Genomic DNA, 43,288 nt, shown 5'->3' with positions numbered 1-43,288 from the left:
CGGCGGCATGGACGTCGCGAAGACGCCCATGGGCACGCAGATCGTGCTCAAGGCCGAGAAGCCCGGGATGGTCATCGGGAAAGGCGGGAAGAACATCCGCAAGGTGACCCGAGAACTCGAAGAGCGATTCAACCTCGACGACCCCCAGATCGACGTGCAGGAAGTCGACGAACCGGACCTCAACGCCCGGATCGTCGCCGACCGCCTCGCCAACGCACTCGAGCGTGGCTGGTACTTCCGCAAAGCGGGCCACACGACCATCGACCGTATCATGGACGCCGGCGCCCTCGGTGCCGAAATCGTCCTCTCCGGGAAGGTCACGGGCGCTCGCTCGCGCGTGGAGAAGTTCAACCGTGGCTACATCAAGCACAACGGTGAACCCGCACAGGAAATCGTCGACGAGGGCCAGGGCGTCGCAGTCATGAAGCTCGGTACCATCGGCGTCACGGTCAAGATCATCCCGCCGGGTGCGCGCCTCCCCGACGACTTCGAAGTCGAGGAAGACGCTCAGCCCGAAGCGGTCGAACAGATCGAAGAGACCGAGAGCGTCGAAGACCTCCTCGAAGAGGAACCGGAAGAGATTCCGGACGTCGCCGAGGACGTCGAAGCAGAGCCCGAGACGGAAGCCGTCGACGAGGAAGTCGTCGAGGAAGCCGTCGAAGAAGTCGTCGACGACGACGAAGAGGTCGTCGAGGACGAAGCGGCCGACGACGACGAGGAAGCCGTCGAGGAAGAACTCGACGAAGACGTCGCCGAAGAGGCGGCCGACCTCGTCGCCGAGATGGAAGACGAAGACGAGACGGAGGAAGAATAAATGGCGATCCTCTACACCGAAGAGATTCGCGACATGACGCCCGCAGAGCGCGTCGCCGAGCTCGAAGAGCTCGAGACCGAACTGCTCAACGCCAAGGCCGTGCAGGCCGCGGGTGGCGCACCGGACAATCCGGGGCGCGTCTCTGAACTGAAGAAGACCATCGCCCGAATCAAGACGATTCAGGGCGAAGAAGGCGACCTCGACGAAGAATAAATGCCACTGACACCCGAGACCCTCACGCGACACGAACTCAACGGCCTCTCTGTAGAGGTCGTCGAGGCGGCGAACCCCGACTTGGTCGGGATAGCCGGGCGTATCGTCGTCGAGACGATGCGCACCTTGATGGTCGACGACGGGACTCGGGTGCGGCAGGTGCCCAAACGAGGGGCGACATTCGAATTTGCGATTCCGAGCACAGATGAAGCCGCCGGCGCTGCGAAGGCGTCGGGGACCACGTCCAAACTTCGATCGGATACTACTGGCGGATTAGATGCCAGTCAGTCTGGTCGGCGCGCCGACTCATCATCGGCCGCTTCCCACACCGGGAATTGCGAGGGCGTGGCCTACGTTACGGTGGATGGCTCACAACTGCTCTCACGACCCGCCCTACGCACCGAAACTACAGGTGACTCGAAATGGCGATAGGACTTGACGTTCCAATGCCTCCGGAACCCGACGACTCGGAGGCTTACGACTACGAAAAATGTCCGTTCTACGGCTCGCTCTCCGTCCGGGGTCAGACCCTGGAGGGCAAAGTCGTCTCGACGGACATGGCAAAGACCGTCATCGTCGAGCGGGAGTACGACGTATTCGTTCCGAAGTACGACCGCTACATGAAGCGACGTTCGCGCATTCCGGCACACGTGCCGGGCGTGCTCGACCACGTCGCTGTCGGTGACGAAGTAACAATTGCGGAGACACGCCCGCTCTCGAAGACGAAATCACACGTTGTGGTTGAGATCATCGGGGGTGACGAGTGATGGAAGCGCTCAAAGCAGACATCACCAAAGGCGTTGCTCGTGGCTCGCTGGTCACGTGCGCCGACAACACCGGCGCTCGTGAACTGAAGATTATCAGCGTCGCGGGTTACTCCGGTACGAAGAACCGCCACCCCAAGGCAGGCATCGGGGACAAGGTGACCGTCTCGGTCACCAAAGGGACCCCCGAGATGCGCCGCCAGGTGCTCGAAGCCGTCATCGTCCGACAGCGGAAATCTATCCGCCGGCCGGACGGGACGCGCGTGAAGTTCGAGGACAACGCCGCCGTCATCATCGACGAGATGGAAGAGCCTCGCGGGACCGAGATTAAGGGTCCTGTTGCGCGTGAAGTGGCCGAGCGCTTCGGGAGTATCGCATCGACGGCTACGATGATTGTATAGTATGACCCGACAACCGCGCAAACAGCGAAACGAAGTTCGCAATGCGCCGCTCCACGAGCGGCAAAAGCAGGTCCGCGCACCGCTGTCGGCCGACCTCCGCGAGGAGTACGACACCCGGAACGTCCGCGTCAACGTGGGCGACACCGTGGAGGTACTCCGTGGCGACTTCGCCGGCGAAGATGGCGAAGTCACCGAGGTCGACCTCAAGGACGCCGTCATCTACGTCGAAGGCGTCACTGTGGCCAAAGCCGACGGTGAGGAGGTCCCACGACCCCTTCAGGCCAGTAACGTCCGTGTGACGGAACTGGACCTCGAAGACGACGTGCGCGAGGCCCGACTCAAGGAGGATAACGAATGACTCGACACCAGAAGCGACTGTCCGTACCGAAGTCCTGGCCGGTCGAGCGCAAGACAGGCACGTTCACGGTCAAAGCCGGTGCCGGCCCGCACGGCGAAGCAGGGGTTCCCCTGCTCATCGTCCTGCGCGACGTGCTCGGCTACGTGGACTCGAAGAAGGAAGCCAAGTACGCCCTCAACAACCAGAGCGTTCTGGTCAACGGCGACCCGGCTTCCGACGTCCGCCGTCCCATCGGGATGTTCGACATCCTGGCGTTCACCGAGCGTGACGAATACTACCGTGTCTTCCCCGACGAGGGAGGCCGTCTCGCACTGACGCCAGTCGACGCCGACTCGGCATCCAGCCGACTCGGGAAGATCGTCCGCAAGACGCAGGTCAGCGGTGGCAAGTTCCAGCTGACCCTTCACGACGGCTCGAACCTCGTCGTCGACGACGCCTCGGAGTACAACAACAAGGACTCCATCGTCGTCGACAACGAGACGAAAGACGTCGTCGTCCACTTCCCCTACGAGGAAGGTGCGCTCGTGACCGCCGTCGCTGGCTCCCACGCCGGCGAAATCGGCGAGGTCACCGAGATCATCACGACTCAGGGCAGCGGAAACAACTCCGTTGTCGTCGAGACCGAAGACGGCGAGTTCGAGACCATCGAACAGTACGTCGTCGTCATCGACGAGAACTTCACGGGTGATGACGAATGAGCGAAGCTGAATTCCACGCGATGCGCGACCCGCGTATCGAGAAAGTCGTCGTCCACATGGGCGTCGGCGAAGGTGGTCGCGAACTCGCGAAAGCCGAGGACATCCTCGAAGAGATCACGGGCCAAGAGAGCGTTCGAACGGTCTCCGGCCGTGCCTCGCAGGACTTCGGTGTCCGCCGAGGCGAACCCGTCGGCGCGAAGGTCACCCTCCGTGGTGACACCGCCGTCGAGTTCCTCGAAACCGCACTCCCCATCGCGGACCTCTCGTACTCGTCGTTCGACGAGACGGGGAACTTCGGCTTCGGTGTCGAAGAACACACCGAGTTCCCGAGTCAGGAGTACGACCCGCAGATCGGTATCTACGGCCTGGACGTGACGGTCAACCTCGTCCGCCCCGGATACCGTGTGAAAAAGCGCGACAAGCGCTCTCGCCAGATTCCGTCTTCCCACCGGATGACCGTCGAGGACGCCGTCGCGTTCATCGAATCCACGTTCGACGTGGAGGTTGAAGAATGAGCGATAGCGAAACAGAACAGACGGGCGAGCACGCCAGCCGTCGCACCGGCCAGGAGAACGAGTGCCGGCGCTGCGGTCGAAAGCAAGGACTTGTCGGCAAGTACGACATCAACCTGTGCCGACAGTGCTTCCGAGAGATTGCCCGCGATATGGGATTCAAGAAGTACCGATAATATATGGCTGACAACGATCCACTCAGTAGCGCGCTTTCCGGTGTGAACAACGCCGAGAGCGTCGGACACCTGTCCCACGAGATCCAGCCCGCCTCGAACATCATCGGCTCCGTCCTCGAGGTCTTCTACGACCGCGGGTACGTCGACGGCTTCGAATTCGTCGACGACGGCAAGGCCGGTAAGTTCGAGGTCGAACTGAAAGGCGCAATCAACAAGTGTGGCGCCGTCAAACCGCGGTACTCCGCGGGTGCTGACGACTTCGAGCGATGGGAGAAGCAGTTCCTCCCTGCCCGTGATTACGGTGCGCTCATCGTCACGACGAGCCACGGCGTCATGAGCCACTACGAGGCCCGCGAACAGGGCATCGGTGGCCAGATTATCGCCTACGTCTACTAGAACAATGAGCCGAATAGAAATCGAAATCCCGGACGAGGTAACCGCCGAGGTCGACAACCTCGAACTCACCGTCGAGGGTTCCAACGGCAGCGTCACCAAGCGCCTGTGGTACCCGAACATCTCGGTCGCCGTCGAAGACGGTTCCGTGGTCATCGAGACCGACGTCGAGAACGCGAAGACGAACGCGACGATCGGCACCTTCGAGAGCCACGTGAACAACATGCTTCACGGCGTCACCGAGGGATGGGAGTACCAGATGGAAGTCCACTACGCTCACTTCCCGATGCAAGTGAGCGTCGAAGGTGACGACGTCGTCATCAAGAACTTCCTCGGCGAGAAGTCCCCGCGACGAGCGCAGATTCGCGGTGACACAGAGGTACAGGTCGACGGCGAAGAAGTCACCCTGAGCGGCCCCAACAAGGAGGACGTCGGGCAGACTGCCGCCGATATCGAACAACTCACTCGCGTCACGGACAAGGACACTCGCGTGTTCACCGACGGCGTGTACATCACCCAGAAACCCACGACCGGTGGTGCCTAATGTCGGAAGAAATCACCGAACTCGAAGACATCAGCGGTGTCGGCCCGTCCAAGGCTGACGCACTTCGCGAAGCAGGTTTCGAGAGCGTCGACGACGTGCAGGCCGCGAGCCAGTCCGAACTGGCCGAGGTCGACGGTATTGGTAACGCGCTCGCTGCGCGTATCAAGGCCGACGTCGGTGGCCTCGAAGTCTCCGAAGAGGCGGAGGCTGAGGTCGAAGACGAGTCCGAAGAAGCCGAAGAAGAGCCAGCCGAAGACGTCGAGACCGAGCTTCGCCCCCGCGGCCACGCGGACAAGAAGCCCGAACTCGACGCCGAGAAGGCCGCGGCCCTCGCACAGAAGCGCCGCGAAGGCAAGCCGCAGTTCAACCGGCAAGACTACCACAAGAAGAAGCGCACGCCCACGTCGTGGCGGCGCCCCCGTGGTGGTCTCTCCAAGCAGCGCCGTGGTGTCAAGGGCAAGGGCCCCAAGGTCGAAGCGGGTTACCGCACGCCGAAGGCCGCCCGTGGTCTGCACCCGTCCGGCTTCGAGGAAGTCCGCGTGTTCAACACGGACGACCTCGAAGGCGTCGACGGCGACACGCAGGCCGTTCGTATCGCGTCCTCGGTCGGCGCGCGCAAGCGCGAGCGTATCGAGGAAGAGTGTGAGGACCGCGAGATTCGCGTCCTCAACCCCACCTACGTCGAAGTCGAGGTGGACAACTGATGACGGACCTGAAAGCACAGAAGCGCATGGCCGCTGACGTCCTCGACGTCGGCAAGGGCCGTGTGTGGTTCGACCCCGAAGCACAGTCCGACATCGCGGAGGCCATCACGCGCGAAGACATTCGTGAACTCGTCGACGAGGGCACGATTCGTGCGAAGGACGCCAAGGGCAACTCGAAAGGACGCGCACGCGAGCGCGCCGCCAAGCGTTCCTACGGTCACCGCAAGGGTGCCGGCTCCCGCAAGGGTCGTTCCGGCGCTCGGAAGAACAAGAAAGACGCATGGGTCAGCCGAATCCGCGCCCAGCGCCGTCGCCTCAAGGAGCTGCGTGACGACGGTACGCTCGACCGTACCCAGTACCGCTCGCTCTACAACAAGGCGTCCGGTGGCGAATTCGACAGCGTGGACCGGCTCGAAGCATACATCCAGAACAACTACCAGGTGGAGATTCAATAATGGCGACAGGACCACGATACAAGGTTCCGATGCGTCGCCGCCGCGAAGTCCGGACGGACTACCATCAAAGGTTGCGCCTGCTGAAATCGGGTAAACCCCGCCTCGTTGCTCGCGTGAGCAACAAGCACGTCAGGGCGCAGCTGGTCACGCCGGGCCCGCAGGGCGACGAGACCCACGCTGCAGCGACCTCTGCCGACCTCGCCGAGTACGGCTGGGAAGCCCCCACGGGCAACCTCCCGAGCGCGTACCTCACGGGGTACCTGGCAGGCAAGCGGGCGCTGGCCGCCGGCGTCGAGGAAGCGGTCCTCGACATCGGCCTCAACACGGCCACGCCCGGGAACAAGGTCTTCGCAGTGCAGGAGGGTGCTATCGACGCTGGCCTCGAAATCCCCCACAACGACGCAGTGCTCGCTGACTGGGACCGCAACCGCGGTGTCCACATCGCAGAGTACGCAGAGCAGCTCGACGAGCCGCTCTACAGTGGAGACTTCGACGCCACGAACCTCCCCGACCACTTCGACGAAGTGCTCGGGAACCTTCAGGAGGACGAATGAGCAGAAATAACAACGGCTGGGAGCCGCGAACGCGGCTCGGCCGCATGGTGCAGAACGGCGACGTCACGTCGATGGACCACGCGCTCGAGACCGGGCTTCCGCTCAAGGAGCCCCAGATCGTCGACCAGCTCCTCCCCGGACTGGAAGACGAAGTTCTCGACATCAACATGGTTCAGCGCATGACCGACTCCGGCCGCCGGGTGAAGTTCCGGTGTGTCGTTGCTGTCGGTAACCGTGACGGCTACCTCGGCTACGCTGAAGCCCGCGACGACCAGGTCGGCGGGGCGATTCAGAAAGCTATCGAGGTGGCGAAACTGAACATTATCAAGGTTGACCGCGGCTCCGGTTCCTGGGAAGACCGTGCAGGCGGCCTCAACTCCCTCTCGCGCAAAGCAGAAGGGAAGGCAGGCTCCGTGACGGTCCGAATCATCCCGGCACCGCAGGGTCTCGGCCTCGCGGCCGCAGAGACGGTCCGCAACATCCTCGAACTCGCCGGCGTCCAGGACGCTTGGACCAAGAGTGACGGGAACACGCGGACGACCGTCAACCTCGCCAAGGCAACGTACAACGCACTCAAGAACGCGTCGCAGTCCCGTACACCGCAACGCGCTCGTGAGATTCGTCAGGAGGTGCGCGACTGATGCAGGCTATCGTCCAACTTCGCGGTGAAGTCGACATGGCACAGGACGTCCGTGACACGCTGTCGATGCTCAACATCCACCGTGTCAACCACGCGACGTTCGTCCCCGAGACCGACACCTACCGTGGAATGATCACGAAGGTCAACGACTACGTCGCACACGGCACGCCGAGTGTCGACGTCGTCGAGACGCTCATCCGCACCCGCGCCGAACCCGAGAAGGGCTCCGGCGACATCACGGACGAGTGGGTCTCCGAGAACACGGACTTCGAGGACGTTTCCTCGCTCGCACAGGCCGTCTACGACGAAGAGACGACGCTGCGCGAGCAGGGTATCTCTCCGGTCCTCCGTCTCCACCCCGCACGTGGTGGCCACCGCGGCCAGAAGCACGTCACGAAGGAAGGCGGTCAGCTCGGTAAGCACGAGACCGACCAAATCGACGAACTCCTGGAGGCAATGCGATGACGTCTAAGAAACGACGCCAGCGTGGCTCCCGGACCCACAGCGGCGGTACCCACAAGAACCGGCGTGGTGCCGGACACCGTGGTGGCCGCGGCCGTGCCGGGCGCGACAAGCACGAATTCCACAACTACGAACCGCTCGGCAAGCACGGCTTCAAGCGACCGGACGTCCTGCAGGACACCGTCGCCGAAGTCAAGGTCCAGAAGCTCGACGAGGACGCTGCCCTCCTCGCCGCCGACGGACTCGCCGAGAAAGACGGTGACGCCTACACCATCGACGCTCGCGACGTGGCCGAGGACGGCTGGGACGCGGACGTCGTCAAGGTGCTCGGTGGCGGGCAAGTTCGCAACGAACTGAACGTCGTCGCCGACGCGTTCACCGCCGGTGCCGTCGAACTCATCGAAGAGGCTGGCGGCAGCGCAGAACTCTCCGAACGCGCAGAAGAAGCGGCCGAAGCCGAAGCGGAAGCTGAAGCCGACGCCGACCAGGACGACGAGGAATAAATCATGGGATGGAAGGACGCCGCCGAACCAGTGCTGGCGCGGATGCCCGCAGTCGCCCGACCGGAGGGACACGTACCGTTCCGCCGGAAACTCGGGTGGACGGGTGGCATCCTCGTCCTGTACTTCTTCCTGACGAACGTGACGCTGTTCGGCGTCGACGCTGCGGCCGCGAACGACCTCTTCGGTCAGTTCCGGTCCATCTTGGCCGGCCAGCAAGGGTCGGTGCTCCAACTGGGCATCGGTCCAATCGTCACGGCAAGCATCGTCTTACAACTGCTTGGCGGTGCTGACCTGCTCGGGCTCGACACCGACAACAACCCGCGCGACCAGATCCTCTATCAGGGTCTGCAGAAACTGCTCGTCGGGGTCATGATCGTCCTGACGGGCCTGCCGATGGTGTTCGCTGGCAACTTCCTGCCGGCCGACCCGGCCGTCGCGGCCTCGCTCGGCATCGGTTCCTTCGGCGTGAAGAGCCTCATCTTCGCGCAGATCGCCGTCGGTGGTGTCCTCATCCTGTTCATGGACGAGATCGTCAGCAAGTGGGGCGTTGGCTCCGGTGTTGGGCTGTTCATCATCGCCGGTGTCAGCCAGCAGCTCGTCGGTGGGCTGTTCAGTTGGCAGGGCCTCGGTGGCGCGTCGGGCTTCTTCCCGACGTGGTTCGGAATCATCTCCGGTTCCGTCGAACTGCCGACCTCGCCGACTGACCTGCTGTCGACCATCTTCCTCGGTCAGGGCCAACTGCTCGCGCTCATCACGACGCTGCTCATCTTCGGCATCGTCGTGTACGCCGAGAGTGTCCGCGTCGAGATTCCCCTCTCGCACGCTCGTGTGAAGGGTGCCCGCGGTCGCTTCCCGGTCAAACTCATCTACGCGAGCGTCCTGCCGATGATCCTCGTCCGTGCCCTGCAGGCGAACATCCAGTTCCTCGGGCGAATCCTCGACAGCCAGTGGGCAGGAATGCCTGCGTGGCTGGGCGAGTACGCGAGTGGACAGGTCACCGGTGGCCTGTTCTACTACCTGGCGCCCATCCAGTCGCGCTCCGACTGGATGTGGTTCCTGGGTCTCACGTCGGCCGACCCCCTCGACATCGCCATCCGCGTCCTCATCGACCTCACGTTCATGATCGTCGGTGGCGCGGTGTTCGCTGTCTTCTGGGTCGAGACGACGGGCATGGGGCCCGAATCGACCGCACGACAGATTCAGAACTCCGGGATGCAGATTCCCGGGTTCCGACGCAACCCGCAGGTCATCGAGAAGGTCATGGAGCGGTACATCCCGCAGGTGACCGTCATCGGTGGCGCACTCGTCGGCCTGCTCGCCGTCATGGCGAACATGCTGGGTACCATCGGTGCTGTCTCCGGGACGGGGCTGCTGCTTACGGTCTCCATCACGTACAAGCTGTACGAGGAGATTGCCGAGGAGCAGCTCATGGAGATGCACCCGATGATGCGCCAGATGTTCGGTTCGGAGTAGACTCGAACGCTACTCCACGCGGATATTTTTATCATCACAACCGTCTGAGTCACGACTCTACGAAGCGCCATCCGACCGCTCCTGACCCCCGTCGCGTCTCGACTGACGTCCCCTCGTCGCAGTACAGCGAGAGTTCGATGGGCTCATGGACCCATTCTTCTGTCACCGACTAATCTTGTTGAGAGAATAAACAGTTCTGCTGAGTGAACTTTATTGTATCACACGTTGGAATTATGTATAATGCAGCTGGACTTTACGTACAATAAATATCAGCGTATACTTAAGTCAGCCATTCAGAACGATTACCGGATACTGACAGTCAGGGAGTACGTCACCCACGAGACACTCCCCGACCGTTACATCGTCCTCCGCCACGACGTCGACCGGAAGGTGGGGAACGCACTCAAGATGGCCCGAATCGAAGCCGAGCGTGGCGTCTCGGTGACCTACTACTTCAGGATAATAGACAAGACATTCAAGCCCAAGGTACTCCGGGAAGTAGAGAGGCTGGGCCACGAGGTTGGCTACCATTACGAGGACGTCGATACGGTGGACGGCGACCTCGGCGCCGCAGTCGAGTCGTTCGTGGAGAACCTCGAACAGTTCCGGGAACACGTCACGGTGGACACCGTCTCGATGCACGGGAACCCGCTCACGCCGTACGACAACCGGGACCTCTGGAAGGTCACGGAGTTGGCAGAACACGACCTGCTCGGGGAGGTGTACCTCTCGGTAGACTTCTCGGACGTGGTCTACTTCTCGGATACGAACCGCACCTGGTACGACGAAAAGACCATCGTCAACGACTGGCCAGTCGGTCCGTCGATAAAGCCGATGCAGATTACCTCGACGGACGACCTGGTTGGGCTCATCGAGGACAGGCGGTTCCCCCGTCTGTACCTCCTCGTCCACCCCAACCGCTGGGCGGACTCGTACACCGAGTGGGCCGGAGAGTATCTAAAGGACACCGCCATCAACGCTGGGAAATGGGGGCTGTGGACTATCAGGTCGGCTCAGGGCCGAAGGCAGCCGAGAGAGACCGATGTCTGAACTTGAATCGGTCTGCGTCCTCGCCAACAGAAACCTCCTGGGATGGCAGGTCGAGGCACTCGAACGGATGGTCGAACAGACAGGTGTCGATGTCCCATTGGTGGTGGTCAACGAGGTGGAGGATATCGACCATCCGGGATTCAGTGAGGGGGCCTCACCACTCGGGGAGCGAGCCACCAACAACGCAGGAGGAATCGGTCTCGACGACGTCCGGCTGTTCTCTCACGTCCTGCGACGCGAGCGGTTCTGGGCGTTCGTCCTCGCGGAACAGAAGCTTTCGTGGGTACTGGGGCTTGGCTCACCGGGGCGGTCACAGCGGATTCCGCTCGACGAAGTCCCGTGTCTCGACGATGCAACGCGGGTGTACTGTACGCCGATTCCCGTCGACGGTTCCTGGTGTGAGCTGCCCTCCGACGTCGTCGAGCGAATTGCGACGGAGACGGACGTCGTAGTCCGGTTCGGGTTCAACCTCCTCACCGGACCGATTCTCTCGGAGCCGCCGTACGGTGTCCTGAGCTTTCACCCGGCAGATATCCGACGTCATCGGGGCCTCGGCCCGCCCCAGCCGTTCGTCGCCGGGGAGGACACAGCTGGGTCGACGCTGCAGCAACTCACCGACGACCTCGACGGTGGGAACGTCGTCGCCATCGAGTCGGTCGACATCACGGATGCTCGAACCCTGGACGAAGTCTACGAACGCGTCCACGGAGTGCAGGTGGACATGCTGGCCACGGGCATCGAACGACTGCGGGACCCAGAGTTCGTGCCAGAGCCCCCCGCATCGCTCGCTCCGTACACGTCCGTGAACAAGCGACGGTCGCCTGGGTTCGCAGGTCGTGTCCTCCTGCGGAACCTGCGCGGGAGGGCGGCGACGGTCCGGACCCGATTCGAACAGTGGGTGACGGCGCGAGGTCCGACAGGAGTGATGCGACCATAGCGTCACTGAGTGATGCGACAGACGTTCGGTAGTGATAAGGAATGCGTGTCCACGATTCGTTTCACCCGCGACGTGAGTGGCGACACTCACTCCTCTTCAGCAAATCCGTACGCACCCACCAGCGGCACGAACCGAACCCCACCGTAGTTCGTCCGTTCGATTCGACCATCCTGCTTCGTCAGCAGCACCAGTTCGTGGGACCCACCACGGGGGCCGAGTGGAATCACCATTCGACCATCGTCAGCGAGTTGGTCTACGAGTGGGCCCGGAACGTCGGGAGCGACAGAAGTCACGTTGATACGGTCGAACGGAGCGTGGTCGGGAAGTCCACCCGACCCATCGGCGACGACGACAGTCACGTCACCATAGCCAGTTCGTTCGAGTGCGGCGCGGGCAGCGTCAGCGAGTTCGGGAATCCGCTCGATGGTGAAGACGTTCTCGGGGCCGACCATCTCGGCGAGGACGGCGGCGTGGTATCCACTCCCCGTCCCGACTTCGAGGACGGTCTGCCCCGGGCGCAGTTCGAGGAGTTCGGTCATCTGTGCGACGAGGTGTGGCGCAGTCACGACTTGGCCGTGGCCGATATCGAGGGGTTCGTCGGCGTACGCGTGGTCACGCACTGCGTCGGGGACGAATTCGTGTCGGGGAACGGCAGCCATCGCCTTGGCGACTCGTGTCGTGTAGATATGACCGCGTTCGCGGAGAGATTCGACGAGGGTCTGTCGTGCCCGTGTCGGTCTCTCGTCGTCTGTATCCACGCCGCCTTCGTCGTCCGCCTCCGCGTCGTATTCGTCGTCCGTCACCGCGTTGGGTGGACCATCATGTCGAGGGCGACGGTACAGGCGACTACGAGACCAGCGTCCATCTCCGGTGAGACTTCGATACCGTAGGAGTCGCGGATGCGGAACCACTTTTTCGAGACTTCCGCGACCCGCTCACCGTTGCGCATCAATCTGTACTCGTGGTCGAGGATGTTCCCTTTGACCGTGAGGTCGCGGTCGCCGCCGATGGAGATGGTAAAGCGGTCTCGGAGGGGCGTGATGAGCGCCTTCTTGATCGTCGCTTCGGGTCGCCCGTTCTTCCGGACCGTCATGGTGTCCTTGATGCGGACGATTTTCTCTTGGATTTTGTAGGTGTCTCCGCTCTGGAGGTCGTCCATCACGAGGGTGTCACGGACGCGAAGCGCCTTCCCGTCGATTTTGAACACGCGCACCCCGGCCTGATTCTCGACGTAGAAGTCGTCCCCGATAGCGACGAGTTTCTGGGTCATCTTGTAGCGCTCCCACTCTCGTCTCCCGCCACGGCGTCCGATACCGCGGCCTTCTCGTCGCGCTCGCCGTGCTTCCGCTCTCGGTCTTCGAGCCATACGCGAGAGAACGAGCGGAGAGACGATGTACATGTTGGATGAATGACTGTTATGTCTACCACGACTGACGTTCGTCTACAGGTGAATCACGGGTGACTCGTGAGGCACTGCCGATAAAGAGTTGGACCGAAGCGCGTGACGTCGGTCGGGAGACCGACGCCGGTGTCGATTCGGTTAGTTCTCCGACGAATCGCCGTCCGAGTCGGAACTCGTGTCGATGTCGTCGGTCTGGTTCTGTTCGTTGTTCGAGTCGTCGGACGACGAACTATCGGTCTGTTCGCTGCCGTCAGACGACGACTCGTCAGTCTGCTCTCCGTCGTCGTTCGAGTCGGTGGCGTCGTTCGACTCAGTTCCCGCGTCTTCAGTCGAGTCCGAAGAACCGTCGTTGCTGTTGGAGTCGGTTCCCTCGGAATGGTTCTCACCGTCGTCGGAACTCGACCCGTCACTCTGGCTCTGTTCTTCTTCGGCGCTCTGACTCTGACTCTGGGTGTTGTCGTCGCCGACTTGCACCTGACCTTGCGACTGGGTCGTCGACTGACTCTCGCTTTGGGTTCCACTCGCCGAGTCGTCCGAGTCGCTCGACGCGTCACTCTCAGACTGTTCTTGGTCCTGGTCGGCGCTCTGACTCTGCGTCTGCTGGTTGTTGTCGCCGACTTGTATCTGGACCTGCGTCTGGATGATGGTCTGGCCCTGCGTTTGACCGCCGTCGGTCATCACAGTGCCGGACTGCTGTTGGGTCTGGCTGGAGACTTGCGTCTGGCCCTGGTAGGTCTGTCCGTCGACGGTGACCTGCACCTGCACGTCGATGGAAGACGACACCTGGTCGTCGTTCGACGAGGTGGTCCCCTGGGCTTGACCTTGACCCTGACCTGCCTGCGAGCCGCTGTCTTGGTCCTGCGTCTGCGACTGGGCGACTGACTGCGTCTGGTCTTGGTCGCCGCCGGACTGGTCTTGCGCCTGGTCCTGGTCGGACGTCTGGCCCTGTGTCTGGGCGTTGCCGTCACCGCTTTGACTCTGGGCCTGGTTCTGGTCAGACGTCTGTCGCTGGTTCTGCGACGAATCGTCGTCGGACTGAGCCTGGTCTTGCGACTGGTCCGCGTCTTGCGACTGGTCCTGCGAACTGTCTTCGCCGGACTGGGTCTGGTCTTGCGTCTGGTCTGTGTCCTGCGACTGGTCTTGCTCGGCACCGTCGCCGGTCTGCCGCTGACTTTGACCCTGGTCGGACGTCTGGTCCTGTTCTTGGTCGCTGTCGTCAGCGGACTGGCTCTGCTGTTGTGTCTGGTCGTCGGACTGACGCTGTTGCTGGTCGTTGTCCGCACCAGACTGGGTCTGGTCTTGCGTCTGCTCGCTCGCTTGACCTTGCGCCTGGTCGCTGTCGTCGCCGGACTGGCTCTGGTGTTGTGCTTGGTCGTCAGACTGGCCCTGCGTCTGGTCGTTGCTCTCGCCAGTCTGTTCTTGGTCCTGCGACTGCGTATCCGTCTGACTCTGGCACTGCGTGCTGTCGTCACCGGACTGCGCTTGGCTCTGGTCTTGGTCGGCCAGTTGGCCTTGCGACTGTTCGCTGTCTTCGCTGTCTTGTGCTTGCTCCTGTTCTTGCGTCGTGTCTTCGGTCTGGCACTGCTCGCTGTCGTCGCCGCTTTGCGTCTGACTCTGACGCTGTGCGGCGTCCTGTTCTTCGTTCTGCTGGTTGGCCGTCCCGCTTTGGGTCTGTGCCTGTGTCTGTCCGGTCGACTGGTCTTGTGCTTGGTCGCTGTCGTCACCGGACTGCGCCTGTGTCTGCCGTTGGGACCCGTCTTGCGACTGGTCTTGGTCGTTGTCCGCACCGGACTGTGATTGGTCCTGTCCGCGCGCGAAGGCCTGTCCCTGCGACTGGTCGTTGTCCTCGCCGGACTGCGATTGGTCCTGCGACTGGTCGACCGTCTGGTCGCTCGATTGGTCACTGTCCTCGCTCGGACCAGAGTTCGCGGCGGGGTTCACACTCCCGTCCGCACCGTCGGCGCGGTCAGGGTTGTCGTCGCCGTCGTCGTGATGGTCCGCCGAGTCGTCGTGGTTCGACTCGGAGTCATCCGAGTGCGAGTCGGAGTCGTCCGAGTGCGAATCAGAGTCGTCGTGGTTCGACTCGGAGTCGTCTGACTCACCGTCGTCCGAGTGTGAGTCGTCTCCGGTCGGCGAACCGGGTCCTTCGCTGTGTTGCGATTGTTCGTTGTCGTCACCGTCGGCAGACGAATCTGCCTGGTCACCTGAGTCGTCATCGTCCGAGTCTGAGTCGGACGAGTCCGACACTGAGACGTCTCCGGTCGGTGACCCGGGTCCTTCACTGTACTGCGATTGTTCGTTGGCGATACTCGGTTGTTGCGCGCCACTGTCCATGGCTGCTGCTGCACCGTCCAGTTGGTTCGACCCAACCTGAATCGGTGCGACGAGTCCGGTCGTTCCGATGACGACGAGAAGCGCGACAGCAACCACCAACAGTGAACTCGATTTCGTTGTCGATTTCATGAATAGCTCTGTATAATGAGAGTTCCGCCGGGCATCCGGCGGAGAACTCGAGGAAAGTGGTCGCTTACTGGCTCTGCGTCTGCGTCTGCGTCACCGTCTGACTCTGGGTCTGACTGCTGTCGTCAGCGGACTGGGTCTGACTCTGGTCTTGGTCAGCTTCCTGCCGCTGTTCCTGGTCGTTGTCTTCACCAGATTGGGTCTGAGACTGACCCTGACCGGAGGACTGACTCTGGGTCTGACTGCTGTCGTCGCCAGTCTGGTCCTGGTCTTGGTCTTGGTCGGAGACCTGTGCCTGTTCTTGGTCGTTGTCTTCGCCAGTCTGCTCTTGGCTCTCAGTCTGCGTCGAGGTCTGGTCCTGCGACTGACTGCTGTCGTCGGCGTCCTGGGTCTGCGTCTCGTCCTGGTCTGCGTTCTGAACCTGGTTCTGGTCGCTGTCGTCAGCGTCCTGGTTCTGGACCTGCTCCTGACCGGAGGTCTGGCTCTGGTCCTGCGAACTGTCTTCGCCTTCCTGGACCTCGTTTTGGGTCTGGTCAGCTTCCTGGTTCTGTCCCTGCTGGCTGTCTTCGCCAGTCTGGTCCTGGCTCTGACCTTGGACAGACGTCTGGTCCTGTTCTTGGTCGTTGTCTTCACCCGACTGGGTGTTGTGCTGATGCTGGTCGCTGTCTTGCGTCTGGTCCTGTTCGTTGTCTTCGCCTGCCTGGTTCTGGCTCTCAGTCTGGTCAGCCGTCTGGTCGGCCGTCTGGTCGTTGTCCTCGCCGGTCTGCCGCTGCCGCTCGCGCTGCGTCGAGGACTGGTCTGCCGACTGGTCGTTGTCTTCGCCGACTTGCGTCTGGCTCGACGTCTGACTGGACGTCTGGCTCCGCGCCTGGTCGTTGTCTTCACCGCGCTGGCGCTGGTTGCCGCGCTGTTCGACGTCCTGTGACTGGTCTTGGTCGTTGTCTTCGCCAGCCTGCGACTGGTCTTGCGTCTGGCTGACGTCCTGGTCGAAGTCCTGTTCGTTGTCTTCGCCCCACTGGCGCTGGTTCGCGCGCTGGTTGGCAGTCTGCTCACCGACCTGGTCGTTGTCCTCACCGATCTGGGTCTGCGCAGCGTCCTGCGAGATGAGTTGGCTCAGGTCCTGGTCGTTGTCTTCGCCCCACTGACGCTGGTTCGCGTGCTGGCGAGCGTCCTGGGTGTGCTCTTGCGAGCTGTCTTCTGCGTCCTGAATCTGGTTACGAAGTTGCTCGATGTACTGGTCGAGCGACTGGTCACTGTCGTCGGCCCACTGCCGTTCGTTCGCGTGCTGGCGAGCGGACTGGTCTTGGTACTGTTCGTTGTACTGACCGTACTGCATCTGGGCGTGGAACTGCCCGATGAGCTGCGACAGGGTCTGTTCGCTGTCGTCAGCGTGCTGGCGCGCGTTCGCGTGCTGGCGAGCGAACTGGTCTTGACCTTGGTCGCTGTAATCAGCGAGTTGGTACTGGTCTTGCAGTTGGTCGACGACGGCCATGATGTCCTGGACGCTGTTCTCACCGCGCTGGTTCACCTGGCCGATTTGCTCGGAGACTTGGTCTCCGTACTGCGTGCTGCCCACGATGGGGTGGTTCCCCTGCGACTGCATCTGCATCTGCGTCAGGCGCTCAGTCTGCGATTGCTCGTTGCCTTCACCGCGCTGGTTCTCCATCTGCGCCTGACCTGCTTCCTGCGACTGCTCTTGGGCGAGTTCGTCGCCGTTCTGGTCTTGTTCTTGGTCTTGGTCGAGGCTCTGACTCTGCTCTTGGTCGTTGTCCTCGCCGTACTGACTCTGTGCCTCAGTCTGACCGGACGACTGGCTCTGGGCCTGGTCACTGTCCGTCGCGTCTTGGTCCTGCTGTTGGTTCTGGCCAAGCTCTTGGGACTGAGACTGGTCACTTTCGTCACTGCACTGGTCTTGACCGACGACCATCGACGCTATCTGGCTCTGGCTTTGTGTGTTGTCCGAGCCCGCTTGCGATTGGTCTTGGTCACGATCGAACGATTGGTCTTGATACTGTGCACTGTCTTCTGCTGTACACGTCGGTCCATTACCGCCGTGTCCGACCGCCGCGGCGCCCATGCTGAACATGACCGCCACCGCGACGAGAACGACGAGTGCGCTTTGTATTGTTGTTCGTGCTGCCATGGTGGTCGAAGCACCATCGGGCTATCGTACATGTTGACAATTTGTTATTAATTAGCTATCACTCCGAGGGACATCCATTTCCAACACACTGGAGTCCAATTACGGCCGGACCCGACAGCGATTGTCTCTCTCGAACTCCGGATAATCACGTGTTAACTGAGACACTAACCGAACCATCACCGAAACGGGAATCTCACAGAGAGAGGCAAATCGAAACGCTCGTCGACAGACGCGTTGGCATCACGAAACCACGGGTGCGACGCAGAAAAATGCACGACAGCGACGGGCTACAACAACCAATCAGTTCAGTATCTGTGGGACGGGCCGTGTGAGGTGCGTCTCACTCCTCTCGTGCACACTCGTTATGCCCGGCGTATTCGGAGCACAAACGAACCCATGTTCGATGGAGCCATCGGAGAACGCGACGTGAGACGGTGAGAAGTGACGGCGGCGGCCACTCTGCTCGAGTATCCGAATCAGTCACAGACGACCAGTCGACCCTGCCGATTTTTGTACCCCATTCGAGACAGGCAGTGTATGAACGAAGGGCGACTCGCACTCGACATCGAGACGGCGAGCCCGCACGGACCGCCGAGTGACTTCCAGAACACGGCCGACTTCGAACTAGTCGCCGTCGGGCTCGGCTACCGAACCGACGACGAGACCGAAGTCGAAGTCCTCCTCCGCGATGGCGACTGGGCAGTCGAACACACTGCCGAACTCCTTCGAGCGGTCGTCGAATGGTGTGAGAGACGCGGTGGGCCAGTCGTCACCTACAACGGCGAGTACTTCGACGAACACCACCTCCGAGCGTGGGCGCGAGAGGTCGCAGACGAAGGAATCTGGCCCGACGCACCGTCTCGCGTGGACGCGCTCTTTTCGGACCACGTCGACCTCGGGACGCTCGCAGCGACAGCGTACCCGCAGGCCGTCCGCTCAAACAGGGACATCCCCGCACTCTGGAAAGCCTGCGAGGAAGCCGGCATCGACCAACCCACGGTGTGGTACGACGACTACGGCCTCTCGGCTGACTATCTCGACCGCCTCGGAATCGACGACGCACACGTCAAAGGCGCGCACGTCGGAGAGGCCCTCGGAGAGCGATACGTCGAAGGCGTCGTCGCTGGCATCGACCACACGCACACGCACGCCGAACTCACTCGCTTGCTCGTCGACTACGCCGCTGGCGACATCGAACCGCTCTTTTCGCTCCACGACGCCCTCCGCCGACACGACGCCCAGGTCTAACCCTCGCAGTGTCGTGTCGCGCGGCAAACGTTTAGCCGACGGGTACCGTATCACGCCCCATGAACGACCTCGAACCCACGGTCGCCGTCGAGGAGGCACTCCGTGGAAACGGTATCAGTGTCGAGTCACTCTCTATCGACGACTCGATTTCGGTGACCTATCTCACGGCGTTCCCGGACGTCGAACCCGACCACGGTGAAGTCGGTCGTGCCGTCACTGCGTTCCTCGAACTCTCGCAAGGAGACGACTGGGAACCGACGACAGTCGACGCCACGATTCTCCGTAGCGAGGGCGACGTGCAGGCGACGTGGCGACTCGACGAAGACTGGATTCGAGCGTACAACCGCTACGAACTCGACGACGAGGACCTCTCTGAGCGCGTCCTCGACAGTCTCTACGAGGAGGGCGACGCGTGAGCACGTGGCGTCACCGCGGCGCGCCACCCGCGGCACGTGGCCCGCGACGGCCGTCCCACTTCGACTACTCACGTGTCTCTCTCACCTTCGAGAGCGACGGGACAGCGTGTGCAGGATGGCTCTACCGACCGGACGGCGTAGAACGGCCTCCCGTCGTCGTCATGGCAGGTGAACTCGCCGCAGAACGACGCTTCGGCCTTCGACCCTACGCAGAGCGATTGGCCGAAGCAGGCTACGCCGCGTTCCTCTTCGACTATCGCAACGTCGGCGATTCGGATGGCGAACCGCGGAACCTCGTCGCGCCCGACGAACAAGTCGACGACTGGCACGCAGCACTCGAAGGACTCCGCGAACGCTCCGAAATCGACGGGAACCGCCTCGTCCTCTGGGGTGCCGGCCTGTCCGGTGGCTACGCGCTCCGCGTCGCCGCCGAAGATACCCGTGTCGCTGCCGTCGTCGCACAGAACCCGATGCTCGACGGGTCTGGCGTGATGGGTGGTCGGGGTGTCCGTGGCACACTCGCTGCACTCGGCGCTGGTGTCCGCGACAAACTCCAGTCTCGGTTCCTCGGGCCACACCGCGTCCCGGTCCTCGGTGACGGCGTATCGATGGCCGTCTTCGAAGACCCCGTCGTCCGTGGCGCGTACCGCGAACTCGTCCCGCCGGGGAGTACGTGGCGCGACGAGACGCCTGCACGGGTGTTCCTCTCGATGTTCCGCTACCGCGCGCTCTCCGACCCGGACGACATCACCTGCCCAGTGCTCCTCGTCGCAGGGACGCGCGACGAACTCGCTCCCGCAGACGACGTCGCCTCCCTCGCCGACGAACTCACGAACGCGACGCTCGTCGAACTACCCGCAGGTCACTTCGACCACTACGACCGAAGCTTCGAGCAGACGTTCGGCCACCTCCTGTCGTTCTTACAGGCAGTCGCGTAAGCGAACCTGTTCGTCTGTTTGAATCTCGCGGGAACCGTTATGTCCCCCGACGACGTACGTCACTCGATTATGAATCCTGTTCGTACGCTCGTCTCGTTGTTCCTCGTCCTCGCACTCGTCTCTGCTTCGGGTCCCGTCCTCGCACAGGAGTCCGAGACTCCCAGCGACGAAGAGATAAAGACACTCCTCGACGACGGTGTCGCCCTCTACAACGAAAACGTCGACCAGTTAGACGTCTCGTTCGCCAAGAGTCTCATCGCCGGTAAGACGGTGAACGTCTACATCGAAGACGGGGGCGAGACCCACGTGTTCTCGGCCAGCGTCGAAGACGACATGACCATCTCGAACGTCGCGACCGGACCGAATGCCGACGCCTCGACGCGCATCAGCACCGACCGCCAGACGCTCGAATCAATCGCCTCGTCGTCTGACCCACTGGGAGAAGTCGAACAGGCGGTCCGCGACGACCGTATCCGAGTCTCGGGTGAGAAGGGCCACCTCGTCGACCAGGCCGTCTGGACTGTCGCCAACGTCTTCAAAGGCTTCCTCCTCTGAGGGCCGTCGGTCTGTCAGTCGCTCGTTTCTCGTTCTCGCTTCGCCCTGAGCGATGCGTCGTCGTCGGTGAACTGTCGCGGTCGTAACCCACTTTGCCCCCACGGCCGATTCTCCGTCGATGACGAACACGCGCACGGTCGAACTCGAAGGCCACATCATCGACTCCGGGATGATGCAACAGGCCATGGGTATCGTGATGGACCTCGGGGGGAACTTCGACATCGAGGAGTTCGACGTCGGACGACAGAAAGACAAGACGTCGTACTGCCGGATGTCGGTCTCTGCCGACGACGAGTCGGACCTCCAAGAGATTCTCCACGAACTCCACCAAATCGGGGCGAACCTCACCGACCCTGTGGACGCACACGTCGAACCCTCGCCCGCAGACCAGGTCGTCCCGGTCGGATTCTACTCGACGACTAACCACCCGACTGAAGTCCGATACGATGGGCAATGGCTCCCCGTCGAGGATATCGAGATGGACTGCGCGATCGTTGTCGAGCCTGCTGGCTCGACAAGCAACCAGAACTCTTCGAGTTCTGATGACGTCGTCGACCCCGACGCGCCAGACGGTCCGCGCGCCTACACGAAAGTCCTCAACAGCGTCGAGGAGGGTGACCTCATCGTCACCGACGAGGCGGGTATCCGCGTCAAACCGCCGGAACGACCCCGCGACGCCTCCGGCCCGTTCGGATTCATGCAGGGTGGCGTCTCCTCGGAGCGCCCGTCTGAGTCGCTCATCGGCGAAGTTGCCGACGCACTCCGCGAGACCAAAGAAGAAGGTGGGAACGTCCTCGTCGTCGCCGGACCGGCACTCATCCACTCCGGCGGCGGCGACGCACTCGCCCGTCTCATCCGAGAGGGCTACATCGACATGATTTCCGCTGGGAACGGCTTCGCCACTCACGACATCGAACGCGGCCTCTACGGAACGTCTCTCGGCATGGACATGGAGACGATGGAACACCCGCGGAAAGGCCACAAGCACCACATCTACACCATCAGTGAGGTCATCCGCGCGGGCGGCATCGAGGCGGCAGTCGAGGAGGGCCTCATCAAAGAGGGTGTGATGTACGAGTGCGTGAAGAACGACGTGCCGTACGTCCTCGCGGGGTCCATCCGCGACGACGGCCCACTTCCCGACACGATCACAGACGCCATCGAAGCACAGAACGCCATCCGTGAGCAGGCCCACCAAGCCGACATGGTACTCATGCTCTCGACGCTCTTGCACTCCGTCGCCGTCGGAAACTGTCTACCGTCGACGGCGAAGACCGTCTGTGTTGACATCAACCCCGCCACCGTCACGCAACTCCTCGACCGGGGGTCGTCGCAGGCAATCGGGATGGTGACCGACATCGGAACGTTCGTCCCGACGCTCGCCGAGAAAATCCTCGACGAATCGGCCGAGTAATCGCGTCTTGGTCCTCTACCGTCTCGAAGCCGAGACAGTCAGGTACACGCCGATATTATAACCCCGACTGCCGTCGGTAGCGGTATGCACTCGATGTGGAAGACCCTCCTCGTCGCACTCCTGGTCCTCGTGGCCGGGTGTTCGGGCGGCGTGGGTGGCGATGGCACGACGGCGACACAGACGACGACAGCAGATACCGCCGACGGCGACGCCGCGAACGCCGACACCAGCGACGGTGGTGAAACCGGAGACAGCAGTACCGACGACAGTGCCTCCTCGATGGCGTTCGACTTCAATCAGACGTGGGACGAACAGTTCAGAGAAGGCCAGTACTACCGGTACGAGATAACCTCACCGAACGTCGACGGCACGGCGACGTACGAGTGGGAAGTCCTCGACGCGACGGACGACGAAGTCACTATCCGGACGAAAGTCGTCACCGAAGACTCCACCAGTGAACAGACCGTGACCGCGGCGCGGGACGAACTCTACAGCGAACTCTCCGGAAGTCCGTCCGGGTCGATTGCGACTGTCGGATTCAACTCGCCGTACTACAGCGGTGTCGAGGGCGAGACGCTCGAAGTCGGCGATAGTTGGGAAGCCTCCGGTGCGAACGGGGACGTGAGTTTCGCCGTCGAGAGTACCTCGTCGTACGCGGGCCTCGACTGTGCGAACTTCGTGGTTCGCACGAACGGCAGCGTGTTCTGGGAGAGTTGCGTCACCCCAGAGAGTCCACTCCCGGGCTACATGGCGTTCTACGAAGAGGAAGGTGACGACGAACCGGTCTTCGAGATGACACTCGTCGAGTACCGGCCCGGAAACTGAGTCGGTCTCAGTAGATTTTTTCGAGCGGAACGACCGCCATCGGGACGTTCGACGACAAGAGCACGTCCTGTGCGGTACTCCCGAAGACGATTTTCGAGGTCGGATTCCGCTTTCTGACGCCGATGACGATTTCGTCGGCACCCTGTTCGTCGGCACATTCGAGGATGTCTTCGGCTGCCTCGTTGCCTCGGATGTACTGGTGTGTTTCGACGGTGACGAAGTCACCGAGTCGGGACGAGACGACGTTCAGTGCGTCGTCGCCGTCACGAACGTCGTCGCTGTCGGTACTGTCGCCGCCTTTGTGCGAGTTGACGACGTGAACGACGTCGCCTGTCTCGATACGTCGCGAGAGGTAGTCACAGAGTTCGGCACTGGTGTGTACCGAGTTCGTGCCCATAACGTACGTTGCCATGCCACATATCCCTACGCCGTCCTATAAAAATCCACGCCTCTCGCAGTTCGGTTAGACCTGCTTCGCCATCGCTTTCACGTCTGCGACGGTCATCTCTTTGTCGTGTTCGCTGTGCGCGTGGTCCTGAATAATCTTCACGAGTTCGTCTTCGTTCTCCGAGGTTACACTGAACCCACACGCACACGTTGCCTGCTGCATCATCGTCTTCGACATGCTACAATATGTACGCTATACGGTATCAAAAACCGTGTTTACGTTTCCACAGACTCTCTCGACTGTCGATTAATCAGGGACAAAACATTTACCGACCGCTAGATGTCAATCGACTATGGATAGGAACGCCCTCCTCGCTGGTGGGGCCGTCGGCGTCGTTCTCGTCGCGGCCGTCACCGCCGTCCTCGTCCCCGGCGTCCTCGCGGACCCGACGGACGAGGGACCGGTTAGGCCCGGCCCGGTAGACGTTGCAGACGTGTCCATCACGGCCGGTCCCGCCACGGGAGAGACAGTGACGCTCGGCATCGAGACCCGAATCGACCATCGACGGAACCCGACGCACAACGTGAGTGTCCTCGTTCGCGCCATTGACGCCGAGTCGGGACTCCTGACGACGACAGAGCGAGTCGACGTGGGGACCCTCACTCGCGACGGTGAAGCAACTGCGACGGCCAACCTCACCGTCCCGCGGGAAGGTGGCTACGACATCGAGGTGCTCCTCTTCCGCGAGGCCGAACGGGTCGACCAGACAGAAAAGAGCATCCGCGGCGTCTCGGCCATCAAACCGCCGTACCTCCGTTCGACCACCTCGTTCACCGACTCCGAGGCACTCCCGCCGGTCTCCTTTTCCATCGCAGAGGCTGGCGACGACCGGACGACACTCGACTTGACGGCGACCCTCGAAAACACCGGCGACGACCCGGCCGAAGACCTCTCGGTCACGTTCGTCCTCCGGCAGGCCGAGTCGAACATCGTCGCGTCGCGGACGACAGTCGACGCGGGGACCATCCGCGCCGGCCGGACCGAATCCGTGGACGCGACGGCGACGGTACCGAACGACTACAACTACTACATCGACGTCGTGCTGCTTCGGGATGGTGTCGTCATCGACTCCGCCCGCGGCGCGGCGAATCTGGACCCAACGAGGACGATTAACGTGAACGAGACCACAGAAGACGTCGAACTGCGCGTCGACGACTTCGAAGACGACGGCAGAGAAGCGACCGAAGAACCGGACTACGAAGCGACCCGAACCGAGTCCGCAGCGCCCGGATTCGGCGTCGTCGTCGCACTCGTGGCACTCCTCGCCACGGCGTTCGTCGCCCGGAGGTGGAGACGATGAGTGACGAGACACCGACGGCGTCGGGGTCGACCAAGAAACAGCGGACACAGACTCCCCCAGACCCAGACGAAGATCCAACCGACCGGGAGAACCGTGAGTTCGCAGAACGCCTGCGTCGGTACCTCGACTACGCCGTCCTCATCGGACTGCTACTGCTCGCGCTCATCGCGGCGCTCCAGTTCTACCTCAACGCCTCACAGACCATCTCGACGTGGGTGACCCCCGAGTTCCGCGCGCCGTTCCAAGCCGCGTTCAACCTCGTGTTGCTTCTGGCGGCGGCGCTCGGTATCTCGGTTCAGATTCGGCGTCTGACGGCGTAACTGAATCGTCGTCGCCGGTCGAACGCGGACGCTTTTCTTCGCTCGATTAGCCGAGGACAAGCCACGCGCCGAAGACGGCGAGACCGCCGACGACGGTGCTGAACGCGGCGTGGAGGCGCAGTCTGTCGAGGACCGCGTGTGCGTGTTCGTCTTCGACCGACAGCAGGTCGTGAATCTCGCTCCCGATTTCACACCGTGGGAGGAAGTCCATGGCGACGTGGAGGAAGACGCCCGAGGCGAACCCGAAGACGATGCCACGGAAGGCGTCTGTCGCCGGGAGCGACACGACACTCGAGATGATAGCGGCGATACCGAGTCCTGCCGCAGGTAAGAGCAGAGGGAAGACCGACTTGTCCTTCCCTGCGAGACGACGTGCGGCGGCGTACCCGGCGGGACCTTTGTGCGAGACGATTGCGAGGCCGAGGCCGACGCCGACGTCGATGTTTCCGTAGACGATACCGATGATTGCACCCGCCGAGATGGCGTGAGCAGAGAGTTCCGTCACGGTTCGGTCCATCGGGAGGTCCATGTGCGCGAATCGGTGGCCGACGGTGTGCGCGCCGAATCCCGCGAGGATACCGAAGGCGATGCCGAACCCACCGAACTGTGGGTGGTGGCCGAGGGCCTGCGGCACGAGGAAGACGGCGGCACTCGTCACCATCGCGCCGCTGGCGAGGCCGTATCCCCAGACGAGGCCTTCGGCGTGTTCGGTACGTGCCCGCGCACCGAACGGCGCGGCGAACGCCATCGCAGCGAAGGCGGCCCACGAGACGACGAGCAGTTTCCACGCCTGCGCCGTGACTGCGTAAGCCGAGAGTGCGACGAAGACGACGACGCTGCCGACGCCGATGGCCGTCGAGCGGTTCATGTTATGAACGAAATGGTTCGTCTTAATAAGGCGCCCGGTTCCGCGTTCAGATTCGGTTCACCACACTGCTTCGGTTGGTCTCCCGACTCACCGAGTCGCTTGCTTCCACACCTTCAGGTCGAGGACGACCCCATCGAGGTCGGTGGGGTCTGCCTCGGTCGCCGCCCAGACGAACAGGTCACCGACCGTCTCTGGGTCACGCCCTTGTCCACCGGTGAGGTCGGTTGCGACGAGGCCGGGGTCGACGACACCGACGGTCTGGTCACAGTCGGCGGCGAACTGTCGGACCAGCGCTTCGGCGGCGGCCTTCGAGACAGCGTACGCGCCCATTCCGGGTTTCGCGTCGCGGGCGATAGACCCGGACGGAACGAGGATACGGGCGTCGGCGCCCATGTGGGGGAGCGCTTCTTTGACTGCCGTGAAGACGCCACGGACGTTCGTTCGGAGGGTGTCGTCGAAGACAGCGTACGACTCGTCTGCCATCGGCATCTGCCCGGGCGTTCCGTGATTGATGCCGGCGTTCGCGACGAGTACGTCGATGGACCCGCCGGCGCGGGCGGCCATCTCCATGAGTCGTTCCATGTCGAACTCGTCGCGGACGTCGGCACGGATGCCTGCGGCGGTTCCGCCGGCGTCTTCCACGTCGTCGAGGACGGTTTGGAGGGCGTCGTGGTCGCGGGCGCAGGCGACGACCGTCGCCCCGGCCTGTCCGAACGCTCGCGCGACGGCCGCACCGATTCCAGAACTCGCGCCAGTGACCACGACAGTCGTGTCGTTCATGTGCCTCGTTAGGTCGGACTGGCCCTAAAGATATCTGCCACGGGTGGCGATTTGGTCAGTCGATTTATGTTCTTGACGTTCTTACGAGATGGCATGAATTCTGTCTCGGACCTCGACGCACTCGACGGTGAGTCCGTCGTCGTCGTCGGCGGCGGGTTCGGCGGCCTCTCGACAGCGTGCTATCTCGCAGATGCAGGCGCTGACGTGACGCTGTTGGAGAAGAACGAACAACTCGGTGGCCGGGCCAGCACGCTCGAACGTGACGGATTCCGGTTCGACATGGGTCCGTCGTGGTACCTGATGCCCGACGTGTTCGAGCAGTTCTTCGCCTACTTCGGAAAACGACCCGAGGACTACTACGGTCTCACCCGTCTCGACCCCCACTACCGTATCTTCTTCAAAGACGGCGACCAGGTGGACATGGTCCCGGACCTCGAAGAAAACAGAGCGGTGTTCGAGTCGTACGAACCCGGTGCCGGCGAGAAGTTCGACGACTACCTCCGGAAGTCCGAGCGAAACTACCGCATCGGGATGGAACACTTCGTCTACACCGACCGGCCGAACCTGCGAGATTACGTCGACTTCGACGTGTTCAAAAACGCCTGGGGACTGTCGCTCATCGGGTCGATGCAAGACCACGTCGAACGGTACTTCGACCACCCCAAACTCCAGCAGATAATGCAGTACACGCTGGTGTTCCTCGGCGGCGCGCCGAACAACACGCCGGCGCTCTACAACCTGATGAGCCACGTCGACTTCAACATGGGCGTGTACTACCCCGACGGCGGCCTCGCGGGCGTCGTCGACGCGATGGTCTCGCTCGGCGAAGAACTCGGCGTCGACTTCCACACGGACGCTCCGGTCGCCGAAATCGCCGGGCGACGCGGCGGGTTCGCCGTCCGAACCGAAGACGGCCGGGAGTTCCCCTGTGACCTCGTCGTGAGCGACGCCGACTACGCCCACACCGAACAGGAACTCCTCCCGCCGGAGAAACGCCAGTACGACGAAGACTACTGGGAGTCGCGGACGTACGCACCCTCGGCGTTCCTCCTCTACCTCGGCGTCGAAGGCGACGTGGACGAACTCGCCCACCACACACTCGTCTTACCGACCGAGTGGGACGACCACTTCGAACACATCTTCGACAGACCGGCGTGGCCCGAGGACCCCGCGTACTACCTCTGTGTCCCCTCGAAGACAGACGACACCGTCGCGCCCGAGGGACACAGCAATCTCTTCGCTCTCGTCCCCATCGCCGCCGGCCTCGAAGACACGCCGGAGATTCGTGAGTCGTACCGTGACCTCGTCCTCGACGACATCGCCGACAACACCGGTGTCGACCTCCGAGACCGAATCGTCGTCGAAGAGTCGTTCTGTGTGAAGGACTTCGCCGAACGCTACAACAGCACGAAAGGCACCGCACTCGGCCTCGCTCACACGCTCACGCAGACGGCGCTCCTCCGCCCGCCGCACGCCTCGAAGAAGGTGGACGGTCTCTACTTCACGGGGTCGTTCACGACGCCGGGTATCGGCGTCCCCATGTGTCTCATCAGCGGGCAACTCACCGCAGAGGAGATGGCCGAAGACGCGCGATGAACACCGACATGGCGACGAGTTCCGCGACACACGGCAGTCTCAGAGACCGACTGAGCTACCTGCTCGTCCTCTCACGGCCGCGATTTTGGCTCTACCTCGCCGGACCAGTCATCGTCGGCGTCGCAACCGCCGCGACGACTCTCGCCGACCTGTTCGCCCCCGAGGCAGTCGTCTTGTTCGCGTACTTCCTCGTGCCGGCAAACGTGTTCCTCTACGGCGTCAACGACGTGTTCGACGTAGACGTAGACGAAGCCAACCCGAAGAAAGACGACCGAGAGGCGCGCTGGCACGGCGACCCGGTGAACCTCGCTATCGTCGTCGGAAGCGGCGTCCTCGGACTCGGTCTGTTCGCGCTCACCCCGCAGGTGGCGTGGCCGTGGCTGGTCGCCCACTTCTTCCTCGCCGTCGAGTACAGTGCGCCGCCGTTCCGATTCAAGACGACGCCGTTTCTCGACTCCGTCTCGAACGGCCTGTACATCCTCCCCGGCGTGGCCGCGTACGCGACAATCGCGGGTGTGAACCCACCTGCCCTCGCCATCGCCGGAGCGTGGCTTTGGACGATGGGGATGCACACCTTCTCAGCGATTCCGGATATCGACCCCGACCGTGAGGCCGGCATCCGGACGACTGCGACGGTCCTCGGCGAGCGCTGGACCTACGCCTACTGCGCCGTGACGTGGGGCCTCGCCGCCGTCGCCTTCGCTCTCGTCGACGTGCGTCTCGGTGCGCTGTTGGCAGCCTACCCACTCGTCGTCCTCGGTATCGCGTTCTCCGGTGTCGACGTGGACGAAGCCTACTGGTGGTACCCGCTGTTAAATACTGTCGTCGGCATGCTCATCACCTTCGGAGCACTCTGGAGTATCGTGAATGGCTGACCTACGAGCGCGACTCCCTCGGACCCGCCGCGAGGCGGAACTCGCACTCGACGAACTCGTGCGCGACAACCGATTTACTATCTCTGTGTTCTTCCCACTGAACGGTGCTGTCCTCCTCGTCGCCAGTGCGATGACGTGGCTTCCAGAACCGCTCGCGTTCAACGCGTTTCTCATCCTCCTGGGGACGATTGTGATGCGCTCACCGCTCATCGTGGGGCTCTTACCGCTCGTGACTCGGCGTGCGGCCATCGCAGTCGCCGCACTAACCGGATACGCCTACGCCATCGAGTACACTGGTATCACGACGGGATGGCCCTACGGGTGGTTCTACTACGGCGTCGACCTCGGACCCACCGTCGCGGGCGTCCCAATCGGTCTGCCAGTGTTCTTCATCCCGCTCGTGATGAACGCCTACCTGCTGTGTCTCTTGCTCTTAGGTGACCGCGCTCGGAATCACGCCGTCCGCCTCGTCACCGTTATCCTCACCGTCCTCGCCATGGACGTGGTCCTCGACCCCGGTGCGGTCGCACTCGGCTTCTGGGAGTATTACAGGCTCGACGCAGACGCGCTCCTCTTCTACGGCGTCCCGCTGTCGAACTACGCCGGATGGGTCATCAGCGCGACCATCGCCGTCGTCCTCCTCGACTGGGGATTCGACAGCGACACCCTTCTGGACCGACTCGCGCACACCGAGTTCATGCTCGACGACCTGGTGAGTTTCGTCATCCTCTGGGGTGGTATCAACGCGTGGTTCGGCAACTGGGTCCCCGTCGTCGTCGCCGGTCTCTTCGGCGTTGGCCTCCTGCGGACCGACCGCTTCGACTCGCAGTTACTTCGGATTCCGCGCCGGTTCCCGTGGCAATCGTGACACTCCAACAGTCTCTATTTCCGGGGACACAGCACACTCAAGTCGGGGCCTAAGAGACGTTCACTCCGAGTCGTGCTTGCTCCCGAGAGCGTTCTTCGTTTCGAGGCCAGTGAGGAACTCTCGCGTCGCCTGCGTGAAGTAGTCGGAGTTGTCGAGGTTGGACGCGTGACCCGCGTTGGGGACTTCACGAACCGTGCAATTCGGTAACCGCGCCAATATCCGGGCGTGTTCACGGACGAACGGAAGTTCGTCTTCGCCGTACAAGACCAGTGTCGGGACGCGAATCGCCGAGAGGTCGACGTCCGTCTCGTGGAACGATGCGACTGCACGAATTACCTTGGCGAACTCGTCTGTCGGCATCTTCGGTGCGTCCGCTCTGAGTTGCTCGATATTCTCGTAGTCGCCCGTCGCGTCGGTTCCTCCGAGTCGCTCCTGTACCCAGTTCAAGACGCGTTCGACACGCTCGTAGCCGACGAGACGGACTGGTGGAATCGTCGCTCGCAACAAGAGCGACCGCTGGAGGCGTTCACGGAAACTCAGCAGGTCCGGCGTGAACGTGTCCGCGAGGACGAGGCCACGCAACTGTTCGTCGTGGCGTGCCGCGTACACCTGCGCGATACACCCGCCAGTCGAGAGGCCACAGAGAACTGGTCGGTCGATGTCGAGTTCGGTCACGAAGGCGTCCAAGTCGTCTGCGAACAGGTCTATCGTGTAGGCTCGTCGTGCCGACCCGCCGGTTCGCCCGTGTCCACGAACATCGTAGGCGTACGTCGTGTACTCGTCACTGAGTGCGGCTATCTGTGGTTCCCACTGCGAGTGGTCGAGGATGGCGGCGTGTACGAAGACGAGGGGCGGTCCGGTACCACGCTGTTCGTAGTACGTGTCGATGCCGTTCGTCCTGACGGTTGCCATGTGGCAGGTACGCCACGGACGGACATAATGCACGCTCTCGGGTAAACCGACAACGAGACGGCGTGAGTGAGGTTCCGGACGTGGACGAGAAGAGAAGTCGCTACTCCGAACCCCAGCGGTTCAGCGACCGAATCCACCCGGTGAAGCGGCCCTGATTTCGCGACGTGGCGACCCGCGTCGACCCGGGGCCGAAGTCGGCGTCGAACTCGTCGTCGTCGGGGTAGGGGACGACGCTCACAGCTTTGAACACCGCCACCGGGTCGCGCCAGACGGCCCAGTACGCCGCCGTCTTGACGAGGAGGGCGACTTTTCGCGAGAAACTCAACTCGGGGGTGGTCGAGAGCGTGTCGTAGCCGAGGTTTCGAATCGACCGATGGTGGTCGGCGTAGAGGACTGCCGAGAGCAACACCGGGAACTGGCAATCCTCTGGGAGGTGCTCGATGCCAGCGACGCCGTCTCGGTAGAGTGACTCCGTTCGTCGGAGTTCGTCTTGCATCACGGCAGCGACGCACTCGTCGAATTCGAGGGCGAGAACCTGCTCGACGTCGACGCCGTGGCGCTCTAAGGAGCTCTGCGGGAGGTACACGCGGTCACGCTCGACGACGTCTTCGCCGACGTCGCGGAGGAAGTTCGACATCTGGAACGCCTGCCCGAGTGCCGTCGCGTGCGGGAGTGCCGTGTCCGGGTCGTCGGGGCGCATCACGGCAGTCATCATCCGTCCGACCGCCGACGCCGACCCGTCCATGTAGTCTTCCAACTGTTCGTAGGTGGCGTAGTGGTCGGTGTCGATGTCTGACTCCATCGCGTCGATGAAGACGTTCACGTCGTCTGGGTCGATTCCGTACCGTTCGCGGAGTTCTGCGAACGCCGACAACACGGGGTCGTCCGTCTCGACGTCGCCGAGTGCTTCGGCACGAAGTCGTTCGAGACGCTGTCGCTGTTGCTCTGGCGGGGCCGTCTCTTCGGCGTCGACGACCTCGTCGGCGACACGGAAGAACGCGTAGAGGACGTACGTCGCGTGTCTCACGCGCTCCGGGAGGAGTCGCGTGGCGAAGTAGAACGTCTTGCCCGTTCGCTGTTGTATCTCTTTTCCGGCTTCGACCTGTGATTCGTTTACCATCGTTTCGTGTTCGCGTGACCGTCTTGTGTCTCGAGTGCGAGAAGAGGCCGGGAGGCCGCACGTGGTCTCACACAGTCAATGGGCCGCTGTCGACATAACACTTGCCGCCGGTGTGGAATCAACCCACGAATCCGCTGACTCGGCAGTGGCGTTTCACTGACACGGATATGTCAGCTCTCACTACCAGAACGTGTCGCTACAGTCGTAGACGACGCCGTGTTCGGGGCAGATGTACTTGCAGTGGCGGTGGTTCATCGACGCTCCGCAGAAGGGACACGGACGGCCCTTCGGGGCCTCGATGCGACACGTGTCTCCATCCGAAGCGTCCATACGAGTTTTTCCAAGGACTCGACTGACATATTGCTTTCTGCCGATGTCGGCACTGCCTGCCGGTTCTCGTGGGGCCCACGAGAGTGCTCGCTCGAAGAGGGTGTCGTAGTCCGACCACGAGTGGCAGTGCTCCGATAGGTCAGGTCGTCATCCACACGCCGCCGCCCTCGTCTCGCCGACACCCTCACGAGTTCGCCGCGCGCCGCCTCACGAACTCACCCCGAATTTGGTACTGATGTGGAACAACCCTCATGTACTCCGGAAACCGAGACTCACTGTCGACGTGTCGTATCAAACCAGTGTGAATATTACGACCCCTGACGAATCTGTACGAAGAGCAGTCGATGGAGAAGGCGCTTTGGTATCTACTCACGGCGACACGGGGCGGAGAGAACCGTGTCCGTATCATCCGGACCCTCTCTGACCAACCGTTGAACGCAAATCGCCTCGCCGACGAACTCGACGTCGGTTACAAGACCATCAGACACCACCTCGACGTACTCGAATCGCACGGCGTCGTCGAATCTGGCGGTGAAAAGTACGGGCAACTGTACTTTTTGACCGACCAGTTCGAACACTCGCGCGACACGTTCGAAGAGATAGCGAAACACCTCGATTGAACCATGGCAATGGGCACCCAAATTATGGCAGCGAGCGTCCTCTCGGGCGTGAACATCGTCTTCCTCACGGCGTTGGCCGCCGTGTGGGTACGCAACTATCGGACGTTCCGGACGTCGCTCGTCCTCGGCCTGCTCGCGTTCGCAATCGTGATGCTCGTCGAGAACGCGTTCGCACTGTACTTCTTCGTCACCATGCAGAGTCTCTACTCGGGTGACCCGCACGTCCAACAGGCAGTCCTCGTGCTTCGAGGCCTCCAACTCGTCGCGCTCACGTTCTTGACGTACGTCACGATGCGCTGACCCACGGCGTGGATGCGTGTTCACACCGTCGGGTGTGCTACTGAATTTGGTACTGATTCGACCCGAACTCGGTCCGAATCTCGAAAAATTGCCTTTAGGCCCGCTGACGTCTCTCTCCTCGTGGCTTCGACCACACGTGAGAGACGATGACCGACAAGCAATTCTCGACCACACGACGAACCGTCCTCGGACTAACCGGCGCTGGTGCGCTGACCGCACTCGCCGGGTGCCTCGGCGGTGTGACGATTCCCGCACAGGCGAACGGCAACGGTGGCGGTGGCAACGCTGCCCGTACCTACCGCGTCACGGTAGCGAACCTCTCCACTGGCCAACCCTTCACGCCACCTGTCGTGGTCGCCCACCAATCCAGTGTGGAGTTGTTCTCGGTCGGTGACCCCGCGAGCGACGCTATCAGAGAACTCGCCGAAAACGGGAACCTCACGCCCCTCGGCGAACTTGCCGAGAGCCTCAGCGAGGTTCGCGGTGCCGCCATCGGCGAGACACCGCTCGTCCCGACTGAACTCCCGGCGAGTGAGATGTTCCCCTACACGACCACTCTCGAACTGGAGACTGACGCGAGTGGTGCCTACCTCTCGTTCGTCAGTATGCTCATCGGCACCAACGACGGGTTCACCGGCCTCGACACCGTTCCGCTCCCCGAACGCGTCAACGAGTCGCGGTCGTACTTCGCGTCGAGTTTCGACGCCGGCACGGAGACGAACACCGAAGATTACGCTGACATGGTTCCCCCTGCGCAGGCCCTCTACGGCATCGACCCTGAGGACACGGGCACAGAAGGGACTGGGATGAGCAACCCCGACCTCGCCGAAGACGGCGTCATCACGCCCCACGGCGGTATCGTCGGTGACGGCGACCTCGACCCCGACGTCTACGGATGGGAAGACCCGGTTGCGCTGGTCCAGGTCGAACGGATGGCGTAAACCGCCGTCTGACCCACCTCAACTGCTCCCGCACGCCCGTCTGTCCCCGCGGAACCGTCCGCTCCGCCGTTCGCAACTGCCCCTCGCAAGCACCGTTCCCAACCGCCCCTCGTTTCTCACCTTTCGTGGCTTCTCTCCCTACATTTCCTCTCTCAGTTTACACCACTCGGTTCTACTCGTTCGTCCCCGTCGGCCTGCTTCGTGCGTCTTTCTCGCCGTCTTCACGGTCGGTCTGGTCCCGTCTCCCTATTTGAACCTTCACCCCGCTGTCCGACCGGACCACGTGCGAAGACACTGACGTGCGAAATTGGTCATCTAAGAACGCTTTTTGTGGGTGGACAGACTGACATGGACATACATGTCAGACGGAGATTTCGAAGGCTACGGCGGGCGGTACGTCCCAGACGTGCTCGACGACTCGCTTCAGCAACTCGCAGCGACCTACGACGAGATTTCGAACACGGAGGAGTTTCAGGCCGAATTTCGGAGCCTCCTCGAAGAGTTCGCGGGGCGGTCCACGCCGCTGTACTACGCGCGAAACCTCAGTGACCGGTACGGCGCCGACATCTACCTGAAGCGCGAAGACCTGCTTCACGGCGGTGCGCACAAGATAAACAACGCGCTCGGACAAGCACTCCTCGCGTCGAAAGCCGGGAAAGACAGACTCATCGCCGAGACGGGTGCTGGCCAACACGGCACGGCGACGGCGATGGTCGGCGCACTCTTCGACCTCGACACGGAGATTTACATGGGCAAGAAGGACGCCGACCGACAGCGCATGAACGTCTTCCGGATGCGACTGATGGGTGCGGAAGTCAACGAGGTCACTCGCGGTGATTCCGGCCTCGCCGACGCAGTCGACGCGGCGTTAGAGGACTTCGCACAGAACATCGACGACACTCACTATCTCGTCGGGAGCGTCGTCGGCCCCGACCCCTTCCCGCGCATGGTGCGCGACTTCCAGAGCGTCATCGGCGAAGAAGCACGCGAGCAGTTCCTCGAACGCACGGGCGAACTGCCGGACGCCGCTGTCGCCTGTGTCGGCGGCGGGTCGAACGCGATTGGTCTCTTCCACGCGTTCCGTGATGACGTTCGGAAGACGACTGAGTCGTCTTCCGCAGCCCATCAGAACGCGGAGCGTTCTGAGGACGACGTGGCGTTCTACGGGGCCGAAGGCGGTGGCGAAGGGTCGTCGTCGAAGCGACACGCCGCCCCGCTGGCGAAAGGGAAAGACGACGTGATTCACGGGATGCGAACCCGCGTCATCGACGACGACGTAGAAGTTCACTCCGTCTCTGCCGGCCTCGACTATCCCGGTGTCGGCCCAGAACACGCGATGTTCCGCGCCCTCGGCCGGGCCGAGTACACTGGTATCACAGACGACGAAGCACTCGCCGCGTTCCGCGAACTCAGCGAGACTGAAGGCATCATCCCCGCACTCGAATCCAGCCACGCCGTGGCCCGTGCCATCCAACTAGCAGAGGAGGGCGACCACGAGACGATTCTCGTCAACCTCTCCGGTCGTGGCGACAAGGACATGGCGACGGCGTCCGAGAAGTTCGACCTCTGACGGAGTTACAGCCCACTCTCTTCGAGTCGGTGGAGGTGGCTATCGCTCTGCAACTTCGATTCAGCGGTGCTCGGCCCTTCTACGACGCTCGGTGAATCGCGTAGAGAACCGGTGCGTCGAGTGGAACTAACCTCGGCGCACTGTGTAACGTGGCTCTACCTGCTGACAGAGACTTGTGAACTGCTCTGGTGGAGAGGTGGGGGGATGGTCGCCGAGTTCGACGACCAAACTGGAGAGCCCCTCTGACAACAGCGTATACCAATTGGATATCAGAGGGGTAAAGTGTATCGGCGGAAGATATGAGAAAATAAGCGATTCTGTGTCTGAGAAATATAACATCTGAACTTCCTCGCTATGATGTCAAAAGACAGGTGAGAGTGCGAGTGGGTGTCGGCCGCGGACAGAGACGGGGCGTAGAAGCGAGACGCTCGTGAGAGCGTAGTCGTCGAAACAAAGAGTGCCCGGGGTGGGCTCCGAACCCACGATCTCCGCATGTCCCAGGTGCGAGGCCGGCATGACCTCGCGAGGGGCGGAGGCTTCCAAGGCGTTCCGCACCGATTGTGAAACCCTATGAGTGCGGCGCTATGTCCAGCTAAGCCACCCGGGCTCAACTTGGCGTTGTTCGGTGATTGTATTTAAGCTTCTCATCTTGGCCGACTCCGTGGCGAGTCACCATTGCACTCGATTGGGTGCGAAACGTCCGTACAACTAGCACCCAACGGCACCCTCACGAATGTCTGTGACCCACGGATTTATGACCCGACACTGGGTGCACACACGCATGAGCCAACCGGAGATCGTCCAGTCCATCCTCGGTGAGGAAGACGTGGTGTCCCGCGTGCATCTCGGGGGCGAGGACGAACTGTTTGTGACTCCAACGCGGACCCTCGTCTACCGCGCCGAGGGCCTTCTCTCGGACGAGTCTGTCGATGAGTTTCCACACGCTGCCGAGCGACTCTCTGTGAGTGCAGGGCGACGAAAAGCGAAGATTTCGCTCGACTACGGTCTCGACGGTAGTCAGACGTTCGCTCTCTCGGTCAAACGTCTCGACGACGCACTCCAACCCATCGTCGAAGGCGTCCTCTCTGCGGCCGGCGTCATCGACGACGACGAACGCGTCGTCCAGTCGTTCCGGTTCAGCGAACTCACGTTCGCCGTCGCCGAGCGTCGCGTCGTTCGCCACATCGGAAGCGCGGTGTGGGACGAAGACTACGAGTCGTACCACTACGACGACGTGACCAACCTGGAGTTCGAATCCGGGAGTGTTGCGACCACCGTCGTGCTCACCGTCGACGGCCGGCAAGAGCGGTTCAAGATTCCGAACGAGGAGGTTCGCGTCGTCCGCGAGAAACTCTCGAAGGCGCTCTGTGCCTACCACGACGTGGGCAGTCTCGAAGAGTTCCGTCTCATGATTGCAGAACAGCAGGAAGCAGACGAGGAGGCCGACGAAGCCCGGGACAACACCGACTTCGGCGAGGGTCCCGACCCGCTGAGCGCCAACCCCGGCGAACTGTCCGACGAACCGGCGAACGCGACACGGAGCGCGGACGACGAACCCGCCGAACCGACCGAGAGCCCCCAAGTCGAAGCGACCACCACCGTCGGGTCGACGACAGAGACCCAGACGGTCGAAGCGACGACGGAGAACGTCGCAGACGCCGCCGACCTGGGATTCGAGGGGTCTGGCTTCGAACCCGCGTCTGATTCGGACGACGATATCGCAGAACTCGCGGCCGAAGTCGAGGCACTCCGCGACGTCGTCGAAGCACAGAGTGAGCAACTCGGCTACCAGCAAGAACTCATCGAGCAACTCATCGAAGAACTTCGCCGCGGCCGATAGTTCGGTCCACCCTCACGTACTGCACTTCTCACCACCGCACTCGACACCCTCTCTTCTCTTTCGTCGCTTTCCCCGAGTGTCGCCTACTCTCGCCCGAGGACTTTCCGGATACACGACGAGCCAAAGGGCCCGAGTTCGCCGGAGTCGAAGCGCACGAAGTGGCCCGTCGAGATGGACGCACCGCAGCGACGACAGTCGAAGTCACCCTCGCGCTGGACCACCTGACTCTCGAATCGCACGAACGTCCCGCCGCGTTGGTGTCGAATCCGGCCATCCTCTCGTTCGACGATACCGCGGAGTTCTGCTTTGTCGAGGATGTCACGCGTGAGCGTGGGATCTGTCGTGACCGTCTCGATACGGTCGACCACCTCGGCGAGCGAGAGTTCGTCCGCTTCGAGGTGGGCGAGGAGTTCGAGGGCGAGTTCGACGCGTTCCTCACGTGTCTGTTCCGTCACGAATCAGGTGTCTATCGAATCGCATCGGGCTAAAGCCCTCCGAAGCACAAAGGGTTTGGTCGCTGCGAGACGACGCTCTGGCGAGTTACCGTGAATCGCCCGCGCCTCGCCGTTGGCCTCGCACTGGCCGTCCTCTTGGTCGGTGCGTTCGCCGTCTCACCAGCGGCGGTCATCTCGCACGCGACGTGGGTCGCTGCCGACCCGGTTCGTCTCGTCGTCGCGGTGAGCATCCTCGCCCTCCTCCGCCCGCTTCTGGCGTGGCCGACGACGCTCCTCGCTCTCGTCGTCGGGTACGGACTCGGCCCAGTCGGCATTCCGTTCGCCCTCGCGCTCATCGTCCTCACGAGTATCCCGCCGTTCCTCTTCGCGCGGCGGTTCCGCGGGACGACCCGACTGGCCGAGATCGGCGAGGAAAGCGTCGCTATGACGGGGTCCGTTCGGGGCGTGACCGCGAGCAGACTTCTGCCGGTTCCATCCGACGTGGTATCCGTCGCAGCAGGTGTCGCAAACGTCCCACTCGGCGCGTTCGCACTCGGAACCGCACTCGGCGAACTCCCGTGGGCAGTCGCTGGCGTCGTCGCCGGCACCTCTGTCGAGACGCTCACAACCGGGTCGCTCCAGGCAGTCGTTCGACCGGAGTTCGTCGCCCTCTTTGCGCTCGCGGGATGTGGGTTGCTCGTTCCCCCCGCGTACCGCCGGTATCGGGCGGGAACAGAGGCGTAATATTCGAGTAAAATCCGCCGGCGTAGGGTCTTATTCGAGAAGCGACTCGCCAGTCATCGCAGACGGTTGGTCGACTTCGACCAGTTCGAGTATCGTCGGTGCGATGTCGCAGAGTGACCCGCCTTCGCGGATGGTCCGACCACCCGAGAGCGGACGGTCAGATTCGTCTGGGTCGTCGTCGTTCGGGGTCGTGTCGCCGTCTTCCTTCGATGAGTCTCCCGATTCGTCGGTGTCCTCGGCGGCGAGGTAGACGAACGGAACCGGGTTGAAGGTGTGCGCAGTGTGCGGGTCGTCTTCGGTGCCCATGTCGTCTGCGTTGCCGTGGTCGGCGGTGATACAGACGTGGCCGCCGTGGGCGCGGACGCTCGCGACGAGTCGGCCGAGTTGTGCGTCGACGGCCTCGACTGCCTCGATAGCCGCTTCGTAGTCGCCGGTGTGGCCGACCATGTCGGGGTTGGCGTAGTTGAGGACCATCACGTCCGGGTCGTCCGAGTCGAGGACGTCGATGGCCGTGTCGGTGAGTTCCTCGGCGGACATGTCGGGTTGTAAGTCGTAGGTCGGCACGTCCGGACTCGGGACGATACGTCGAATCTCGCCGTCGAACTCGACTTCGCGGCCACCGTTGAGGAAGTACGTGACGTGAGGGTACTTCTCGGACTCCGCGAGGCGCATCTGGGTCATCCCCTCGTCGGCGAGGACTTCACCCAGCGTGTCTTCGGGTTGCTCCGGCGGGAAGGCAACCGACACGTCGAACGTCTTGTCGTACTGCGTCATCGTCGTCATGAGAATCTCCGGTGGCGTCGTCTCGACGTCCCACTCGGGGTCGATGTCGCAGAGCATCCGGACGAGTTGGCGGGCGCGGTCCGCGCGGAAGTTGAAGAAGATGACCGAGTCGCCGTCTTCGAGCGCAGGCGCGTCGTCGACGAGCGTCGGTTCGACGAACTCGTCGGTGTCGCCGCGGTCGTACGAGTCGGTGACGGCCTCGACGGCAGTCTCTGCGGTCCAGTCGGCCTCGCGCTCGACGATTGCGTCGTAGGCACGCTTCGTTCGCTCCCAGTTCTGGTCGCGGTCCATCGCGTAGTAGCGCCCGGAGACGGTGGCGACCTGCCCGGTTCCCTGTTCGTCCACGACTGCTTCGAGGTCGGTGAGGTAGCCCTCGCCACCGGTCGGTGAGGTGTCGCGTCCGTCCATGAACGCGTGGGTGACGGCCTCGACGCCGCGGTCCGCCGCGAGTTCGATGAGTGCGTGGAGGTGCTCTTGGTCGGAGTGGACGCCGCCGTCGGAGACGAGGCCCATGAAGTGGACGCGCCCGCCCGTCTCTTCGGCGTGGTCGTAGGCGCCCGTGATGGCCTCGTTCTCGTAGAACGACCCGTCTTCGATGCTGTCGCCGATGCGGGTATACGCCTGTTTGACGACGCGGCCGGCACCGATGTTGAGGTGGCCGACTTCGCTGTTACCCATCTGACCGTCCGGGAGGCCGACGCGCCGCCCGTCCACGATGAGCGTACCAGAGGCACCCGCGTCGCGATAGCTATCGAAGTTCGGTGTGTCCGCCGCCTTGATGGCGTCGCGGCGGTCGTGGTCACCGAGACCCCATCCGTCGAGGATGATGAGGGCTGCTTTCATATCCGGTGATTCGGCACCGCGGGGTAATTGTCCTTTGTTCTCGGCAGCGACGGGACTTCGTTCGACTCCGACGGCCACTCGTTCGACAGCGAGTCCTCGAGGCCGACCCCGACGGCCTTTTCTTCCGGCGCACCGTCCACATCGGCGATGCGTCTGCGCGATTTCGACCTCGACGAGGCCGTCGACGAGTGGGTCGAGTACTACCTCGGAAACGGCCCCAGTCTCGTCGTCTTCCTCGCCCTCAACGCCTCGGCGTTCCTCGTCGGCGTGAGTTTCTACGTCCACTCCGACCCCTCGCTCGCCGACATCCCGACGTTCCTCTACCCCCTGTTCGGCGACTCGCCTGCGGCCCTCGCACTGATGACGTTGTCCGCCGCGACGCTCCTGCCGAACCTCGGACGCCCCGTTGCCGACGCCCCAGTCAACAGACCGCTCGCGTACCTCCACACGCTCGCGTTCGTCTGGCTGGTCAAGTACGGCATCTGGACCGCCGTCGCGTTGAACCTCCGTCCCGACCTCTACGTCGGCTTTTCGGGCGCGGCGCTCTGGGACTACTGGGGAATCATGCTCACGCACCTCGGGTTCCTCGTCGCGGCGTATCTCGTCCCGCGCTACGGTGCGACGACGAGAGGTGCACTCGGGTTCGCCCTCGTCCTCGCACTCGTCAACGACGTGTTCGACTACGGATTCGGCTACTATCCGCCGCTGAAGTACGAGGCTGGAATCCTACTCGCGGCGATTACGGTCGGACTGTCGTTCCTCGCGGTATTTCTCGCGAGCAGGGCGTTCGACCGTCTCCCTCCATCGGCCTCCTGACCCAACCGTGCGACGTAATCACTAATCGCATTACGGCGTCACGTTCCACATGAGTCAGGCTTTTGGCCACCCGTAGACTATGAACACGTAATGGACTCCGCGGTACTGCTAGACCTACTCGGGAACGAAAACCGCCGTCGAATCTTGCGGTTGCTTTCGCAGAAACCCTGCTACGTCACCGAGATAAGCGAGTACCTCGGCGTCAGCCCAAAGGCCGTCATCGACCACCTCCGAAAGTTGGAGGATGCGGGCCTCATCGAGTCACGGACAGACGACCAGCGGCGAAAGTACTTCCACATCTCGCGAAACCTCCGACTCGAGGTGAACGTCTCACCGTACGGATTCGGCGCGAAGAGCGCCTACCCACCGAGTCCGAGCCTCGACATGGCCGGCCGATGTCCACACGTCTCTCTCGACGTAGAGAACACCGAGACCAACGACGTCGTCGACCTCGCGCGCGAACTCGGGAAGTTACAGGAACTCGACAACGAACTCTCACTCGCCCAGCGGTGGGTTCAGGGTCGATTGACCGACGTACTCGACCGAATCAACGAACGCCTCGGCGTCGACGCCGACAGTCGATTCTACGCGGAGATTCTCGCGTCCCTCGCGAACGGTGCCAACACCGTCAGGGACGTCGCGAAGGACGTGAACGCCGACCCCGGCATGGTCGACGCCGCACTCCAGCGTCTCGCCGAGGGTGGCCTCGTCGTCTACAACGGCGACGGCTGGGAAATCAACTGAGTCGGCGCGTTCTCCTACTGGGCCGACTCCGTCTTCTCGATGAGTGGGTGTTGCACGTAGTCGTTGACTTCGACGTCTGCGAGGGAGTCGAGTCCGCCGAGGCGAGCGATTCGTCGGAGACCCAGTTGTCCGACTTCTTCCGGAGAGACCGTAAGTACGTGCGCGGCCATCCGGTCGATGTCCAGTCGCCGGGCCGCGAGTGCGCGGTGATGGCCGTCGACGAGGAGCGTCTCAGAACCGTACGACACGACGATGAGTGGTTCTGCGAGGCCGTTCTTGAGTTCGTACGTGCGGCCTTCGAGTTCGTCGCCGTGTACTTCGCGTTGTGTCGGAATCAACGACGAGACGGTCACGTCTCGTTCGGTGACGCGAATCGAGATGCCGTGGGTTCGTTCGAGCATCTCTCGTGTACTCTGCACCTTCGAGGGCGTCGTGCGCTCGATTTGGCTCCTGACGGCGTCCCCGTTCGAGAACATCCCGAGGAGAACTCCATCGTCGTCGACGACGGGGAGGAACTGGTGGCCAGTGCGGAAGATGACGCGGGCCGCGTTCTTCACCGTCATCTCCGGGCGGACGACCACGGGATTTCGGCTCATGACCGACGTTACTTGCTCGCTGCCGTGGACTTCCAAGAGGTCGATTGCGCCGACGAACCCGAGGAGGTGGTCGCCCTCGTCGACGACCGGAAGCCCACCGTACTGCGACCCAGCCTTGAGTTGGTCGACGACGTCGGTCACCCACGTCTCGGGGCTGACGGTATCCACGCCAGTCGTCATGTACGCGTCGACGCGAACGTCGTCGAGTTCCATCGGTGTCATAGGGAAACGCCTCGAACAGAGAGGGTTAGGCGTGGCCGAGGTTCTGCCTGCACCTGCCTAAACGTACTGGCTCGGTGGACCGTGACAGTCGAGGCGAACTGAGCGTTACCGAGGTGCTGGTGTCTGTGGGCCGCCGGCGACCCAACTACCGAGTCTCGACCCGACCGCTCCACCAAGCGCGGCTAGTCCGAAAGCGAGCACGGCCACGACGAGGGCGAGACCGACGAGAACTGCCGAAAACCACAGCGGGTTCGGTAGCACGCGGATGGTTCCGAACATGTCGAAGAGCATCCAGAGGACCGGTAAGGCACCGACGAGGCCAGTACGGACGCCCACACCGGTGCTCTCACCCGTCCGCCGCGTTGC

The 43,288-nt window shown here is 62.5% G+C and carries 54 protein-coding genes and 1 tRNA gene; 39 read left to right on the top strand and 16 right to left on the bottom strand.

The window, feature by feature from the left end:
- The 20 genes from AUR66_RS07945 to AUR66_RS07850 all read left to right on the top strand — a co-directional run.
- Window positions 1–814: 30S ribosomal protein S3 (locus AUR66_RS07945; protein WP_058571926.1), on the top strand; the 814-nt coding region annotated here is incomplete at its 5' end.
- A complete protein-coding gene (rpmC, locus tag AUR66_RS07940) occupies window positions 815–1,027 on the top strand; it encodes a 50S ribosomal protein L29 (RefSeq protein WP_058571921.1) in 213 nt (70 codons plus the stop codon). It abuts the gene before it with no gap.
- Window positions 1,028–1,459 carry a ribonuclease P protein component 1 gene (locus tag AUR66_RS07935; RefSeq protein ID WP_058571920.1) on the top strand — a complete coding sequence of 144 codons (432 nt, stop codon included), beginning with the start codon at window positions 1,028–1,030 and terminating at the stop codon, window positions 1,457–1,459. It abuts the gene before it with no gap.
- Window positions 1,450–1,794, top strand: coding sequence for a 30S ribosomal protein S17 (locus AUR66_RS07930; RefSeq protein WP_058571919.1), 345 nt, complete (start codon window positions 1,450–1,452; stop codon window positions 1,792–1,794). The genes AUR66_RS07935 and AUR66_RS07930 overlap by 10 nt, the downstream gene beginning before the upstream one ends.
- Window positions 1,794–2,192 carry a 50S ribosomal protein L14 gene (locus tag AUR66_RS07925; protein ID WP_004042597.1) on the top strand — a complete coding sequence of 133 codons (399 nt, stop codon included), beginning with the start codon at window positions 1,794–1,796 and terminating at the stop codon, window positions 2,190–2,192. Before AUR66_RS07930 ends, AUR66_RS07925 begins: the two co-directional genes overlap by 1 nt.
- A gap of 1 nt (window position 2,193) precedes the next feature.
- The gene (rplX, locus tag AUR66_RS07920) at window positions 2,194–2,550 is read left to right on the top strand and encodes a 50S ribosomal protein L24 (protein ID WP_058571918.1); all 357 of its coding nucleotides are present in this window, start codon (window positions 2,194–2,196) and stop codon (window positions 2,548–2,550) included.
- Window positions 2,547–3,248 (top strand): 30S ribosomal protein S4e, encoded by a 702-nt coding sequence (locus AUR66_RS07915; protein WP_058571917.1) that lies wholly within the window; start codon window positions 2,547–2,549, stop codon window positions 3,246–3,248. The genes rplX and AUR66_RS07915 overlap by 4 nt, the downstream gene beginning before the upstream one ends.
- Entirely contained in the window at window positions 3,245–3,763 is a 519-nt protein-coding gene (locus tag AUR66_RS07910; RefSeq protein ID WP_058571916.1) for a 50S ribosomal protein L5, read from the top strand. Before AUR66_RS07915 ends, AUR66_RS07910 begins: the two co-directional genes overlap by 4 nt.
- A complete protein-coding gene (locus AUR66_RS07905) occupies window positions 3,760–3,936 on the top strand; it encodes a 30S ribosomal protein S14 (RefSeq protein WP_058571915.1) in 177 nt (58 codons plus the stop codon). Before AUR66_RS07910 ends, AUR66_RS07905 begins: the two co-directional genes overlap by 4 nt.
- Before the next feature lie 3 nt (window positions 3,937–3,939).
- Window positions 3,940–4,332, top strand: coding sequence for a 30S ribosomal protein S8 (locus tag AUR66_RS07900; RefSeq protein WP_058571914.1), 393 nt, complete (start codon window positions 3,940–3,942; stop codon window positions 4,330–4,332).
- A 4-nt stretch (window positions 4,333–4,336) separates the two neighbouring features.
- On the top strand, window positions 4,337–4,873 hold the full coding sequence (locus AUR66_RS07895; protein ID WP_058571913.1) for a 50S ribosomal protein L6: 537 nt from the start codon (window positions 4,337–4,339) through the stop codon (window positions 4,871–4,873).
- The gene (locus AUR66_RS07890) at window positions 4,873–5,577 is read left to right on the top strand and encodes a 50S ribosomal protein L32e (protein ID WP_058571912.1); all 705 of its coding nucleotides are present in this window, start codon (window positions 4,873–4,875) and stop codon (window positions 5,575–5,577) included. Before AUR66_RS07895 ends, AUR66_RS07890 begins: the two co-directional genes overlap by 1 nt.
- On the top strand, window positions 5,577–6,032 hold the full coding sequence (locus tag AUR66_RS07885) for a 50S ribosomal protein L19e (RefSeq protein WP_058571911.1): 456 nt from the start codon (window positions 5,577–5,579) through the stop codon (window positions 6,030–6,032). The genes AUR66_RS07890 and AUR66_RS07885 overlap by 1 nt, the downstream gene beginning before the upstream one ends.
- The gene (locus AUR66_RS07880) at window positions 6,032–6,586 is read left to right on the top strand and encodes a 50S ribosomal protein L18 (RefSeq protein WP_058571910.1); all 555 of its coding nucleotides are present in this window, start codon (window positions 6,032–6,034) and stop codon (window positions 6,584–6,586) included. Before AUR66_RS07885 ends, AUR66_RS07880 begins: the two co-directional genes overlap by 1 nt.
- Window positions 6,583–7,227: a 30S ribosomal protein S5 gene (locus AUR66_RS07875; RefSeq protein WP_058571909.1), complete on the top strand. Its 645-nt coding sequence runs from the start codon at window positions 6,583–6,585 to the stop codon at window positions 7,225–7,227. The genes AUR66_RS07880 and AUR66_RS07875 overlap by 4 nt, the downstream gene beginning before the upstream one ends.
- Window positions 7,227–7,691, top strand: a complete 465-nt coding sequence (locus AUR66_RS07870) for a 50S ribosomal protein L30 (protein WP_058571908.1) — start codon at window positions 7,227–7,229, stop codon at window positions 7,689–7,691. Before AUR66_RS07875 ends, AUR66_RS07870 begins: the two co-directional genes overlap by 1 nt.
- The gene (locus AUR66_RS07865) at window positions 7,688–8,191 is read left to right on the top strand and encodes an uL15m family ribosomal protein (protein WP_058571907.1); all 504 of its coding nucleotides are present in this window, start codon (window positions 7,688–7,690) and stop codon (window positions 8,189–8,191) included. Before AUR66_RS07870 ends, AUR66_RS07865 begins: the two co-directional genes overlap by 4 nt.
- Window positions 8,192–8,194: 3 nt before the next feature.
- The gene (gene secY, locus AUR66_RS07860; RefSeq protein ID WP_058571906.1) at window positions 8,195–9,664 is read left to right on the top strand and encodes a preprotein translocase subunit SecY; all 1,470 of its coding nucleotides are present in this window, start codon (window positions 8,195–8,197) and stop codon (window positions 9,662–9,664) included.
- Window positions 9,665–9,904: 240 nt separating this feature from the next.
- Complete coding sequence (locus tag AUR66_RS07855) at window positions 9,905–10,714, top strand: hypothetical protein (protein WP_058571905.1); 810 nt, start codon at window positions 9,905–9,907, stop codon at window positions 10,712–10,714.
- On the top strand, window positions 10,707–11,651 hold the full coding sequence (locus tag AUR66_RS07850) for a formyltransferase family protein (protein WP_058571904.1): 945 nt from the start codon (window positions 10,707–10,709) through the stop codon (window positions 11,649–11,651). Before AUR66_RS07855 ends, AUR66_RS07850 begins: the two co-directional genes overlap by 8 nt.
- Window positions 11,652–11,737: 86 nt before the next feature.
- Here AUR66_RS07850 and AUR66_RS07845 read toward each other — a convergent pair whose 3' ends face one another.
- From AUR66_RS07845 to AUR66_RS07830, 4 genes are all read right to left on the bottom strand, one after another.
- Window positions 11,738–12,409 (bottom strand): protein-L-isoaspartate(D-aspartate) O-methyltransferase, encoded by a 672-nt coding sequence (locus AUR66_RS07845; RefSeq protein WP_058571925.1) that lies wholly within the window; start codon window positions 12,407–12,409, stop codon window positions 11,738–11,740.
- A 41-nt stretch (window positions 12,410–12,450) separates the two neighbouring features.
- Window positions 12,451–13,017 carry an LURP-one-related/scramblase family protein gene (locus AUR66_RS07840; protein ID WP_231727801.1) on the bottom strand — a complete coding sequence of 189 codons (567 nt, stop codon included), beginning with the start codon at window positions 13,015–13,017 and terminating at the stop codon, window positions 12,451–12,453.
- Window positions 13,018–13,191: 174 nt separating this feature from the next.
- The gene (locus AUR66_RS07835; protein ID WP_157533028.1) at window positions 13,192–15,516 is read right to left on the bottom strand and encodes a hypothetical protein; all 2,325 of its coding nucleotides are present in this window, start codon (window positions 15,514–15,516) and stop codon (window positions 13,192–13,194) included.
- A 64-nt stretch (window positions 15,517–15,580) separates the two neighbouring features.
- Window positions 15,581–17,656, bottom strand: a complete 2,076-nt coding sequence (locus AUR66_RS07830; protein ID WP_058571902.1) for a hypothetical protein — start codon at window positions 17,654–17,656, stop codon at window positions 15,581–15,583.
- A 537-nt stretch (window positions 17,657–18,193) separates the two neighbouring features.
- Between AUR66_RS07830 and AUR66_RS07825 the strand changes: the two genes are divergently transcribed.
- From AUR66_RS07825 to AUR66_RS07800, 6 genes are all read left to right on the top strand, one after another.
- Window positions 18,194–18,904: a hypothetical protein gene (locus AUR66_RS07825; protein WP_058571901.1), complete on the top strand. Its 711-nt coding sequence runs from the start codon at window positions 18,194–18,196 to the stop codon at window positions 18,902–18,904.
- Window positions 18,905–18,963: 59 nt separating this feature from the next.
- Window positions 18,964–19,320 (top strand): hypothetical protein, encoded by a 357-nt coding sequence (locus AUR66_RS07820; RefSeq protein ID WP_058571900.1) that lies wholly within the window; start codon window positions 18,964–18,966, stop codon window positions 19,318–19,320.
- On the top strand, window positions 19,317–20,258 hold the full coding sequence (locus AUR66_RS07815; protein WP_058571899.1) for an alpha/beta hydrolase: 942 nt from the start codon (window positions 19,317–19,319) through the stop codon (window positions 20,256–20,258). The genes AUR66_RS07820 and AUR66_RS07815 overlap by 4 nt, the downstream gene beginning before the upstream one ends.
- 69 nt (window positions 20,259–20,327) lie before the next feature.
- Window positions 20,328–20,813 (top strand): hypothetical protein, encoded by a 486-nt coding sequence (locus AUR66_RS07810; protein ID WP_058571898.1) that lies wholly within the window; start codon window positions 20,328–20,330, stop codon window positions 20,811–20,813.
- A gap of 118 nt (window positions 20,814–20,931) precedes the next feature.
- A complete protein-coding gene (locus AUR66_RS07805) occupies window positions 20,932–22,227 on the top strand; it encodes an ornithine cyclodeaminase family domain (protein ID WP_058571897.1) in 1,296 nt (431 codons plus the stop codon).
- A gap of 84 nt (window positions 22,228–22,311) precedes the next feature.
- Window positions 22,312–23,052 carry a hypothetical protein gene (locus AUR66_RS07800; protein ID WP_058571896.1) on the top strand — a complete coding sequence of 247 codons (741 nt, stop codon included), beginning with the start codon at window positions 22,312–22,314 and terminating at the stop codon, window positions 23,050–23,052.
- Window positions 23,053–23,059: 7 nt separating this feature from the next.
- Here AUR66_RS07800 and AUR66_RS07795 read toward each other — a convergent pair whose 3' ends face one another.
- Window positions 23,060–23,464 (bottom strand): universal stress protein, encoded by a 405-nt coding sequence (locus AUR66_RS07795; RefSeq protein ID WP_058571895.1) that lies wholly within the window; start codon window positions 23,462–23,464, stop codon window positions 23,060–23,062.
- A gap of 51 nt (window positions 23,465–23,515) precedes the next feature.
- Window positions 23,516–23,677, bottom strand: coding sequence for a DUF1059 domain-containing protein (locus AUR66_RS20490; protein ID WP_082682155.1), 162 nt, complete (start codon window positions 23,675–23,677; stop codon window positions 23,516–23,518).
- A gap of 115 nt (window positions 23,678–23,792) precedes the next feature.
- On the opposite strand from AUR66_RS20490, the gene AUR66_RS07790 reads away from it, so the two are divergent.
- A complete protein-coding gene (locus tag AUR66_RS07790; protein WP_058571894.1) occupies window positions 23,793–24,800 on the top strand; it encodes a DUF7490 domain-containing protein in 1,008 nt (335 codons plus the stop codon).
- On the top strand, window positions 24,797–25,120 hold the full coding sequence (locus tag AUR66_RS07785) for a hypothetical protein (RefSeq protein ID WP_058571923.1): 324 nt from the start codon (window positions 24,797–24,799) through the stop codon (window positions 25,118–25,120). The genes AUR66_RS07790 and AUR66_RS07785 overlap by 4 nt, the downstream gene beginning before the upstream one ends.
- 46 nt (window positions 25,121–25,166) lie before the next feature.
- Here AUR66_RS07785 and AUR66_RS07780 read toward each other — a convergent pair whose 3' ends face one another.
- Both AUR66_RS07780 and AUR66_RS07775 read right to left on the bottom strand, forming a co-directional pair.
- Complete coding sequence (locus tag AUR66_RS07780; protein ID WP_058571893.1) at window positions 25,167–25,988, bottom strand: hypothetical protein; 822 nt, start codon at window positions 25,986–25,988, stop codon at window positions 25,167–25,169.
- Window positions 25,989–26,075: 87 nt separating this feature from the next.
- Window positions 26,076–26,768 carry an SDR family NAD(P)-dependent oxidoreductase gene (locus tag AUR66_RS07775; RefSeq protein ID WP_058571892.1) on the bottom strand — a complete coding sequence of 231 codons (693 nt, stop codon included), beginning with the start codon at window positions 26,766–26,768 and terminating at the stop codon, window positions 26,076–26,078.
- 93 nt (window positions 26,769–26,861) lie between these two features.
- Here AUR66_RS07775 and AUR66_RS07770 point away from each other — a divergent pair, with 93 nt between their 5' ends.
- Genes AUR66_RS07770 through cruF form a run of 3 tightly spaced genes read left to right on the top strand, consistent with a single transcriptional unit; the run spans window position 26,862 to window position 30,107 of the window.
- The gene (locus AUR66_RS07770) at window positions 26,862–28,364 is read left to right on the top strand and encodes a phytoene desaturase family protein (protein WP_058571922.1); all 1,503 of its coding nucleotides are present in this window, start codon (window positions 26,862–26,864) and stop codon (window positions 28,362–28,364) included.
- The gene (locus AUR66_RS07765; protein ID WP_058571891.1) at window positions 28,361–29,239 is read left to right on the top strand and encodes a prenyltransferase; all 879 of its coding nucleotides are present in this window, start codon (window positions 28,361–28,363) and stop codon (window positions 29,237–29,239) included. The genes AUR66_RS07770 and AUR66_RS07765 overlap by 4 nt, the downstream gene beginning before the upstream one ends.
- Window positions 29,232–30,107: a bisanhydrobacterioruberin hydratase gene (gene cruF, locus AUR66_RS07760; RefSeq protein ID WP_058571890.1), complete on the top strand. Its 876-nt coding sequence runs from the start codon at window positions 29,232–29,234 to the stop codon at window positions 30,105–30,107. Before AUR66_RS07765 ends, cruF begins: the two co-directional genes overlap by 8 nt.
- Window positions 30,108–30,167: 60 nt before the next feature.
- On the opposite strand, the gene AUR66_RS07755 is transcribed toward cruF, so the two are convergent.
- From AUR66_RS07755 to AUR66_RS21840, 3 genes are all read right to left on the bottom strand, one after another.
- A complete protein-coding gene (locus AUR66_RS07755; RefSeq protein ID WP_058571889.1) occupies window positions 30,168–31,019 on the bottom strand; it encodes an alpha/beta fold hydrolase in 852 nt (283 codons plus the stop codon).
- 100 nt (window positions 31,020–31,119) lie between these two features.
- Window positions 31,120–32,139, bottom strand: coding sequence for a phytoene/squalene synthase family protein (locus AUR66_RS07750; protein ID WP_058571888.1), 1,020 nt, complete (start codon window positions 32,137–32,139; stop codon window positions 31,120–31,122).
- A 180-nt stretch (window positions 32,140–32,319) separates the two neighbouring features.
- Complete coding sequence (locus AUR66_RS21840; RefSeq protein ID WP_197409704.1) at window positions 32,320–32,469, bottom strand: HVO_2523 family zinc finger protein; 150 nt, start codon at window positions 32,467–32,469, stop codon at window positions 32,320–32,322.
- Window positions 32,470–32,813: 344 nt separating this feature from the next.
- Between AUR66_RS21840 and AUR66_RS07745 the strand changes: the two genes are divergently transcribed.
- The 4 genes from AUR66_RS07745 (at window position 32,814) to trpB (ending at window position 35,900) form a co-directional block, all read left to right on the top strand.
- The gene (locus tag AUR66_RS07745; protein WP_058571887.1) at window positions 32,814–33,089 is read left to right on the top strand and encodes an ArsR/SmtB family transcription factor; all 276 of its coding nucleotides are present in this window, start codon (window positions 32,814–32,816) and stop codon (window positions 33,087–33,089) included.
- Between the two features lie 9 nt (window positions 33,090–33,098).
- Window positions 33,099–33,389 (top strand): hypothetical protein, encoded by a 291-nt coding sequence (locus AUR66_RS07740; RefSeq protein ID WP_197409703.1) that lies wholly within the window; start codon window positions 33,099–33,101, stop codon window positions 33,387–33,389.
- A 146-nt stretch (window positions 33,390–33,535) separates the two neighbouring features.
- Window positions 33,536–34,330, top strand: a complete 795-nt coding sequence (locus AUR66_RS07735) for a spondin domain-containing protein (protein ID WP_058571885.1) — start codon at window positions 33,536–33,538, stop codon at window positions 34,328–34,330.
- Window positions 34,331–34,688: 358 nt separating this feature from the next.
- Complete coding sequence (trpB, locus tag AUR66_RS07730; protein ID WP_058571884.1) at window positions 34,689–35,900, top strand: tryptophan synthase subunit beta; 1,212 nt, start codon at window positions 34,689–34,691, stop codon at window positions 35,898–35,900.
- A gap of 458 nt (window positions 35,901–36,358) precedes the next feature.
- Here trpB and AUR66_RS21155 read toward each other — a convergent pair.
- Window positions 36,359–36,507: transfer RNA gene (locus tag AUR66_RS21155), tRNA-Met, on the bottom strand.
- A 174-nt stretch (window positions 36,508–36,681) separates the two neighbouring features.
- Here AUR66_RS21155 and AUR66_RS07725 point away from each other — a divergent pair.
- Window positions 36,682–37,740 (top strand): DUF7115 domain-containing protein, encoded by a 1,059-nt coding sequence (locus AUR66_RS07725; RefSeq protein WP_058571883.1) that lies wholly within the window; start codon window positions 36,682–36,684, stop codon window positions 37,738–37,740.
- Between the two features lie 83 nt (window positions 37,741–37,823).
- Here the strand turns inward: AUR66_RS07725 and AUR66_RS07720 are convergent, their stop codons facing one another.
- Window positions 37,824–38,195, bottom strand: a complete 372-nt coding sequence (locus AUR66_RS07720; RefSeq protein ID WP_058571882.1) for a DUF5830 family protein — start codon at window positions 38,193–38,195, stop codon at window positions 37,824–37,826.
- A 90-nt stretch (window positions 38,196–38,285) separates the two neighbouring features.
- Here AUR66_RS07720 and AUR66_RS07715 point away from each other — a divergent pair, with 90 nt between their 5' ends.
- Window positions 38,286–38,918, top strand: a complete 633-nt coding sequence (locus tag AUR66_RS07715) for a TVP38/TMEM64 family protein (RefSeq protein ID WP_058571881.1) — start codon at window positions 38,286–38,288, stop codon at window positions 38,916–38,918.
- Between the two features lie 30 nt (window positions 38,919–38,948).
- On the opposite strand, the gene gpmI is transcribed toward AUR66_RS07715, so the two are convergent.
- Entirely contained in the window at window positions 38,949–40,544 is a 1,596-nt protein-coding gene (gene gpmI, locus AUR66_RS07710; protein ID WP_058571880.1) for a 2,3-bisphosphoglycerate-independent phosphoglycerate mutase, read from the bottom strand.
- Window positions 40,545–40,691: 147 nt separating this feature from the next.
- On the opposite strand from gpmI, the gene AUR66_RS07705 reads away from it, so the two are divergent.
- On the top strand, window positions 40,692–41,360 hold the full coding sequence (locus AUR66_RS07705) for a DUF1405 domain-containing protein (protein ID WP_058571879.1): 669 nt from the start codon (window positions 40,692–40,694) through the stop codon (window positions 41,358–41,360).
- Window positions 41,361–41,450: 90 nt separating this feature from the next.
- Entirely contained in the window at window positions 41,451–42,104 is a 654-nt protein-coding gene (locus AUR66_RS07700) for an ArsR/SmtB family transcription factor (RefSeq protein WP_058571878.1), read from the top strand.
- A gap of 14 nt (window positions 42,105–42,118) precedes the next feature.
- Here the strand turns inward: AUR66_RS07700 and AUR66_RS07695 are convergent, their stop codons facing one another.
- On the bottom strand, window positions 42,119–42,913 hold the full coding sequence (locus tag AUR66_RS07695) for a CBS domain-containing protein (protein WP_082682154.1): 795 nt from the start codon (window positions 42,911–42,913) through the stop codon (window positions 42,119–42,121).
- 114 nt (window positions 42,914–43,027) lie between these two features.
- Window positions 43,028–43,288, bottom strand: a 261-nt coding sequence (locus AUR66_RS07690; RefSeq protein WP_197409702.1) for a DUF5518 domain-containing protein, incomplete at its 5' end; no start/stop codon positions are given.

It is taken from the genome of Haloferax profundi (genome assembly GCF_001469865.1).
Classification (GTDB): Archaea; Halobacteriota; Halobacteria; order Halobacteriales; family Haloferacaceae; genus Haloferax; species Haloferax profundi.
Note: the sequence above shows the minus strand (reverse complement) of the source record. Positions and strands in the feature narration are given on the sequence as shown.

Excerpts from the sequence above, each read along its gene's own strand:
- rpmC (WP_058571921.1), top strand. The coding sequence starts at position 815 with ATGGCGATCCTCTACACCGAAGAGATTCGCGACATGACGCCCGCAGAG.
- AUR66_RS07935 (WP_058571920.1), top strand. The coding sequence starts at position 1,028 with ATGCCACTGACACCCGAGACCCTCACGCGACACGAACTCAACGGCCTC.
- AUR66_RS07930 (WP_058571919.1), top strand. The coding sequence starts at position 1,450 with ATGGCGATAGGACTTGACGTTCCAATGCCTCCGGAACCCGACGACTCG.
- AUR66_RS07925 (WP_004042597.1), top strand. The coding sequence starts at position 1,794 with ATGGAAGCGCTCAAAGCAGACATCACCAAAGGCGTTGCTCGTGGCTCG.
- rplX (WP_058571918.1), top strand. The coding sequence starts at position 2,194 with ATGACCCGACAACCGCGCAAACAGCGAAACGAAGTTCGCAATGCGCCG.
- AUR66_RS07915 (WP_058571917.1), top strand. The coding sequence starts at position 2,547 with ATGACTCGACACCAGAAGCGACTGTCCGTACCGAAGTCCTGGCCGGTC.
- AUR66_RS07910 (WP_058571916.1), top strand. The coding sequence starts at position 3,245 with ATGAGCGAAGCTGAATTCCACGCGATGCGCGACCCGCGTATCGAGAAA.
- AUR66_RS07905 (WP_058571915.1), top strand. The coding sequence starts at position 3,760 with ATGAGCGATAGCGAAACAGAACAGACGGGCGAGCACGCCAGCCGTCGC.
- AUR66_RS07900 (WP_058571914.1), top strand. The coding sequence starts at position 3,940 with ATGGCTGACAACGATCCACTCAGTAGCGCGCTTTCCGGTGTGAACAAC.
- AUR66_RS07895 (WP_058571913.1), top strand. The coding sequence starts at position 4,337 with ATGAGCCGAATAGAAATCGAAATCCCGGACGAGGTAACCGCCGAGGTC.
- AUR66_RS07890 (WP_058571912.1), top strand. The coding sequence starts at position 4,873 with ATGTCGGAAGAAATCACCGAACTCGAAGACATCAGCGGTGTCGGCCCG.
- AUR66_RS07885 (WP_058571911.1), top strand. The coding sequence starts at position 5,577 with ATGACGGACCTGAAAGCACAGAAGCGCATGGCCGCTGACGTCCTCGAC.
- AUR66_RS07880 (WP_058571910.1), top strand. The coding sequence starts at position 6,032 with ATGGCGACAGGACCACGATACAAGGTTCCGATGCGTCGCCGCCGCGAA.
- AUR66_RS07875 (WP_058571909.1), top strand. The coding sequence starts at position 6,583 with ATGAGCAGAAATAACAACGGCTGGGAGCCGCGAACGCGGCTCGGCCGC.
- AUR66_RS07870 (WP_058571908.1), top strand. The coding sequence starts at position 7,227 with ATGCAGGCTATCGTCCAACTTCGCGGTGAAGTCGACATGGCACAGGAC.
- AUR66_RS07865 (WP_058571907.1), top strand. The coding sequence starts at position 7,688 with ATGACGTCTAAGAAACGACGCCAGCGTGGCTCCCGGACCCACAGCGGC.
- secY (WP_058571906.1), top strand. The coding sequence starts at position 8,195 with ATGGGATGGAAGGACGCCGCCGAACCAGTGCTGGCGCGGATGCCCGCA.
- AUR66_RS07855 (WP_058571905.1), top strand. The coding sequence starts at position 9,905 with ATGCAGCTGGACTTTACGTACAATAAATATCAGCGTATACTTAAGTCA.
- AUR66_RS07850 (WP_058571904.1), top strand. The coding sequence starts at position 10,707 with ATGTCTGAACTTGAATCGGTCTGCGTCCTCGCCAACAGAAACCTCCTG.
- AUR66_RS07840 (WP_231727801.1), bottom strand. The coding sequence starts at position 13,017 with ATGGCTCGAAGACCGAGAGCGGAAGCACGGCGAGCGCGACGAGAAGGC.
- AUR66_RS07835 (WP_157533028.1), bottom strand. The coding sequence starts at position 15,516 with ATGAAATCGACAACGAAATCGAGTTCACTGTTGGTGGTTGCTGTCGCG.
- AUR66_RS07830 (WP_058571902.1), bottom strand. The coding sequence starts at position 17,656 with ATGGCAGCACGAACAACAATACAAAGCGCACTCGTCGTTCTCGTCGCG.
- AUR66_RS07825 (WP_058571901.1), top strand. The coding sequence starts at position 18,194 with ATGAACGAAGGGCGACTCGCACTCGACATCGAGACGGCGAGCCCGCAC.
- AUR66_RS07820 (WP_058571900.1), top strand. The coding sequence starts at position 18,964 with ATGAACGACCTCGAACCCACGGTCGCCGTCGAGGAGGCACTCCGTGGA.
- AUR66_RS07810 (WP_058571898.1), top strand. The coding sequence starts at position 20,328 with ATGAATCCTGTTCGTACGCTCGTCTCGTTGTTCCTCGTCCTCGCACTC.
- AUR66_RS07805 (WP_058571897.1), top strand. The coding sequence starts at position 20,932 with ATGACGAACACGCGCACGGTCGAACTCGAAGGCCACATCATCGACTCC.
- AUR66_RS07800 (WP_058571896.1), top strand. The coding sequence starts at position 22,312 with ATGCACTCGATGTGGAAGACCCTCCTCGTCGCACTCCTGGTCCTCGTG.
- AUR66_RS07795 (WP_058571895.1), bottom strand. The coding sequence starts at position 23,464 with ATGGCAACGTACGTTATGGGCACGAACTCGGTACACACCAGTGCCGAA.
- AUR66_RS20490 (WP_082682155.1), bottom strand. The coding sequence starts at position 23,677 with ATGTCGAAGACGATGATGCAGCAGGCAACGTGTGCGTGTGGGTTCAGT.
- AUR66_RS07790 (WP_058571894.1), top strand. The coding sequence starts at position 23,793 with ATGGATAGGAACGCCCTCCTCGCTGGTGGGGCCGTCGGCGTCGTTCTC.
- AUR66_RS07785 (WP_058571923.1), top strand. The coding sequence starts at position 24,797 with ATGAGTGACGAGACACCGACGGCGTCGGGGTCGACCAAGAAACAGCGG.
- AUR66_RS07780 (WP_058571893.1), bottom strand. The coding sequence starts at position 25,988 with ATGAACCGCTCGACGGCCATCGGCGTCGGCAGCGTCGTCGTCTTCGTC.
- AUR66_RS07775 (WP_058571892.1), bottom strand. The coding sequence starts at position 26,768 with ATGAACGACACGACTGTCGTGGTCACTGGCGCGAGTTCTGGAATCGGT.
- AUR66_RS07770 (WP_058571922.1), top strand. The coding sequence starts at position 26,862 with ATGAATTCTGTCTCGGACCTCGACGCACTCGACGGTGAGTCCGTCGTC.
- AUR66_RS07765 (WP_058571891.1), top strand. The coding sequence starts at position 28,361 with ATGAACACCGACATGGCGACGAGTTCCGCGACACACGGCAGTCTCAGA.
- cruF (WP_058571890.1), top strand. The coding sequence starts at position 29,232 with ATGGCTGACCTACGAGCGCGACTCCCTCGGACCCGCCGCGAGGCGGAA.
- AUR66_RS07755 (WP_058571889.1), bottom strand. The coding sequence starts at position 31,019 with ATGGCAACCGTCAGGACGAACGGCATCGACACGTACTACGAACAGCGT.
- AUR66_RS07750 (WP_058571888.1), bottom strand. The coding sequence starts at position 32,139 with ATGGTAAACGAATCACAGGTCGAAGCCGGAAAAGAGATACAACAGCGA.
- AUR66_RS21840 (WP_197409704.1), bottom strand. The coding sequence starts at position 32,469 with ATGGACGCTTCGGATGGAGACACGTGTCGCATCGAGGCCCCGAAGGGC.
- AUR66_RS07745 (WP_058571887.1), top strand. The coding sequence starts at position 32,814 with ATGGAGAAGGCGCTTTGGTATCTACTCACGGCGACACGGGGCGGAGAG.
- AUR66_RS07740 (WP_197409703.1), top strand. The coding sequence starts at position 33,099 with ATGGGCACCCAAATTATGGCAGCGAGCGTCCTCTCGGGCGTGAACATC.
- AUR66_RS07735 (WP_058571885.1), top strand. The coding sequence starts at position 33,536 with ATGACCGACAAGCAATTCTCGACCACACGACGAACCGTCCTCGGACTA.
- trpB (WP_058571884.1), top strand. The coding sequence starts at position 34,689 with ATGTCAGACGGAGATTTCGAAGGCTACGGCGGGCGGTACGTCCCAGAC.
- AUR66_RS07725 (WP_058571883.1), top strand. The coding sequence starts at position 36,682 with ATGAGCCAACCGGAGATCGTCCAGTCCATCCTCGGTGAGGAAGACGTG.
- gpmI (WP_058571880.1), bottom strand. The coding sequence starts at position 40,544 with ATGAAAGCAGCCCTCATCATCCTCGACGGATGGGGTCTCGGTGACCAC.
- AUR66_RS07705 (WP_058571879.1), top strand. The coding sequence starts at position 40,692 with ATGCGTCTGCGCGATTTCGACCTCGACGAGGCCGTCGACGAGTGGGTC.
- AUR66_RS07700 (WP_058571878.1), top strand. The coding sequence starts at position 41,451 with ATGGACTCCGCGGTACTGCTAGACCTACTCGGGAACGAAAACCGCCGT.
- AUR66_RS07695 (WP_082682154.1), bottom strand. The coding sequence starts at position 42,913 with ATGGAACTCGACGACGTTCGCGTCGACGCGTACATGACGACTGGCGTG.